This is a genomic window from Wolbachia endosymbiont (group B) of Cyclophora punctaria, assembly GCF_964028235.1.
GTDB lineage: Bacteria > Pseudomonadota > Alphaproteobacteria > Rickettsiales > Anaplasmataceae > Wolbachia.
Map to the genome: position 1 here is coordinate 1,095,612 of NZ_OZ034749.1, position 57,671 is coordinate 1,153,282.

38 protein-coding genes and 7 pseudogenes (2 of these 45 cut by a window edge) are annotated in these 57,671 nt (G+C 33.5%); 19 read left to right on the forward strand and 26 right to left on the reverse strand.

The features are described 5' to 3' along the window. The 3 genes in view from infB to ubiA are tightly spaced (at most 9 nt apart) and all read left to right on the forward strand, a layout consistent with a single transcriptional unit that may run on beyond the window. Positions 1–1,221, forward strand: the 3' portion of a protein-coding gene (gene infB / locus ABWU33_RS05310; protein ID WP_353280508.1) for a translation initiation factor IF-2. Its footprint begins 1,101 nt before the window's first position; 1,221 of the gene's 2,322 nt are visible here — the last part of the coding sequence; its start codon lies off the left edge, out of view; the stop codon is at positions 1,219–1,221. Between the two features lie 9 nt (positions 1,222–1,230). Next, the gene (locus ABWU33_RS05315) at positions 1,231–1,581 is read left to right on the forward strand and encodes a ribosome-binding factor A (RefSeq protein WP_006015187.1); all 351 of its coding nucleotides are present in this window, start codon (positions 1,231–1,233) and stop codon (positions 1,579–1,581) included. A gap of 3 nt (positions 1,582–1,584) precedes the next feature. After that, positions 1,585–2,472, forward strand: coding sequence for a 4-hydroxybenzoate octaprenyltransferase (ubiA, locus tag ABWU33_RS05320; protein WP_264337473.1), 888 nt, complete (start codon positions 1,585–1,587; stop codon positions 2,470–2,472). A 501-nt stretch (positions 2,473–2,973) separates the two neighbouring features. On the opposite strand, the gene ABWU33_RS05325 is transcribed toward ubiA, so the two are convergent. From ABWU33_RS05325 to mgtE, 3 genes are all read right to left on the reverse strand, one after another. After that, positions 2,974–4,662 (reverse strand): ankyrin repeat domain-containing protein, encoded by a 1,689-nt coding sequence (locus tag ABWU33_RS05325; protein WP_250119946.1) that lies wholly within the window; start codon positions 4,660–4,662, stop codon positions 2,974–2,976. A 425-nt stretch (positions 4,663–5,087) separates the two neighbouring features. After that, positions 5,088–8,312 (reverse strand): ankyrin repeat domain-containing protein, encoded by a 3,225-nt coding sequence (locus ABWU33_RS05330; RefSeq protein WP_353280511.1) that lies wholly within the window; start codon positions 8,310–8,312, stop codon positions 5,088–5,090. Between the two features lie 489 nt (positions 8,313–8,801). Beyond that, positions 8,802–10,172: a magnesium transporter gene (mgtE, locus tag ABWU33_RS05335; protein WP_211908162.1), complete on the reverse strand. Its 1,371-nt coding sequence runs from the start codon at positions 10,170–10,172 to the stop codon at positions 8,802–8,804. 155 nt (positions 10,173–10,327) lie between these two features. Between mgtE and prfB the strand changes: the two genes are divergently transcribed. Beyond that, positions 10,328–11,429, forward strand: a protein-coding gene (gene prfB / locus ABWU33_RS05340; RefSeq protein WP_250119949.1) for a peptide chain release factor 2 whose coding sequence is annotated in 2 segments (ribosomal slippage) — positions 10,328–10,393 and positions 10,395–11,429 — 1,101 coding nt in all. Because the reading frame shifts where the segments join, the coding sequence is not laid out codon by codon here. 174 nt (positions 11,430–11,603) lie between these two features. Here the strand turns inward: prfB and ABWU33_RS05345 are convergent. Then, positions 11,604–12,890, reverse strand: a complete 1,287-nt coding sequence (locus ABWU33_RS05345; RefSeq protein WP_353280514.1) for a Na+/H+ antiporter NhaC family protein — start codon at positions 12,888–12,890, stop codon at positions 11,604–11,606. Between the two features lie 179 nt (positions 12,891–13,069). Between ABWU33_RS05345 and ABWU33_RS05350 the strand changes: the two genes are divergently transcribed. Together ABWU33_RS05350 and ABWU33_RS05355 are read left to right on the forward strand one after the other, a co-directional pair. Beyond that, entirely contained in the window at positions 13,070–15,418 is a 2,349-nt protein-coding gene (locus ABWU33_RS05350; protein ID WP_353280516.1) for an ankyrin repeat domain-containing protein, read from the forward strand. 108 nt (positions 15,419–15,526) lie between these two features. Then, positions 15,527–16,450: an RluA family pseudouridine synthase gene (locus tag ABWU33_RS05355; RefSeq protein WP_211908683.1), complete on the forward strand. Its 924-nt coding sequence runs from the start codon at positions 15,527–15,529 to the stop codon at positions 16,448–16,450. A gap of 7 nt (positions 16,451–16,457) precedes the next feature. Here the strand turns inward: ABWU33_RS05355 and ABWU33_RS05360 are convergent, their stop codons facing one another. Next, positions 16,458–17,720 (reverse strand): MFS transporter, encoded by a 1,263-nt coding sequence (locus tag ABWU33_RS05360; protein ID WP_211908156.1) that lies wholly within the window; start codon positions 17,718–17,720, stop codon positions 16,458–16,460. Between the two features lie 177 nt (positions 17,721–17,897). On the opposite strand from ABWU33_RS05360, the gene ABWU33_RS05365 reads away from it, so the two are divergent. Then, entirely contained in the window at positions 17,898–18,530 is a 633-nt protein-coding gene (locus ABWU33_RS05365; protein ID WP_353280518.1) for a glycoside hydrolase family 25 protein, read from the forward strand. 98 nt (positions 18,531–18,628) lie between these two features. Here the strand turns inward: ABWU33_RS05365 and aspS are convergent, their stop codons facing one another. Further along, entirely contained in the window at positions 18,629–20,431 is a 1,803-nt protein-coding gene (gene aspS, locus ABWU33_RS05370; protein WP_264337464.1) for an aspartate--tRNA ligase, read from the reverse strand. Positions 20,432–20,564: 133 nt separating this feature from the next. On the opposite strand from aspS, the gene ABWU33_RS05375 reads away from it, so the two are divergent. Then, on the forward strand, positions 20,565–21,941 hold the full coding sequence (locus tag ABWU33_RS05375) for an ankyrin repeat domain-containing protein (protein ID WP_353280520.1): 1,377 nt from the start codon (positions 20,565–20,567) through the stop codon (positions 21,939–21,941). A gap of 61 nt (positions 21,942–22,002) precedes the next feature. Here ABWU33_RS05375 and mutS read toward each other — a convergent pair whose 3' ends face one another. After that, positions 22,003–24,504, reverse strand: a complete 2,502-nt coding sequence (gene mutS, locus ABWU33_RS05380) for a DNA mismatch repair protein MutS (protein WP_264337459.1) — start codon at positions 24,502–24,504, stop codon at positions 22,003–22,005. A gap of 113 nt (positions 24,505–24,617) precedes the next feature. Here mutS and ABWU33_RS05385 point away from each other — a divergent pair, with 113 nt between their 5' ends. Then, positions 24,618–26,945 (forward strand): ankyrin repeat domain-containing protein, encoded by a 2,328-nt coding sequence (locus tag ABWU33_RS05385; RefSeq protein WP_353280522.1) that lies wholly within the window; start codon positions 24,618–24,620, stop codon positions 26,943–26,945. Between the two features lie 50 nt (positions 26,946–26,995). On the opposite strand, the gene ABWU33_RS05390 is transcribed toward ABWU33_RS05385, so the two are convergent. Beyond that, positions 26,996–29,086, reverse strand: a complete 2,091-nt coding sequence (locus ABWU33_RS05390; RefSeq protein ID WP_250119956.1) for a heme lyase CcmF/NrfE family subunit — start codon at positions 29,084–29,086, stop codon at positions 26,996–26,998. A gap of 146 nt (positions 29,087–29,232) precedes the next feature. Here ABWU33_RS05390 and ABWU33_RS05395 point away from each other — a divergent pair, with 146 nt between their 5' ends. Continuing rightward, the gene (locus tag ABWU33_RS05395) at positions 29,233–30,057 is read left to right on the forward strand and encodes a hypothetical protein (protein ID WP_353280524.1); all 825 of its coding nucleotides are present in this window, start codon (positions 29,233–29,235) and stop codon (positions 30,055–30,057) included. Between the two features lie 48 nt (positions 30,058–30,105). Here the strand turns inward: ABWU33_RS05395 and tnpA are convergent, their stop codons facing one another. Further along, positions 30,106–30,543: an IS200/IS605 family transposase gene (tnpA, locus tag ABWU33_RS05400; protein ID WP_265024376.1), complete on the reverse strand. Its 438-nt coding sequence runs from the start codon at positions 30,541–30,543 to the stop codon at positions 30,106–30,108. Positions 30,544–30,757: 214 nt separating this feature from the next. Between tnpA and ABWU33_RS05405 the strand changes: the two genes are divergently transcribed. Next, a complete protein-coding gene (locus ABWU33_RS05405; RefSeq protein ID WP_353280526.1) occupies positions 30,758–31,066 on the forward strand; it encodes a hypothetical protein in 309 nt (102 codons plus the stop codon). Between the two features lie 222 nt (positions 31,067–31,288). Here ABWU33_RS05405 and radC read toward each other — a convergent pair whose 3' ends face one another. Next, positions 31,289–31,969: a RadC family protein gene (gene radC / locus ABWU33_RS05410; RefSeq protein ID WP_211908145.1), complete on the reverse strand. Its 681-nt coding sequence runs from the start codon at positions 31,967–31,969 to the stop codon at positions 31,289–31,291. A gap of 686 nt (positions 31,970–32,655) precedes the next feature. On the opposite strand from radC, the gene ABWU33_RS05415 reads away from it, so the two are divergent. Then, positions 32,656–33,762 carry a D-alanyl-D-alanine carboxypeptidase family protein gene (locus ABWU33_RS05415; RefSeq protein ID WP_250119957.1) on the forward strand — a complete coding sequence of 369 codons (1,107 nt, stop codon included), beginning with the start codon at positions 32,656–32,658 and terminating at the stop codon, positions 33,760–33,762. Between the two features lie 32 nt (positions 33,763–33,794). On the opposite strand, the gene rmuC is transcribed toward ABWU33_RS05415, so the two are convergent. From rmuC to ABWU33_RS05435, 4 genes and pseudogenes are all read right to left on the reverse strand, one after another. Continuing rightward, positions 33,795–35,135 carry a DNA recombination protein RmuC gene (gene rmuC / locus ABWU33_RS05420; protein WP_211908142.1) on the reverse strand — a complete coding sequence of 447 codons (1,341 nt, stop codon included), beginning with the start codon at positions 35,133–35,135 and terminating at the stop codon, positions 33,795–33,797. Positions 35,136–35,398: 263 nt separating this feature from the next. Then, positions 35,399–36,559, reverse strand: a complete 1,161-nt coding sequence (locus tag ABWU33_RS05425) for a porin (protein ID WP_211908140.1) — start codon at positions 36,557–36,559, stop codon at positions 35,399–35,401. A 100-nt stretch (positions 36,560–36,659) separates the two neighbouring features. Continuing rightward, entirely contained in the window at positions 36,660–37,463 is an 804-nt protein-coding gene (locus ABWU33_RS05430) for a hypothetical protein (protein ID WP_250119958.1), read from the reverse strand. Between the two features lie 120 nt (positions 37,464–37,583). Beyond that, positions 37,584–38,087, reverse strand: a pseudogene (locus ABWU33_RS05435) (DNA-processing protein DprA); the annotation flags it as partial. Between the two features lie 61 nt (positions 38,088–38,148). On the opposite strand from ABWU33_RS05435, the gene ABWU33_RS05440 reads away from it, so the two are divergent. Continuing rightward, entirely contained in the window at positions 38,149–38,526 is a 378-nt protein-coding gene (locus ABWU33_RS05440) for a ferredoxin family protein (protein WP_211908136.1), read from the forward strand. An 80-nt stretch (positions 38,527–38,606) separates the two neighbouring features. On the opposite strand, the gene ABWU33_RS05445 is transcribed toward ABWU33_RS05440, so the two are convergent. Beyond that, positions 38,607–38,822 carry a hypothetical protein gene (locus tag ABWU33_RS05445; protein ID WP_211908134.1) on the reverse strand — a complete coding sequence of 72 codons (216 nt, stop codon included), beginning with the start codon at positions 38,820–38,822 and terminating at the stop codon, positions 38,607–38,609. Between the two features lie 145 nt (positions 38,823–38,967). Between ABWU33_RS05445 and ABWU33_RS05450 the strand changes: the two genes are divergently transcribed. The 3 genes from ABWU33_RS05450 to ABWU33_RS05460 all read left to right on the forward strand — a co-directional run bounded on the left by ABWU33_RS05450 (position 38,968) and on the right by ABWU33_RS05460 (position 41,078). Further along, positions 38,968–39,195: a hypothetical protein gene (locus ABWU33_RS05450; protein WP_211908132.1), complete on the forward strand. Its 228-nt coding sequence runs from the start codon at positions 38,968–38,970 to the stop codon at positions 39,193–39,195. A 190-nt stretch (positions 39,196–39,385) separates the two neighbouring features. After that, positions 39,386–40,339, forward strand: a complete 954-nt coding sequence (locus ABWU33_RS05455; RefSeq protein ID WP_250119959.1) for a D-alanine--D-alanine ligase — start codon at positions 39,386–39,388, stop codon at positions 40,337–40,339. Continuing rightward, the gene (locus ABWU33_RS05460) at positions 40,320–41,078 is read left to right on the forward strand and encodes a cell division protein FtsQ/DivIB (RefSeq protein ID WP_211908130.1); all 759 of its coding nucleotides are present in this window, start codon (positions 40,320–40,322) and stop codon (positions 41,076–41,078) included. Before ABWU33_RS05455 ends, ABWU33_RS05460 begins: the two co-directional genes overlap by 20 nt. Before the next feature lie 133 nt (positions 41,079–41,211). Here ABWU33_RS05460 and ABWU33_RS05465 read toward each other — a convergent pair whose 3' ends face one another. Together ABWU33_RS05465 and ABWU33_RS05470 are read right to left on the reverse strand one after the other, a co-directional pair. Next, positions 41,212–41,991: an ankyrin repeat domain-containing protein gene (locus ABWU33_RS05465; RefSeq protein ID WP_250119960.1), complete on the reverse strand. Its 780-nt coding sequence runs from the start codon at positions 41,989–41,991 to the stop codon at positions 41,212–41,214. 186 nt (positions 41,992–42,177) lie between these two features. Next, a pseudogene (locus tag ABWU33_RS05470) lies at positions 42,178–42,917 on the reverse strand (IS982 family transposase). A gap of 246 nt (positions 42,918–43,163) precedes the next feature. On the opposite strand from ABWU33_RS05470, the pseudogene ABWU33_RS05475 reads away from it, so the two are divergent. Both ABWU33_RS05475 and mutL read left to right on the forward strand, forming a co-directional pair. Then, a pseudogene (locus ABWU33_RS05475) lies at positions 43,164–43,359 on the forward strand (helix-turn-helix domain-containing protein); the annotation flags it as partial. A 48-nt stretch (positions 43,360–43,407) separates the two neighbouring features. Next, a pseudogene (mutL, locus tag ABWU33_RS05480) lies at positions 43,408–45,157 on the forward strand (DNA mismatch repair endonuclease MutL). 104 nt (positions 45,158–45,261) lie between these two features. On the opposite strand, the gene ABWU33_RS05485 reads toward mutL, so the two are convergent. From ABWU33_RS05485 to ABWU33_RS05515, 7 genes and pseudogenes are all read right to left on the reverse strand, one after another. Next, positions 45,262–45,720 carry a transposase gene (locus ABWU33_RS05485; protein ID WP_353280531.1) on the reverse strand — a complete coding sequence of 153 codons (459 nt, stop codon included), beginning with the start codon at positions 45,718–45,720 and terminating at the stop codon, positions 45,262–45,264. Between the two features lie 257 nt (positions 45,721–45,977). Next, positions 45,978–46,223: a transposase gene (locus tag ABWU33_RS05490; RefSeq protein ID WP_264337585.1), complete on the reverse strand. Its 246-nt coding sequence runs from the start codon at positions 46,221–46,223 to the stop codon at positions 45,978–45,980. Positions 46,224–47,212: 989 nt separating this feature from the next. Then, positions 47,213–48,631, reverse strand: a complete 1,419-nt coding sequence (locus ABWU33_RS05495) for an AAA family ATPase (RefSeq protein ID WP_353280534.1) — start codon at positions 48,629–48,631, stop codon at positions 47,213–47,215. A gap of 842 nt (positions 48,632–49,473) precedes the next feature. Beyond that, positions 49,474–51,615, reverse strand: a complete 2,142-nt coding sequence (locus ABWU33_RS05500; RefSeq protein WP_353280536.1) for an AAA family ATPase — start codon at positions 51,613–51,615, stop codon at positions 49,474–49,476. A 42-nt stretch (positions 51,616–51,657) separates the two neighbouring features. Beyond that, positions 51,658–52,872: an AAA family ATPase gene (locus tag ABWU33_RS05505; protein ID WP_353280538.1), complete on the reverse strand. Its 1,215-nt coding sequence runs from the start codon at positions 52,870–52,872 to the stop codon at positions 51,658–51,660. Further along, complete coding sequence (locus ABWU33_RS05510; RefSeq protein ID WP_353280540.1) at positions 52,869–53,372, reverse strand: hypothetical protein; 504 nt, start codon at positions 53,370–53,372, stop codon at positions 52,869–52,871. Before ABWU33_RS05510 ends, ABWU33_RS05505 begins: the two co-directional genes overlap by 4 nt. A gap of 26 nt (positions 53,373–53,398) precedes the next feature. Continuing rightward, positions 53,399–53,653 (reverse strand): annotated as a pseudogene (locus ABWU33_RS05515) (hypothetical protein); the annotation flags it as partial. Between the two features lie 100 nt (positions 53,654–53,753). On the opposite strand from ABWU33_RS05515, the pseudogene ABWU33_RS05520 reads away from it, so the two are divergent. Continuing rightward, a pseudogene (locus ABWU33_RS05520) lies at positions 53,754–55,030 on the forward strand (IS4-like element ISWpi18 family transposase). 98 nt (positions 55,031–55,128) lie between these two features. On the opposite strand, the pseudogene ABWU33_RS05525 reads toward ABWU33_RS05520, so the two are convergent. Then, positions 55,129–56,131, reverse strand: a pseudogene (locus ABWU33_RS05525) (IS481 family transposase). A 282-nt stretch (positions 56,132–56,413) separates the two neighbouring features. Further along, positions 56,414–57,671: the 3' portion of a hypothetical protein gene (locus ABWU33_RS05530; RefSeq protein WP_353280542.1), read on the reverse strand. 110 nt of this gene lie beyond the right edge of the window; only the last 1,258 of its 1,368 coding nucleotides appear in the window; its start codon lies off the right edge, out of view; its stop codon occupies positions 56,414–56,416.

A 57,671-nucleotide genomic window follows, 5' to 3' on the forward strand; every position in this document is an offset into this window, starting at 1 on the left:
GCAATAAATCATGCAAAAGCAGCAAATGTCTCTATTATAGTTGCCATTAATAAAATTGATAAATCACAACCTGGCGATGTAGAAAGAATAATTAATAGTTTGCCTCAGTATGACCTCATCCCCGAAGAACTTGGTGGTGATGTTATAATTGTGCCAGTATCAGCAAAAAAGAAAATCAACTTAGATAAACTAGAAGAGGCAATTTTATTAATTGCTGAATTAATGACGCTAGAAGGAATAGAGGATTGTCGAGCACTTGGATGGGTGATAGAGTCGAAAATAGATAAAGCTAAAGGAATATCAGCTACATTAATAGTTGAAGAAGGAACATTAAAGATTGGTGACATATTGATAGTTGGTACAACATACAGCAAAGTACGCAGTATGATTAATCACCTTGGTCAAAGAGAAAAAGCGGCACTACCTTCTACTCCAGTTGAAGTTACTGGTTTAAATGGTGTACCAAATGCTGGAGATAAATTTGTTGTTGTAAACTCTGAAAGGCAGGCTCGTGAAATTGTTGAATACAGGTTAGAATTAATCAAGAAAAAGAAAGAAGATTTAGACGACAATAATTTAGATATATTCAGTCGTAATGATAGTGAAACAGAAGAACTATCTGTAGTTTTAAAGTGCGATGTCACTGGTTCTATTGAAGCAATATCAAGCTCAATTGATAAGCTTGGTAAAGACCAAGTGAAATTAAATATTCTACACAAAGCAGTAGGAGGAGTAACAGATTCAGATGTGCTGCTTGCAGAAGCATCAAGCGCAGTAATTTTAGCTTTTAATGTAAAAGTGGATTCAAAAATAAGAGAATTAGCAAAACAAAAAGGTATAGAAATACATACTTACAATATAATATATGAGCTTATTGAAGACATGAGGATGTATCTAACTAAAATGTTAAAGCCTGTTACACGAGAGGTTCGTGTTGGTTCTGCATCTGTAAGGCAAATATTTAATGCATCCAAAGCCGGTAATATAATCGGATGTTATGTCACTGATGGAGTTATAAAAAAAGATTCTTTAATTAAGGTAGTACGTGGCAGCAAATTGGTGCATGAAGGAAAGTTAAAAGCACTACGTAGATTTAAAGATGACGTTAAAGAAGTAGGTGTAAACTTTGAATGCGGAATATCGCTAGAGGGTAATATCGATATTAAAGTTGGAGATATTTTGGAAGCTTATCAATTAGTGCAAGAAGAAAGGACGTTATAGTAGTTGAATATGAAAAAGGAAATTAGAAACCTAAAAGTAGCATCGGTATTACATAGGGCAATATCAAAAGTCTTAATGGAAGGTAATGTTCTTAATGAAAAAGTAGTAGTATCTGATGTAAAGCTAAGCAAAGATTTGAAGAAAGCAGATGTATATATTGTGTTATCTTCATTAAACATCCAAAATGATAATGATGATATCAGCACTGTTGTTAATGAAATGAACCAATCTGCATGGTCAATACGTAAATCTATATTATGTTATGTTGATTTGCGATTTATACCTGAGTTAGTTTTTAAGCCTGATTTAGCATTCGATAATTTTGTCAATGTAAGCAAAATATTACATAATCACACTTAATTAATGTATTTCAACCATTATTTCTCATTAATGAGAATACACAGTTTAACAGGTTTATGGCTTGTGCTATTTTCTAGCTTAAGCGGCATTCTTTTAGCCTCAACTTCTCTATCGTATCAAGCTCTTTTTCTCCTTGTTTTGTTTACTATAGGTGCATTTTTAATGAGACCCGCAGGATGCATAATCAATGATATCTTCGATAGAGAAATAGATGCACACGTTGAACGAACAAAATACAGACCACTTGCAAGTGGTGCATTAAACATAAAGCAGGCTTTGGCTTTACTTTCACTGTTACTGTCTATTGCCCTGGTAATCTTATTATTAACCAATAAAACTACTCTTATACTTGGAATAATTTCAATGTGCATGATAGTTATCTATCCCTTGCTAAAGCGTTACGTTTGGTGGCCACAATTATTTTTAGGGTTTACTTTCAACATGGGATCACTCATGGGTTCAGCAGCAATAACAGACCAGATTAGCATAGAATCCTTGCTATTTTATATAGGATGCGTCTTTTGGACGCTTAGTTATGATACTATATACGCTCATCAAGATAAAAAAGATGATGAGAAATTAGGAATGAAATCTACTGCATTATATTTTGGCAATACAACAAAATCTTGGTTGAAAAGATTTTATTTAATATCCTTAATGGCATGGTTGTACGCTGGTATACTATCATCATTAAATAACATCTTTTATATTGCTTTACTTGCCATAGGATTCATATTTCACCACCAACACAAAAATTTCAATCCAGACGATTCTAATCAATGCATGTCCATATTTAAAAATAATTCCCAGATAGGACTCCTGCTCTTTTTCGGTATCCTTTTAGATAGAATTGTAAATTCTACTTTTGTATCCGTTCAGATGCATGGCTAATGTGTAAATATCGAAGCAAAAATGGTGTCATTCCAGTGTCAAGTACTGGGATGACAGAGAAAGCATCATATTGGGATGACACCATTTATTTCTATGGCTGTCTTTTCTATCTTATTTTGTCACCCTGCTGAACGGATTCTACTTTTTAGAACATATCTTGAAAGAAAATCAGGAAGATAATATGATAGGATCAGTAAAAAATATATCCAGGTGATGTAAGTGACAAAGAATGGAAATTTCTTGAGCCAAGAGTTGCACAAGGTGTGGCCAAGAAAGCACAAAATAGGAACAATTATTAATGTTATACAATACATAATGAAAGGTATTTGCCAGTAGAGCAAAAGATTTTCCTCCATGGAAGACAGTGTATGATTATTTTTTTAGGTTGCATAAGTAGTCACACATTGCTTGAATGCATACAAAATAAAGGCTGGTGTGCCCATTGATGTTATAAGATCAAATTACCAACCTTTTACTAGATGAAATCAAAAAGCTAAGGAATTAAGCCTTACCTTGATTGATTAAACCTCTATCCTGAATTAAATGACCTTGAACAGAAGTATTACTTAAATAACTTTGAGGCTCTAAGTTTATTTGCTGTTCTTCAACTTCTAATGTACTATCTCTATTGTGTAATATCTGTTGCATTGATTGATTTACTATTAAATCTAGTTCCTTATTAAATACAATCATAAATTTGTTAAACTTCTTTGGACTTAACTTACCTGTTTCTCTATCGTGGCATGCTTGCTCTACATATGAGTTTAAAAATCCTGAAATCTCATTAAACTTACCACCCGTGATTTTTGCAGTAACCTCTTTCTGCATTTCTACACAATCAATATTTAACCGATGTATTGATATCCCACTTTTTAATGCAGCTTGCTCTACTACTTTCTCAAATTCCTCTATAATATTTAATGCATAGCCCTGTGCTTCTAATTGTGATATAGACTGAACTACTGTGGAAATATACTTCTGACCTGTGATTTTCCTTATAAATACATCTAATAAAAGAAGTATACCGTTGTTATCAATACCTTGAACTGTAATAGCTTTAGAAGGTTCCATACTTATAGCTGCCTTAAAAGGAGAAGAAACAAACTGAAAAATACCTTTCATAGTATCTACCGTAGTGTAAGCAAAAATATTGATAAATGAAGATGGCTTACTTGTTCCGCTTGTAACTCCTATTTTATTAGGACCTATCTTATCATTTTGCAATGAATTTTCATCTTCTTTTACAATACTACGGCGATTATGGACACGTGTTGATAGGAAGCTGCTTTCTTCTTGTAAGTTAAGATGTTGGGTGATTTCTTCATTTCTTCTTATTCTTCCTTCTAGAAGGTTTCGTATTTCTAAGCTGTCTTCTTCATTAAGCGTATTTGCCACGGCTAAAGCTCCTCTAGCATCAACATAATCACTTTTATCAAGAATGAGCTTAACTATATTTAAATTGCCATAAGCAGCTGCAAAGTGCAAAGATGTCCAACCATCTTTATTTTTAGCGTTAACGTCAGCATGATTACTTATAAGAAATTTAGCTACTTCTAAATGACTGCTTTTAACAGCCCAATGCAAAGGAGTATTGCCATTATTGTTCTTAGCATTAACATCAGCCCCTCCCTCTATAAGCTCTTCTACTATACTTAACCTACCATAACTTGCAGCCCAGTGTAAAGGGATATTACCATATTTGTTTCTTTCATTAACATTAGCTCCTTCCTTTATGAGCTTTTCTAATACATCTAAATGACTATTTTTAGTAGCCAAGTGCAAAAGAGTATCGCCATTATTGTTCTTAGCATTAACATCAGCCCCTCCCTCTATAAGCTTTTCTATTACACTTAAGCTACCATAACCTGCAGCATAGTGCAGAGGGACATTGTCATATTTATTCTTCTCATTAACATTAGCCCCTTTCTCTATAAGCTTTTCTAATATATTGACATTCTGATTAAGAGCAGCCCAGTGCAGAGGAGTAGCGCCATGATTATTCTTAGCATTAACATCAGCCCCTCCCTCTATAAGCTTTTCTACTACCTGTAATTTATCTGCAAGAACAGCTAAATGTAGAGGAGTATTGCCTCTATTGTCCCTGGCATTAACATCATCCCCTTTATTGATAAGATCCGCAACTTGATTAGCATCTCCACTACGTACAGCAGCAAATAATTCATTAATCATTTAACCTTCCATAAAAACCACTAAATTTCAAAGTAAGAAAAAAATCTTTTTCTGAATAAAACAGCTACCTCATAATATAAAGAAAAATATTTTCACGATCATATTTATTATACATAAAAAATTAATAGCTCAATATACTTTTCATAGAATACTCCATCTCTAAAACTTGTCAATCCCTATTTAGAAGTTTTTTTGATAATCTTTAATGAAAGTTCTTAACGAATTAATACTGACTTAATAGTATATATTACTAATAACTTAGACAACACAATCACTTCCGCAACCAAAACCAGCTATTGTAAGAAGATTTTATTTTGAGATCGTATGGTCTACCACTTGTTCTACGCGAATTTATATCAATTTATTACTTTATTTCTCTGTTTTTTTGAAATTCCCCTCATAAAATTAAATAGCTTACTGTAAAATTATAGTCTTAAGTCCCTGTTTGCAGGTTGTACAGAGACGCTATTAAATGAAGATATAGGTGACCTATGAGTTAAGTTAACCGTGCTTTTATCTTCAAATTGCAATGCTTCACTTATATTTTTTAATTTTCTTTTTTTAGTTAGTGTATGTTCATCAAATGTCTCTAGGTTTCTTTTATGTGATTGTGTTTTTAAGTCTGGAGCTAAGTGCATATCTTCAAGATAATAAATAATTTCTTCTGAGTTAGAATATACAATAACATAGTCCAAAGGACTCATATTTTTTTCATCTTGTCTATCTATACTAGCTCCTTTCTCTATAAGGTATTCAACAATATCTAACTGACCATGCATCACAGCAAAGTGCAAAGGACTCTCACCTTCTTTGCTACGTAGATTTATATTAGCTCTTTTCTCTACAAGATATTTCACAATATCCAATCTACCATATATAACAGCAAAGTGCAAAGGACGCATGTTATTTTTATCCTTTATATTTATACTAGCTCCTTCCTCTACAAGGTATTTAATAATATCTAAGTGACCATATATAGCAGCAAAGTGCAAAGGACACATACTATCTTTGTTTAATGATTTTATTATAGCCCCTTGCGCTACAAGGTATTTAGCAATATCTAAGTGACCATATACGGCAGCAAAGTGCAAAGGATTCATACCTTTTGTGTTATTTAGATTTACATCACCCCCTTTCCTTACAAGATGCTGAACAGTACCTAAGTGACCATGTATGATAGCATAATCTAAAGAAGTAAAATTCCTTTCATCAATAGCATTAATAATTTTGCTTAATTTATTAGGTTCTATTTTCTCTAATATCAGCTTAATAATTTCTTCATTACCATCTTTGGCTAGTAAATGTAAGATAGTACTTCTATCATAAATAGAATCAATAAATTCATTAACTAATCTGTCATATTTACTTGCATGACTCCAAACAGATATAATGTTATTCGGATTTATAATGCAAAATGATGTCATCATTTCTCTTAAAGTTTCTTCTTCTATTCCTGTTCGTTCTTTCTCTACTCTTACTGTTTTTTGTATCCCTTTATGAACTCTTGCTATTGACTCCTCCAGCTCAATCACTGAAAACTTATTGAGTAGATTAAGAGCATCCAAAACTTGTTGCTTACCTTTTTCTGATTTCTTCTGGAGGAAAATTTCTTCTATATCAATTTGATTGGGATCCAAGTAAGCCATATATGATACAATATCATGCGATTGCTGCCCAACATTTTTTTCTCTTCTTATTTTATTAAGGTTAAGCGTCAAAGTTATAAATAATTCTTTGGTGAGACCTAGCGCCTCGAGACAATCAGGATTCGGTTTTTTCATTTCTTCATTATAGAGTTTTAGATATTCACTAACATTAATCTTTTCTTGTTTAATATATGCTGTTGCTTGTGTCAAAGCTAATGGAAGATAGCCCAATGTTTGTGCTAACTCTACTAGATAGTAATCCTGTAACCTATCTTTTACTTCTAAGGTTCTTTCAATAAATGTTATAGCTTCTCCTAGAGAAAATCCATCATTCAACTGTGTCTTTTCTATTTCTTTTTCCCAATTCTTGCTACGAGAAGTAATTAAAACGTAAGGCTTTTCTCCATGAAAAAACAAATTAGGAAAATAGGATGGTAAAAATTTTTCGATCTCCTTATACTTACTGGTGTTATCAAAGATGAAAAGACTTTTTACGTCTCGAAAATACTGGTACACATCCTGGACAATAGATTCTATTTCTCTATCTCGAACAACATTAAAATCCATATCATTATCATTTTCTGTAGGAATTTCTAATTCTTTAGCTAAATTACGAAATGAATTGAAAAGAGTGTCATATGTTTTAGCATTTATCCATATAACTTTTGTCCAAATATTACTCTCCTTACTATATGCGTAGCTTCTAGCTAATTCACTTTTTCCTGTTCCATATTCTCCATTAATCAAGACCATTCGTGACAGTTCTACTTCTTGATTTTTACTATCTAACTTCTTTTTTAATTCGTCTAACATCACTTCTCTTTTTATAAAGAATTTTGGTAAATAGCCCAAATTAAAGGAAAATGTATTTTTACCTTCTTTTTCATGAAGTATTCGTAAATTTCTGATTTCTTCACGCAGTTCTTGTATATCCTTTTTTTTTGCTGAATCGTTTTCATTGATCTCTTTTAATATACTACTAGCCAATCCTTTCTTTTTTTCCTCATCTAAAATACGCACATACTCTCTTTTTTTAGATGTTTCACTAAGTACATATTTTTGTTCTAACTCTTCCCAACTTTCTAATTCCCACTTAAAGGGAAGCCGATAGCCGTATTTTTCAGCAAAGTCATGCTCCTTCAATTGATAATACTTAATAATCTCACCCTCTGCTTTCTCTATTCCCACCTTTTCATATAACTCTGAAGTCATCAACATTTCACCACTTTGTTTATCTTTTACTTGATGTCCAGTACGTGTAGTAAACGGGTACTTTCTTTTTGATTTACCTAAAATAACACCTTTAGTTATGTGAAGATTGGGAAATTCTCCTTTCTCGTTGCAAGATGTAGTGTAATTTATTACTCTGGATACAGTATCCATTGCTAACTTCTCAATCCCCCTATTACAAGACAACTGATTAGTATCCACAATTTTAGTGAATTGTTTCTCAAAACTTTGAAAAATTTCCAAGCCAGCTTCTATTAAAATCTTTCTTAAGTTACCTTCTGAAGGCGCAACTATTGTAGAAAATATTTTTGCTTTTTTCCTATGTTGGTTTGTAGAAATAAAACTCACACACTCCATAACTTGAGAAGTACCTACTTTCTCCACACTTGGTGGAATATAATTACCCACAGTTGATACAACCTTAGCTACTACTTTACCTGTTTTACGTACTTTTGAACCTGGTTTTGCTTCTTTAGAACATTCAGATAGTTTTTCCTCGAATTCTTTAACAAAAGTCTTAACAAAAAAAGTTGCTTTTTTCACTATTTCATCACTTGTAATGCTTATACAGCTAAACATTTCTTCATCATCAGTCGATGTACTACTGCTGCCTATAGATGAAGATCTTGTTACTCTAGGGCTCTCTTGACTTCGTCCACACTGAAGTTCTTCACTAGATAATATATTTTCATAATCAACTATTGCTGATCCAGCATCTACATAATCCATTTGATTATCTGCTACTTGTTCTCCTATATTTTCTTTACCTAACATAAAGCCGCCTATATTTTAATATTCATATTTTGATTGTTTTGTCGTAAACCTCTTTTCTGAAGATTGATTTCAACATTTGATTCTTATGCAGCTGTACCAAACCAAACTGCTGTAGAAACCTTACGGTAATCCTAAGTAACTTTAATTGCTGAGTAACAGTGTGCTTTTCTTTTGACTTCTGACTAAAATAGATATATTCTTAAAAAATTCAGAATTGCTTTCTGAGTGATATACATAATACAATGCATCTAACTCACACCCCATTTGTTCATTACGTTAGACTGGATTGTAGCTAAAGAGACCTAGCAAAGCAAGAATTTTTTTGCATACTTTAGCATTTTATTTTAGTTTTTATTTTAAAACTAAAGCAGCTCAGTTTCATGTACTTTTATTTCTTTATCGACTGTTATTTTTTTTCTTCAATGCATCTATGAGTAATGATAACGTGGACGGTAAAGCTTGTAAAGCAATTTTTTTATATAGCAAGATTCAGCTATTTAATAAAAAGATCGTGGCTAGACCAAAAAATATAAGAGCTGAGAGAATATCAGTTGTTGCTGATGTTAAGATTGAAGACGAAACAGCAGGATCGGATCTTAAACGATGAAGCATTATAGGAATGAAAGTTCCGATGAACGTTGCAATAATTGACATCATAATCATGGAGACCACAAAAATCATCTCCACTTTGACATTGTGAAACCTTATTGCTAACACTACTAATGAAATAGTAGATAAGATCACCCCGTTTATAAGACCTATTAAAAATTCTTTCATCAGTATTCTTTTTGCATTTTGCTCAGTTAGATATTTTGTTGCGATTGCCCGGATAGTTAGTGTTACTGTTTGGGATCCTGCATTTCCGCTCATCGATGCAATGATTGGCATAATTATTGGCAGTACTATAAAATTTTGTATTACGTTATCGAAAAAGCCAACTACTATAGAACATATTGTTGCAGCTAAGAGGTTAAACAGTAACCAAGGTAGTCTTTTAATTATAGTTTTATGTATAGGGGCATTTATATCAGATTTAGAAGATACACCGCTTATTTTAAGCACATCCTCTTCTGCTTCTTGTTGAACAATTTTGATTACATCTTCAATAAGGATTACACCTATAATTTTACCATTCTTATTTACTACTGGAGCTGATAATAGAGCGTAATCTTTAAATATTCTTGCTACTTCTTCTTGGTCCATTCCAGTTTTAATTATTTTTATATCTTGACTCATTATCTCTTTTATTATTGTTTCTCCTGAGTGAGATATTACCTTATTTAAGTTGAAAATGCCTATGGGTTCTAATTTTGAGTTAATGATGAAAATTTGATAAAATGTTTCTGGTATTTTTTTATAGTTGCGCAAGAATTCCATTAGCTGATTTATCGTCCAATAATATGGAGCTATAACCATATTTTTATGTATCAACCTTCCTGCACTTTCTTCTGGGTATGATAACAATTCCTCTACTAATTTTTGAGTTGCATTGGGTAAGTAGTTAAGTATATTTTCTATAGACTTTCTATCTAAATCTTTCACTATAGCTACTATGTCTTCTATATCAAGAAGCATTAGTAACTTTGCTGTATTTTCTATTCCCAATATTTCTATGATCTCTACTTGTAAATCTGGTACTACATGTACTAAGGCATCACTTAACAAATGTTGATCGAGGATATTAACTAATTTCTCCCTGTGATCACTGATCGAAGTAGATAAAAAATAAGCTAACTGAACGCTATCTATCGTTTTTACAATATTACGAACATTCTCTAATTCTTGATTATCGAGAGACTCTATTAAATCATCAATAGCCTTTTTGTCTAAACCATAATGAGAACTTGTTTTAATATTCATTACTTTACCTTATTTTTTTAATAAATATACACACTTGATTTTATTGAACATTCAAGTATAATAAAATTATTTTGAATTAACTATTATATGGTTAAATTTCTATTTTGTTTGCTGTTATTGTTAGTGATAATAAATATATTAAAGTCTAAAGTATAATGAAAACCCATCCAGAAATCCTTGAATACTTTCAAGGCTTAAATAAAAGTATTTCTCTTATCAGGAGGTGTCTTTGACATAGAAAAATTGAAGTTGCGTCTTGAAGAGCTGGATTCTCAAGCGTTGAATGATAATCTGTGGCAAGACAATCAAAAAGCACAAGAAATTTTAAAAGAACGCTCTAAAATTAAGCATGACATAGAATCGTTTTCAAAGCTAGAAAGCGATTACAACGATGCTATCAGCTTGATGAAATCTGCTATTGATGAGAATGATGAAGAATTTTTTTCTGAAGTTAAAGGTGAGTTAGTAAAGCTAGAGAAATTAATCAAACTTAAAGAGACAGAATCCTTATTTACTGGTGAAGCAGATAACAATAACTGCTTTTTAGAAATCCACTCAGGAGCTGGTGGAACAGAGAGCAATGATTGGACTGAGATGCTCATGCGCATGTATACAAGATGGGCAGAAATTTATCACAATTTTAAAGTTGAAGTTGTAGAAAAATTAGATGGTGATGCAGTTGGTATAAAATCTACAACAATAAAGATCATCGGAGAAAAAGCTTACGGGTGGGCAAAAAGCGAAAGTGGAGTTCATAGATTGGTTAGAATATCACCATTTGATGCAAATGGTAAACGTCATACCAGTTTTGCAAGTGTAGGAGTAACTCCAGTGATTGAAGATTCAATAGATATTGTTGTGGATGAAAAGGATTTAAAGATCGACACTTACCGTGCTTCTGGAGCAGGTGGTCAGCATGTAAATAAGACTGAAAGCGCGGTACGTATTACGCATATTCCAACAGGCGTTGTAGCTCAATGCCAAAATGGTCGTTCTCAACATAAAAATAAAGATGAAGCACTTAAACTACTTAAAGGACGTTTATATCAAATTGAATTGGAAAAAAAAGAACAGAAAATGGCCGAAGAATATGGCAAGAAATGCGATATAGGTTGGGGCAGTCAGATCAGATCGTATGTTATGCATCCATATCAAATGGTAAAGGATTTAAGGACTGGACATGAAGTTGGCAATATAAATTCCGTTTTTGATGGCAATATAGATTGTTTCATAGTTAGTGTATTGGAGTTAAAATGAGATTTATTAAAAAGCTAAGTTTTATGCTCTGCTAATAAGGGGAAAAGAAAACCAAAATCTATTGAGAAAAATGGAACAATTTTGTGAATATATCTATTATCCAAGTAGCTGATGAAAATGGCAACTCGTTTCTTATGGGCACAAAAATGTAATATGAAGAGAAATCTTCGTACATTAAGTTGTAGTCGCGCAACGTCTGCCATTGATGATTATTTCACCTACTGTAACTGCTGCTAAAATAAAGCAGTAATAAACTTGTGTTAACAAAGAAATAGGTGAGACAGAAGCAATGCTACCTGCTAGCAGCAGCTGGGAACCATAAGGCAAAATGCCTTTTGTAACGCAAGCAAAAATGTCTAACAAGTATGCACTACGGTATGACGGAATATTATGCTTTTGCGCGAGCCTTTTTGCAATATCGCCACTTAATAAAATAGCAATGGTATTATTAGCAACTAAAACAGTAAACATAGATGCTATGCCCGCTATTACAAATTCAGCTTTAGTTTTTGTGATATTGCTTTCATCGATAAGTTTGTGTAATGCCTTTTGACCCTGCTTGTACATTATATGACTCAATCCGCCAATAAATAGAGCAAATATCACTATCTCGTTTACTTTTTTGAAACCGTCATATATGTCATGAGAGAGTTGAATGATAGTATAGTCAAAAAAAGTCATCCCTAATACACTAGCAACAATTATATTTATAGTTATTGTTACTAAAGTAGTAACTTCAAATAACCCCATGATTATTAAAGAAATATAAGGAATAATCTTTATTACTGATAAATAATCTAAATTTGATGTAGGAATAATTTTTGTACTATCTGCCATAATTGCCAGATAGACAAGCGTTATAATGCTGGCAACAAATGCTACTTTAGAATTCACTTTAAGTTTATCCTTTATCGTGGCCCCCTGTGAAGAAACAGATGCAATAGTAGTGTCAGATATCATTGAAAGATTATCACCAAATACGGCACCTCCAACTACAGTTGCAGTTCCTATTTCAAGACCAAAAGCCCCACTTTTTGCTAAGTTAACAGCTATTGGTACCATTAATACAATAACTCCCATAGACGTACCAATTGCAGTTGATATAAAAGCGGAAGCCAAAAATACTCCAGGCAGTAGTAATCTTGCTGGAAGGAAATTGAGAATTAAATCAGCAACAGTATCTGCACTACCAATTGATTGAGTCACCACAGAAAATGCTCCAGAAAATAGAAAAGTTAAACACATAGTAAGGGTGTTTTTATCGCCCATACCCTCGATGACAGTATCGATGTTACGTTGAATTTTACCTGCACTGCATGCAACAGCAAAAAATAGCGCCGGTAGTAGGCAAATTACCGGTGAAACTTGGCGAAGCGGATTATCAATTCCAATAAAGGAAAAATAGACACCACTTCCAAGGTATAAGATCAAAAAAATAACCAAAGGAAAAAAAGCTGTCATTTTACTGCCTTAAAACCTATGATTATAATCAATTAAGTGGTTTCAGGCAAGCTTGGTTTTCTGTAAGTTAATAACAGTCCTTTTAGACTCTCAAGTTACGCTATGGAAAATGCGTTGACTATTCTACCATAATATATAGCATCAAAAAATACTCTATAGTATGAGGTAAAGCTATGGTAATGACATATGAACAGTGGAACATAATATTAGGTGTAATTGATCAAGAGGTAAATTTAAGTAAAGACAATGTAATTGAAAGAATAAGAGAGCTATTAAAGGAAGTAAAGATACTAGGGCAAGCAGAAACATCAAGAATGTTAGAAGAGATATCGCATGGATTAGAAGTATCAAGCAAGATTCCAAGAGTACAAGAGACACAAGAGCCATTAAAAAAGAGACTAAAGGTGGTAAATGTACCGCAGACAAAAGAAGAAGCAAAAAACATACTAAAGAAGTCAAGGGTGTCAAATGCGCAACAGATGGTAAAAAGAATGCTAAAAAGGTTAGGTGTACAAGAGACATCAGAAGAATCAAAAGCAGTGGCGCTAGAGGATGTGCTAAATGCACGAAAGATCTCAGAAAAGGTACCAGTGATGCTAGATACACAAAAGATACTAAAAACATTAAATAGACTAAAGAAAGAAAGTAAAAATGTGTATAAAGAGTGGAAGAAAGCCAAATTTGATGTAAATTATTGGTTTGAAATAGATTGTTTGCATGAACGCTTTTCATACACGTTATTATATTTAGCTATTGATTTTAAGCTGAGCAATTTAATAAATGCTATGCTTAAAGTAAAAGGAATCGATATTAATGCACCAGGTCCGTTTTCCGAATGGACTGCTTTACATTGGGCTGTTGAAGATAGGAACACAGAAGTAGCACGCAAGCTAATAGAAAAAGGGGCAAATGTTAATCAGTTGGATTCATCTCAACGGACTACTTTATATCAGCCAGCTGTAAATGGCGATATAGAAATAACAAAAATCTTAGTAATGAATAAGGTAAATCCTAATGTGGAAGATCTGATGAACTTGACTGCTTTATATGAAGCTGCCAGGAATGGCCATAAAGAAGTAGTAAGGTTCTTAATGAATAATGGAGCAGATGTTAAGAAGAATGGGGCGCTTAAACTTACTCCTTTACATATTGCTGTTGCAAATGTTGATAGAGCAATGGTGGATTGTATAATAAAAAACGACAAGAATATTGACAAAAATATTGAGATAGTAGATGTATTTGGATGGACTCCTGTATATTGGGCTGCTACAAAGAACGATATTTCAATATTAGAAGCCCTATTAAAGTGCATATCAGAACATGGAGCAGATGTTAATCTAGAGGATAATTTAATTGGACGATCTCCCTTACATATTGCTGCTACGAATGGTAATGTGGAAGCAGTAGAGCTCTTAATAAAATATGGAGCAAATGTTAACCATAAGGATGCATGGGGATGGACTCCTTTTAATTGTGCTGCTACAAAAGGCAATAGAAAAGTAATGTATTATCTAATAGCCCATGGAGCAAGTATTGAGACGAATGATCCACAGAAAATATTACTTTCTATTTGTCCATATAATTATCTAGAAGCAGTAACTACTATGATACAACTTGGAATATGGAAGGATGTGATGAAATTGATGGGAGCTGAGTTTTTACGTTGTGCTGCCGGACATGGTGATACACTAATGGTACATGCTCTATTAGAAGCTGGAGTAAATGCTAATGCAGGTGATGATTTAGGATCAACTGCTTTACATAAAGCTGCCAAGTATAACCATCCGGAAGTAGTAAAGATCTTAATTTTATATAGAGCAAATGTTAATGCGCAGAATGACTTAGGGGAATCTCCTTTAACTTATGCTGTCGAACGTAGAAACTGGATAGTAGTAATAACCTTACTATGCTATGGCGCAAATCCTTCATTGCCTGATAATTGTTATGAAACTGTAAGAGATTTAGCTAAACGTCAAGGTATAAGTAATCTTCTAGTGGAAGCAGAACAAAGAGCACTAGCTATACTTACACAGCTTGACTTAGAATCAAGTATACTCAGAAACACAGCATTAATGACAGTGCAACACATAGCATCACATATGTTGAGAGAAATAGAATTACATCTATCTATCAACTTTGAACGTATGATAAGAGATCAAGCTAATCAAATTGAACAATTACAGTATAACGCTAAACTTAATGAAAAAGGAGTAGCACTTATAACTGACCGCATTAAATGTGTGCAGTTAGGGACTAACACTAAAGCGTGTCCAGCTGAAATGGATGGAGTAAAAGAACAAATATTACATAGTCCTTTCAGGTGGTCATATCGCACTAAAAATGTTAATGTAGGAAGAGTAACATCTTTAGCTAACGGCATTGAGTGTATGAAGTTAGGGCCTAACACTGAAGCGTGTCCAGGCCCTAGTATTAAAGAGCCTAATACTCACCTCTCTATGATCGAGAAACTATCATTGTTACCACTTTACTCAGCTGTAGGAAAATATGAAGCTGTTATAAATAGTTAAATAATCCTCTAAATTCCAGCACGTAGCACTCGATGCAAGTAGCTGAAACTGAGGAGTACATTAGCTATGTTAGATTTTAGTTTACACAATAAAATTTTTATAAGTAAGATGTCAGAAGGTATCAAAACTATATTAGTAGAAGACAATAACGTTAGGCTCGATAGGTACATCAGAAGAATTTTTCCCAATTTGAAACAATCTGCAATTGAGAAGTCTTTAAGGAAAGGATTAATCAAGGTTGATAATTGCACGGCAAAATCCAGCGATAGGGTAAGCTCTGGGCAAGCTATAATGATAAGATACTTAGACTATATTGAGAACACTAATTCTGACTGCAAATATAATGAAAAGTTAGTGAATCTACTAAGAGAGAACATATTATATGAAGACGAATATATACTAGCTATAAACAAACCCGCAGGGGTCATTGTTCAAGGCGGCATAAAGGTAAAAATTAGCATTAGTGATTTACTTGACCAAATAAGAGAGAGAGAAATATTTAAAATTGTTCATAGGCTGGATAGGGATACAAGCGGAGTAATAATATTCGCACGCAATGCTAGCGTTGCAAGATACCTTATGGAAGAATTTAAAGGACGGAGGATAAAAAAAACTTACCTAGCATTAACTTCTGGTATACCGAGCAAAGATAATGGAACAATAGACTATCCGTTGGTGAAAAAATATATTTCAGGACAAGAAAGAGTGGTCATTGATGAAGACTCACTACAGAATGCCACTACACACTTTTCAATTGTGTCAGGGCTAAAACACAATGTCGCTTATCTAAAATTACAACCAATTACTGGTAGAACCCATCAGTTACGTGTACATTTAGCTCATATAAATTGCCCTATTCTTGGTGACGGTAAATATGGCGGTAAAAAAGCTTTTATTGATGGAGTAGCAAATCAGATTCACCTGCATTCATATTCTTTGTCTTTAAAATTGCCAAATAATAAAGAAGTCACTATTACTGCTCCTGTCCCTAAACATATCGAAAAATCTATTGAAGCGCTATCTTTTGACTGAAGCGATTTCACCAATCAATTTTTTTGTCTTTGGCTTTAATTTGAAGTACAGATATTAGGCTAATCAATGCACAAACAGTAAGGTAAATCCCTGCTGCAAGTTTTGTTTCAGTTTTTTCTATAAGCCACATGCATATCGATGGAGAAAGGCCACCAAAAATACCTGCTGATATGTTATGAGCTAAGCTGAAGCCAGTGCATCTAACTTTCGTTGGAAATAACTCGCAGGCAAGAGAATTATATATTCCAAAAGATGCACCTATCGGTATGCTCATCAACAGAAAAGTGAATGTTATAATATAGTGATTATCATATGATAATAGCGAAAGTACCGGCAAGCTAACACAAGCTAAAGTTACTAATGTAGGAATTATCACATTTTTTCTTCCAATTTTATCAGAAAGTATTGCAAACAGCACTGCAGACGTTCCAAATGTGATTTCAACCATGATCCTTACTAGATTTTTAATATCAATGCCTGAGAAGGTAAGTTCTTTGACAGATATGTTATAAAACATAATTACCGAATAAACGATTGCATTTTGGGCAATACCAAGTCCAATTGCTAATATAAATGCTTTTTTGTAGGTTTTGATTAGTTCAAAAAATGGAGAACTAGATAAGCTTTTATTTTGGTCATGAGTTTTGTACGCTAAACTCTCTTCCATTATGTATCTTATTAAAAAGCCTATTACACCCATAATAGAGCAAAAATAGAAGGGCAGCCTCCAGCCCCAAATTTCATAACTTTCACCTGTAAACTTTTTGCAAATAGCTATCATTACAAAGCATAGAATAGAACCAAGAGCACCACTAAAAGCTTTCATGCTACCTAAAAAGCCTAGATTTTTTTTATCGCTTGAATGCTCTATTAAAAAAGCTGAATTGATACTTGTTTCTCCACCTGCTGCCATTCCTTGTGTTATTCTACAAAGCAGAAGCAATATAGGAGAAAATATTCCTATTTCTTTAAAGCTTGGTATAATCGCAATTGTAGTAGATGATATCGAAGCTAATATTACGGAAGTCAGCAAAATTTTCCTTCTGCCGTATTTATCTCCAATGTAACCAAAAATAAATGCACCAAGTGGTCTAAATCCAAATCCAATTGCAAAACTGCCAAGAAATTTGATTGTGCTTAAATAATCACTTTCTGAAGGAAAAAAAACGTTGCTTATTATATGCGTTAAAACTCCAAACAGAGTTATTTCATACCATATAATCATATTGCAGATTATGCTTGATAGTATTGCTTTTTGAATATTGTTCATGATTTTTAACTCACTATAATTTAACTTACTAATAACAAGTATTTTTGTCTATAGATTGTAGTTTAGAACTTTGTAACTGTTTTAGTATAAAATTGTTTACAATATGCTCAAAAGATATTCATTAAATTTTCACTATTATATTTTATATTCAACATTTATTGTAATTATGAGGTTAGTATGAGTGAAAAAGGTATAGACGTATCTCATTGGAATGGAGAGATTGATTGGTCGAAAGTTGCAAAGGATAGGGTAAGGTTTGCATTTGCCAAAGCAACTGAGGGAGAAACTTCTCAAGACACTAAATTTGGACAAAATTTTCAAAGTATGAAAGATAATAATGTGCAAGCTGGGGCATATCACGTATTTAGGATGACCTCAACACCTGAAGGTCAGTTGAATAACATAGTTAACGAACTTAAAAAAGCTAATTTTGAGCCAGGTACAAATAAGTTAGCTGTTAGTGCTACAACTGGTATTTGCGAAGGAAGAACAACAAAATGTGATGATCCTACAAAACACACTAACACACAGAGAGCCGAAAAACTTCATTCTTTATTGACTCAATTGAATGAAAAAGGATACAGTCCAATTGTATATGCTTCACCAAAAACGTGGAATGATTACTATACACAAGAAGAACATAATTTTTCTCACTACCCATTATGGGTTGCTGATTGGAGAGGAAGATCGGAGCCTGAATTACCTAAAGATTGGAAGGATGCGGGTAAAAACTATACTTATTGGAATTACACCTCTCAAGGAGAAGTAGACGGAACAGAGGGCCAAGTCCCGCTAGACCAAACGTTTTGATATCCTAAAACTATAAAGTAGTGCTAGGGCCTAGCACTACTTTAACAGAATTCAATATTCTTGTTTTTTCCCCACCTAAACTCAAGTTATATACAACTTTATTCAACAACCTTTAAAGACAACTCACGTAAATGCTTATCCTCTACTTTAGAAGGAGCACCCATTAGAACATCTTCACCTTGCTGATTCATAGGAAAACAGATTACTTCACGAATACTAGGCTCATCAGCAAGTAGCATAACCATTCTATCAACTCCTGGTGCTATTCCACCATGAGGTGGCACTCCAAACCTAAATGCACGCACAAGCGCACCAAATTTTGTATCAACTTCTTCTTTACTGTAGCCTGCAATGGCAAAAGCTCTGTACATAATATCTAGTTTGTTATTACGAATTGCTCCACTTGACAGCTCTATTCCATTGCAAACAAGATCATATTGGTAAGCAAGGATATCCAGTGGATTCTTTTCTTCTAAATCTTTCAAGCCACCATGTGGCATAGAAAATGGATTATGAAAGAAATCAATTTTTTTACTTTTATCGTCATACGCAAAGTAAGGAAAATCAATCACCCAACAGAATTTGAAGATATTGTCATCTATAAGACCTAGTTCTGATCCCAAAAGAATACGCACTTTCCCTGCAATTATTGCTGCTTCATTTTCCTTATCAGAAGCAAAAAATACACTATCTCCAGGTTCTATATTTGTTATTTCTTTTATGGAATTTAACCTATTGTCATCAAGGAATTTAGCAATTGGTCCTTTTGCAATTCCATCTTTATCGAACGTTATATATCCAAGACCTTTAGCACCGAATTCCTTTTGTGCATGTTCTATTTTTTTATCAAAAAAGCTACGAGGTTCCTCTGCTGTTTTAGGAGCAGGAATGGCTCTCACTACCATACCGCGTTCAATATTGCTTTTGAAAATATTGAACTCTGAATCACGGAAAATTTCTGTTACATCGCTAATTAATAATGGATTACGCAAATCTGGCTTATCAGATCCATATTTGAGCATTGCTTCTTTGTATGTAATACGTGGAAAATCTTTATCGACAGACTTGCGAGAAAATTTCGCGAACACTTTATATAAAGTAGATTCAATAACCTGAAATATATCTTCTTGAGTCACAAAAGACATTTCAAGGTCGAGCTGATAAAACTCCCCAGGAGAACGGTCAGCCCTTGCGTCCTCATCACGAAAACAAGGTGCAATTTGAAAATATTTATCAAACCCTGAAACCATAAGCAACTGCTTAAAAATCTGTGGAGCTTGTGGTAATGCATAGAATTTACCAGGATTTAGTCTGCTTGGCACTAAGTAGTCACGTGCACCTTCAGGAGAAGAGGCAGTAAGTATTGGAGTTTGAATTTCCAAAAATCCTTGCTCTATCATGAGCCTCCTGAGCTCTGAAATGATCTGTGAACGCAGAATAATGTTATTACGAACCTTTTCACGTCTTAAATCAAGAAAACGGTATTTAAATCTCATGTTTTCTGGGTATTCTTGCTCGCCGGCGATACTTGCTAATATACTCCTTTCTTCTTTTGCTATTTCTTCATCACAGTGGAACTCAACTTCCGATTCAACTTGTAAATTACTAACTATAACTTCAATTTCTCCTGTGTAAATAGAGCTGTTTACCGTATCTTCAGTTCTAGCTTTGACTGTTCCTGTGACAGTAATCACACTCTCTGATTTTAAATTTGAAATTTCATCAAAAAAGTCTTTGTCATTATTGAATACCAGTTGAGTAATTCCATAAAAATCTCTTAAATCAACAAAGATTAGGTTACCATGGTCACGTTTACGGTACAGCCACCCAGAGAGAGTAACTTCCTTTTCTACATCATTCTTCCTTAATTCATTACACGCGTGAGTTTTATAGCAGTTCATTTAATTGAAATTTCTAGAATACAGAAAGATTATAAAATAAATTAACCTTTGGGCAAGATAATATCTAAAGATCCTTTACAAACAATTCCGATTTGGATATAATTTCTTTGATTGTGTGTGTTGAGGTGTATTTATGAATCCTGAAGAACTACAGAAAATTCTAGCTGAAAATAAGAAGAAAGATTCTGTATTAAAAAAGCTTCTTAGAGCTGTTAAGGAGAATGACTTAGAAAAAGTAAAATCAATTTTTGAGAAAAACAGCTCTATTATTAAAGATGTTGTTGCTGAGATTAATTCCCAAAATGGTACAAATTTATTAGGTTATGCTGTTGATAGTAAAATGGCCAAATATCTAATAGAAAAGGGTATAAGCTTTAGCGCTGCAGTCACAAAGGCAGTTCGAAGAAGAGATTTAGAGTCAGTAAAATCAATCTGTCAGGTGAGTAGCTTAATAGCTAAAGATGAGTTACAGCAAAATCCTGAGCCACTACAATCTGCAACTTATGATCACAAATTTAATGATAAAATTGCAAGGTATTTGATTGAACAAGGTGCAAATCCTAATGCAACTGATCATCTTGGTCGTTACTTACTTCATCTGCAAATTGCAAAAAGCAATTTCAAAGGAGCTAAGGCTTTAATAGAAAACGGCGCGGATGTTAACTTAATAAATCAAGGGGTAAAAAGCTATCAGACATTAATTATGGGTGGTAGTGAGTTGAAGGGTGAAACTGCGTTGAATTTTGCAATTAGAATATATTACAGACATAAAGACATAGACAATCAAAAATCTGATGAAACCTTAAAATTTATAAGTTATTTAATAGAACAAAAAGCAAACTTAAATATTAAAGATTGTAATGAGATGGTCCCTTTAGATATTGCTATATTTCATAATTCTCCAAAGATAGTAGAATTATTGATAAAAGCTGGTGCTGATCTTAATGTTGGAAGGGAAAAAGCAGAAGGTGTTTTAAAGTATGCAATTACTGAAGGGCATATAGATATAGGGAAAGCTACAATTAGATATATTTTGGAACATGACTCACACTGGTTAACAACTTCAAATAAACCAGATCTTCTCAATGACCAACAAGAGTTATCAAACTATTGGGATGAATATAAAGCTCAAGTTAAAGAGCTTCATGATATAGTGGGAGATAGAATTTACTTGACTGGTGACCGCTCTACCCGTCCTATAATGAGAACAGTGAGTGGCTTTTTAGATCATGAAAGTAGAAAAAATCTAGTAAAATCATCATTCATATCTAGTGCTGAGGCACCAGAAAATTTTTGTCCGAGAAAGCTGGCTGTTATAAGTGTAGCTGCAATAACTTGCGCTTTAGCATTATATTTTCTTGCTCCATTAATCATTGGGTCTTCTGCTGGAATTGGTACTCAACTAGCATTAGGAGCTGTAGGTGCAGTTGTAGGTGGTGGAATTGGAATCTTGACCAATGTGGCAATAGATCAATGCTACGTTAATTCAGCTACTCAGAAAGCTGACTAAAATTAAAGCGCCATAGATTGCTAAAACTCCATAATTGTGGAGTAATATAATGTTACTTTCCTCAAGCCTTTAGCTCCTCAAATACTTCTCTTGCTCTGTTTAAAACAGAATCAGGAAAACCAGCAAGTTTTGCTACATGTATTCCATATGACTCATCTGCAATGCCTTCAATTACTTCATGTAAAAAGATGACTTCTCCTTTCCATTCTTTTATTTTCATACAAAAACATTTCACATCTTCTAAGTATTCACCTACTTTAGTCAATTCATGATAATGAGTTGCAAAAATGGCGCGGCACTTATTTATGTTGTGAATGTGTTCAATCACCGCCTGTGCAATAGATAATCCATCATATACCCCTGTGCCCCTACCAATTTCATCAAGTATCACCAAGGAACGATCTGTTGCCTGATTTACTATCGTTGCTGTTTCGATCATCTCTACCATGAAGGTAGAATAACCAGCTGTTATATTATCTGTTGCACCAACCCTGCTAAATATCTTGTCAATCACTCCTATATGCGCACTCTCTGCTGGCACAAATGACCCCATGTGAGCTAAAACTGCAATGAGAGCGTTTTGCCTCAAAAAAGTGCTTTTTCCCGCCATATTAGGCCCAGTAATTAGATGTATACCAGCTAAATTGATGCTATTTGAAATGAATTTATCGTTAACTTCAACCACTGGATGTCTTCCACTACAGATATTGAACTCTTTACTGTCATCGATAATGGGTTTTACGTAATTATTTTGCACTGCAAGCTCCGCAAACGTGGCTCTAATATCAAGTTTTGCCAAAGCATTTGCAGTAAGAGCAATTTTTTCAGATTCTTTAGCGACTTTACTACATAGTTCACTAAAAATTTTCACTTCTAAGCCGATTGCAGCATCACGTGCCGTAAGAATTTTATTTTCTAGTTCTTTCAATTCATTAGTAGTATAGCGCATGCTATTTGCTAAGCTTTGCCTATGAATAAATATATCCGAAGTTATTTTGTGATTTGCCGACACTTCAACGTAGTAACCAAGTATATTGTTGTGTAATATTTTGAGTGCAGCAATGCCAGTTAGGTCGCGATAAGACTCACGGAGCTTAGTTACCAACTTGTTACTGTTGTTCAATATATAATATAATTCGGATAATTCTTGATCATATTTTGGATTGATAAATCCTCCTTCTTTTACGGAACTGAGGTTGTTATCAAGTATAGCACTGTTTAGAAGCTCGAATAGATCTTTATGATTACCAAGACTTTTATGTATTGTGCTTAGTTCACTTTCGTTACTACTTATCACCTGAGTAGTAGACTTTTCTCTGTTCAAGCATTGGAATGACATCTGAGAGTTAGCTGCCGGTTCTTCACTTAAACAATAATTATGCAAGGTAGACAGAAACTCAGATAACTCTAAAGTTTTTCCTAGGCCTATTTTTAATAGGTTCATATCCTTTGGCGAACCACGTCCTAGTATCAAGCGCGATAAAGACCTCTCAATATCCGGAATGTTAGATAATATCTCTCGTATTTTTCTACGTGGCTCATAATTATTTACAAAAAATTGAGTGGTGTTGAGCCTCAAATTGATTGCCTTGGAGCAAGCAAGTGGTGAAGCAAGCATTTGTTTGAGCAGGCGTCCACCAGAAGCTGTAACTGTGTGATCAATAACTGAAATTAGTGAACCTTTCTTTTCACCAAATTGAGTTGAGAATAACTCAAGATTTCTCCTTGCTGAAGCATCAATAAGCATGAAATTTTGTTGCTTATAGGTTTTCGGGAATTCAAGCCTTGGAATGGAGCCCCTTTGTGTTACTCTGACATATTCAAGCAGTGCACCGCACGCCATGATTTCTACTTTGCTGAAATTTCCTATACTTCCAAGTTCCCTGATTTTATAAAACTCGCATAACGTTCTGTGAGATTTACTATACTCAAAAAAACTCTGTACGTGTTGTGTAATTGATATTTTATAATTTTTTAAAATCGATCTAATTTTTTCGTCCTCAATGAATTTTTCAGAAATTAATAATTCTCTTGGTGATATACGCAATAAATCACTATCTAGAGCTTTCAAACTCGTTAAAGTGTGAAAAAATTTTCCCGTCGATAATTCAAGCCAACTAATAGCATATTCGTCATTTTGTTCAACTATGGATGCGAGATAATTATTGCTTTTATCCTCCAGTAGTGAATCTTCTATAATTGTACCTGGAGTTACAACTCGCACTACATCACGTTTTACTATGGATTTATAGCCCCTCTTTTTTGCTTCATCAGCAGTTTCTAATTGGTCACAGATTGCTACTTTGAATCCTAAATCTATTAGCTTGTGCAGGTAAGACTCACTACTGTGTGCTGGCACTCCACACATTGGTATTTCTTGTCCATTTGAATTGCCCCTCTTGGTTAGCACTATATTCAGCAATTTCGCAGCTTTAATAGCATCATCGAAAAACAATTCATAAAAATCGCCCAGTCTATAAAACAATAGATGATCCGTGTATTGAGCTTTCAAATTTAAATATTGCTCCATTACAGGGGTATTTTTTTCTCTTATTAAGTTCATAACATTTTTAAATATGTTAGCAGCAAACCACTTACTCTGGTGTTGGTTATTTTATTATGGATAAATAATTTTTTTTAGCTATAGTACAAAAACAAATAGTTTGAGGTATAATTATGGAATATGAACGGTTGTTAAAAATATTAAGGACAATAAGTGACTTAAATGAGAACAATATAATCGAAAGGGTAAAAGAGGAATTGGAAAAAGAAGATTCAGACACGTATAAAAAGTGGCAAGATAATGAATTTAACATAAATTATACATTCGATGATCAAAGTACATTGTTACATATAGCTGCTAGAAATGATCTTGTAAAGATAGCAGAGCTTTTAATAAAAAAAGGGGGTAATGTTAATACAGCAGATCAAGATGGATGGAATCCTTTACACTTTGCTGTTGCAAGTGGCAGTATAGGAGTGGTAGAGATTCTCATAGCAAACGGGGTTAATGTTAATGTAGCAGATCAAAATGGGTTTACTCCTTTGCATTGTGCTGCTCACAATGAAAATAAAGAGATAGTAGAACTCCTATTAGACAAGGGGGCTAATGTTGATGCAGTAAATCAAAATGGGTGTACTCCTTTGCATTGTGCTACTATCAATGGACATGAAGAAATAGTAGAACTCCTATTAGAGAAAAGGGCTAATGTTGACGTAGCGGATCAATACGGGCGTACTTCGTTATGCTGGGCTATTAGAAATGGCTATTCAGAAATAGCAAGAATTCTACTTGAAAACAAAGCAGATCCTTTATTGGGACATAAAAGTTTTAACACATTAAAGCTTTTGATTGAATTAATAAAAAATGATTTTAAGCACTCTAAGAAAGCAGAAGAAACACAGCAACAAGAAGATGATGAATATGAATTGATTAAATACTCGTTGCTACTTCGCAATGACTGCTCCTTAACGGATGTTGTCGAAAGAGGTGCATTTGGCAAGCTGATATCTACGTGGCTTGTTGACATATCCAACTTAACAGAGAGTCAGAAGGAGTTGAATAAAAAATTCTTAAGTACTTTTAAAGACTTTCCACATGTTACTTATAAGGATTATAAGAACGATGTTGAAAAAATTAAAAAATTTTTACTAGATCATAAAAGTAATCAAGATCTAAAAACCATTCTCAACCTTAAAAGAGGAGAATCTAAACTGACAATACTGCATATTCTATCAAGTATGGAATGTAGCAATTCAGAAGAATGCATAGATTTACTGTTGAATTCAGGCGCTGATCCTAATGAAAAGGACGACACAGGAAGAACGCCTTTGCATTATGCTACTCGTTCTGGTCATTGTGATACAATTATCAAATTGCTTCTAAGGAAAGGAGCTAATCTTGATATAAAGGATAAAAAAGGTAAAACCCCAATAGAATTTGCAGTTAATAATCCCAACCTTAATATTAAAGAGTACTTTTTAACTGATGATGTTATTTATGGAACTTTTCGTAAAAAAACACAAGTTGACTATAATGGAAAAAAGTATTTGTGCAAAAGTGTAAATCTATGGGGAGAGGATTTTCTACTAGATGAGCAAGATCCAGATAAATATTTTTGTAAATTAGATGAAGTTCAAGACATAAATCAGCTAGAACAGGTTGTAAATGAAGCTATAAAATCTAGGGTAAGGTTCAATCTTACTTGTGAGGGAAATATATATGAAAATACTTATGAGAGTAAGTATAATTTTACAGATTATGTAATAAGAAGAATTAGTGAATTAAAGATTTTTCAAGGTGAAAGGGACATAGAAGTTGCTAGTCGCATAGTATGTAATTTGGTAAAAAGAGGTGCAGTATTTGAAACTCTAAGTAGTATAATTGTAATTGATAAACTAGAGAAGTTTAAAGACCACAAAGCTAATCTTAAAGAAGCACGTAAAAGCTATATACATTACTCTCTAAGGTTTTTGGAAGCTGCAAAAAACGCAACTACTGGTAAGGTAAAAGAGGCAAAAATGGACAACTTCACTTTCTACTTGAAATACTCAAAGAATAGTATAGTCGAGGTTGCAAAAATCATAAATGGAACAGATGAAAGCACAGAATTTCGAAGAGACGTGATAGCAATCGGTGAAAGCGAGACAGAAATTTTAACAGAAGGTGGGGTAAGAAATTATACTGACCTTATAGGTAATATAGTACTGACTTTTCATACTGATTTGGGAAAAGTAGATGCTAGATTGTATTCTGATGTGCAAGATGAAGGAAAAATTATAGTAGAAGTGAGTAACAAGGAGGAAATATTGGAAAAGTTTAAAAATTATAAAGAAGAGTTAGGTGAGAACTGCTTGCTTGGTGGTTCTTCTGTCTACGACGCTATTAAGCAGGGATATTTTAAAAGGCCTGAGGAAGTAGATTCCATATATCATGTAAGCTCTTCATTAGAAAATATATCTTTATTGCCTATTGTACAACAGAACATAGAGAAAATTCGCTAGCAAGGTTAGTGTTGCTTAGCTTAAGTTTAAATTGCCAAAAAATGCAAACTTTATGATACTGAAGGAACTACTTTTTTGCTAGAAGGCAAAGCAGCAAGGAGCGAACCAAAAGCGATAAGAAAGGATCCAAGCCAGATTATAGACATTCCAGGTTTATAGTGCACTTTAGCTGCGATTTTGCTCTTACTCTTATCAATCTCTCCAATTACAACATAAATATCAGAAAATAAATTGTGGTAGATACTGCTTTCAACATTTTTCTGACCTTCCGCAAGGTAAAATCTATATTCAGGAGTTACTTCACCTAATATCTTATTATTCAGCAAATTCCTGATATCCATTGTACCCCTCACTGCATGGAAATTTTTTTCTTTTATTAGCTCAATATTTCGTAAAGTAACTTTAAATTTATTGACTGTTATGCTGTCTCCTATTCCCAAGTAGTTTTCTTTTTTCTCCTGCCAACCAACTGAATAAGATATACCAAGCACTAGAATTGCCACTCCAGCATGAGCAAGCATCATTGCATAGTAGGACTTAGAAACTCTTCTTGCTAATAAAATTGATTCACCAAATGCTACCTTAAATAAACAAATTCTTTTACTATATGCTTCTAAAACAAAGATTAATAATGCTATGGAGATGGTAATTGATAGCACAATCATTAGCTCCATGTGAAAGATAAACGGCAAAATAGCTGCAGCACTACAAAATGAAAATCTATATTCACGGAATATTGGCAATAGACTATTTCCCTGCCAACTGCAGTATTGCCCTATCATGGTGAGCACTAGAATAGCTAGTGCAATAGAGTTAAATAAAGAATTGTAATATGGTGCTCCAACTGAAATTAATTCACCGGTTAAATACTCAAGCACTGTAGGGTATAAAGTGCCAACGAACACGATGAAAAAGGCAGTGATGAATAATAAATTGTTCATCAGCATCATCGTAAGGCGTGAAAAGAATCTTCTACCTTCTGTCACTTGAGTAGCAGATTTCTTTTCAGATTCCAATATCGAATACTGGAAAGATGTGTGATTCTTTCTCGTAAACACTACAAATATTACTAAGCTACTGACTGTAATTACACCAAGTAGAGCTAATATATACAGTCCATATCTTGGGTCATCTGCAAACGTGTGCACTGAGGTAAGTATTCCTGAGCGGACTAGAAATGTTCCAGTCACACTCAATATAAAAGTTGTAAGCGTAAGTAAAATAGTAAAATTCCTTAAAGTATTGAAATTTCGTACAACGAGCAACAAATGTGTCAGCGCCACTGCAATTAGCCACGGCATCAAAGAAACGTTTTCCACTGGATCCCAAAACCAAAATCCACCCCAACCGAGTTCACGATATGCCCACCAGCTACCCAAGCTGATGCCCAAAGTGAGCAGCGACCAAGAAATAAGTACCCAAGGCCTGACAATTTTAGCCCAAACATTTCCTTCAGTATTTAAAATTAATCCAGCTATAGAGAGCGAAAAAGGAACGCTAAATCCAAGGTACCCCAAATATAATACCGGTGGATGAATAGCAAGGCCTATATCCTGCAATATCGGATTAAAACCCAGTCCATCTGTTTCAATGCCTGGCATTTTAGTGAAGGGGCTGGATTCAAGTAAAGTGAACAGTAAAAAACAAAAGCAAATCAAGCCTTGGGTGATAAGAGATATTTTTTTTAATTTACTACCATTAGTTCGTTCTGGTGTCATTCCAGTGCTTGACACTGGAATCCAGTTTTTATTACACTGCCATTTGATGTACTCATTTGCAATTAAATTGTCTGGATCCCAGTGTCTGGGCACTGGGATGACAGAAGGTATATAAATATCCATTAGTAATAAATACATGACAAGCACTAAGGTCCAAAGCAACATAGACCCTTCTTTATTTCCCCAAACACCACAAATCTTATAGATCAAAGGTTTTGTTGTGTGTGAGTGGTAATATACGTTTTCAAGTGAGAAATCATTTTTAATGTGGCAGTAGATCAAAATAGCCATTGATGCTGACACAAAAAAAAATATGGCAGAGGAGACGAATCGGTAAGAACTAAACGGTAGAAACAAATACGTTAAAGATAACAAACAGGCTACCAATAACAATATATTCCCAAATTCAGGCATAAGATTCATATAATGATATTACTAATAATAAATTGGGAGTTAAAGTTTTAATATAGGAACAAAGTTAATCTTCAATTATATTAATAGTAAGTAAAAATTAATCATTAAGCTTTTATACTTTATATTATATAACATTAATATTGTGAGGTAATATTATGGGCACAACTAAGATTAGTGAATTTCTATTCAATATAAAAGGTAAAGTGGCAAAACAACATGCTGAACCAATAATTGAAAAAAATCTCTATACTATTTTAGGATTCAAAGATGTAGAAGATTTAGAACATAAGACAAGTAAGTCCGTTAACAAAAAAATTTGGCAGCTATTTATTGATTGCTTTACAAAGGAAATAGATTATGTAGCAACTAAGCAAGTTGTAAAAAACGTTGTTTGTAATATTGCCAAAAGTGCCCAAGGCAATGCTTTTACTGAAGCTGAAAGCTTAATCTTAAACGAAAAACAAGATAATAAAAAGAGAGAAAGAGCGATTAAAAAAGCTACTAGTATTTTAAAAAAAATCAATCCAGAAAAAGCCTTCAATGAACTTTCAGTAATAAAAAAACAAGCCGAAGATTTTTTACAAACCGATTTTTATAAGGCGCAGAGCAAACCACTGCCAGGATTTGCTACATCTGGTGCGCAGCTTTTTGCGGAAACTTTGAAATATATAGAAACACTAGAAAAATTATCAGAAGTTAAAAAGGAAGATTTAACTAAGAGTTTCCTATTAAATTATATTAGTTCACTGAACAAAAAGTATCCTAAATCACAAGGTAAAAGGGAAGATGCTATACGAATACTATCAAGCGATGAGTTGAAGAATTTTTATAATAAAGGTGTAGAGGAAGGAATACTACAACCGCTGGTATCATATAAAGAATGCAGAAATCTGTATGATAAAATGAGCCAAACAAAGAATGAATGTATAATCAAAAAAGAAGATCAGGTGAAAGCAAGTAACTCAACCACTATCGGCTGAGAGCCGAAAGGTTGGATATAGCGCTGGAAGCGCGGTGAGAAGCTAAAGCTACTCCAATCTTATACTAGATATAGAATGAGGCTGATGTGCATCTGTATGTTTATTGATGTACTCATTAATGACTTCATCTGTGATATGTCCGCTGGTAGCACTAAAGTATCCTCTTCCCCAAAAACGCTTTCCCCAGTACATTTTATTTAGCTCTGGAAATTCTTGTTGAATTTTGCGTGAAGACCTGCCTTTGGCTCTTTGAACAAAATCACTCACAGCTATATGAGGAGGTATTACTACGAATAAATGTAAATGATCTGATGATATTACTCCGTTTTCTATCTTAATCCCCATTTCTTCAGATACTTCTGCTATGATTGTTCGTATTCTCTCCTTCATAGCCTTAGTTAATACTCTGTACCGATATTTTGTAATCCAGACTATATGGTACCTATGATAAAATACAGTGTGTTTTCCTTTGTCATATTCCGTCATAACTATACTTTATAAAGTACAGTTATGACATTGACAAACTAAAGTTTCTCCACCTAGAAGGTGGAGGCTTGTACCATCTTATGGAAAGTCAATAACCAGTATAATTAGTGACATAAAAAAATGTAGAGAAGCAGTCCTTAATTGCAAAAATTTTCAGAGCTCCTACATAAAGGAAAAAGCAGAACACCCATTTAGAGGCACCTCATGTCAAAAAATGATTGATATATATCAAGAGGGAATTGCTGGATATCAGGAAAAAATTCGTCAAAATCTAAACCAAATAAGAGCAATATTAAAAGATACGCCGCAAGATGTGGAAGAATTTAAGGAAATAATCAATTGTGTGCATGAAGCAGAGCAGTATGATGAAATTTTTGATTCGGCTTTAATTTGTTTATCGAACATACAGAATAAGCTAGATATTCAACCAGAAAATTCCCTAACAGAACTCAGAGCTTCACAAATTAACGTTGAAATTGAGCTAACTAGGCTCTGTGAACAAAATATTAGAGTAAGCATGTGAGTGCTTCAACAAAATTCAAAAAACCAATAAAGACCTCATAAGTCTTATCAAAACAGGAGATTTCTAATAGTGGCAAATACCATGTATTTCTTTCAATTTGCCACTATTACGCCACCTAAATCACACATTGTCTTCCAGAAGGAAAATTTTTGTTCCACTGGCAACCACCTCATGTATAGCTTTACTTCCATAATAAGAAAAATGGCAAAAGCAATTTTAGATCTACTCTAATAAAAGCCTATTTTCCTTGAAACTAAAATAGCTACTAAATGTGATAATAATATGATCTATTAATTCTATTCCTATGCTTTTGCAAGCTTCTGCAAGCTGTCTGGTGAGAAACATATCGCTACTTGAAGGTTGTATATCTCCACTTGGGTGATTGTGGGATATTACAATCGATGTTGAGCCAATCAAAAGAGCACGTCTTATGATCTCTCTAACGTAAATAGGAGTTTGATCTATTGTACCAAAGTTCTGCAGATCTTCCGCTATTAGACGATATCTTTTATTCATATAGATGACGCGAAAATTTTCTTTATTAAGGCTTCCTATACTTACTTTTAAATAATCAAGCAAATTTTCCCAGTTATTGATTATAGGTAGGTCCTTTACTTCTTCTCGTGCAGAACGAACAAAAGCCTGTTTAACACAAAAGATAGCAGATATAGCTGCATTACTAACTCCTTCGATATTCTGCAGTGCTTCTAAATCGGCATTAAAAACCTTATTCAAACTGCCGAAAATTTCTATCAAATTCTTTGCTACTGGCTTTACATCAATTCTACTATATGCTGAATATAAAATGTGTTCTAAAATCTCATAATCAAGTAATGATTGTCCGTTATCTGAAATAATTCTCTCTCTTAGGCGCTTTCTATGACCTTTTTTGTAATCTTTCATTATTCATGAATTGCTTATCTCTTATAATAAGAAATTGAATTTTTAAGTAAAATATTTAATAAAATATATGAAGCATAATTGTAAATTTTTGAAGACAGCAAATGAAAGTAGCCCCTCTCTTGTCATCTCCTATTCCCTCCTTCTTGTCATTCAAGTAGCCTCTATCCCAGTGTCCCTTCTATATATCATCCCAGTGCTCCTTCTATGTCATCCCAGTGCTTGACACTGGTTTCTTACCAACAAAAACCTAGCATAACTTTTGTGCTCAAAAAATTTCCAGCATCAAGTGCTGGCCTGAAGCTTTAGCTGTAAATGTTAAGAAATTTACCAAGCGAAAAAAAGGCAAAAAAATCCCCGTGTAACGAGTTTTGACCCTATAATAATGTAAATTGGCGCTGTAATAATGTGCTAACGCTTAAAATAAGCGCGTTTTGGCTGAATGTAGAAAAAATAAAAAAGACATGCAACCGCTATAATTTTTATGTAATTTGCCAATAAATATCTGAGTTTTTTACTGAATTTTTGTTATTGAACCCGCGCGGATCGAAAACAAGGATAAATACTCTTATTGTCATAAGAAGGGGGCTGGCGCAGTTTGTCAAGGAAGTTTTATGCGAGAGATCTATTGAAATGCTCGTGCAAAATCATACTATTAATTAGTACACTATAAATTTAAAATTATAAATATGTTAAGCAAATTAGTAACTTTGCTATTAATTTTTATATTTCCTTTTTACTCATACTCATATCAGTTTAGAACCAAAGCAAAGCAAGCAATTGTCTTAGATTTAGCTTCAGACTCGTTCATTTTTGAACACAATTCCAGGGAAAAAATGGCCCCATCTTCAATGAGCAAATTGATGACTTTATATGTAGCTTTTGATTATCTAAAAGCTGGAATAATAAATATGGAAGATAAATTTCGAGTGAGCAGAAAAGCGTGGGAAAGAAAAGGCTCTTCTATGTTTTTGAAAGAAGGTCAATTTGTTACGGTAAAAGAACTACTTGAAGGAGTTACAATTGCCTCAGGTAATGATGCATGCATAGCGCTAGCCGAGGGTATTGCAGGATCAGAGGAGAATTTTGTTGCTGAAATGAATGAAGTTGCACAAGATTTAAATCTTAATGATAGTCATTTTGTTAACTCAAGCGGGTGGCCAGATGAAAACCATTTTATGAGCGCAAAAGACTTGGTAACACTGGCAAAAAGAATTTTCACCGATTTTCCTGAATACTATGATTTATTCTCTGAACAATATTTGACATATAATGATATTGTACAAAAAAATAAAAATCTTTTACTTTTCCATGATATTGGAGTTGATGGTCTAAAGACAGGTCATACAAGTGCTGGTGGTTATGGCATTATAGCATCTGCAAAACGGAACGATAGGAGAATTTTTGCTGTTGTGAATGGTTTGGACACCGAGAAAGAGCGAATAGAGGAAGCAAAAAGACTAATACAATATTCCTTAAATCATTTTAATACCAAGAAAATATTTGCTAAGGATAGCGTAGTTGAAGAAATAAATATTGTTTATGGAAAAGATAAAAAAGTGCCCGTTACAGTTGCAAACGATGTTACCATAACTTATAACCGCAGATTACATGATAAAATTAAAGTGCGTATTGAGTATAAAGATATGGTACCCGCACCAATTAAAAAAGGTCAAGAAGTGGGCAAAATTTTTGTAGAAATACCTGGTACTGAGCAAAAAACTATACCTGTTTATGCAGCAAATGATGTGCAGGAATTGAGCTATATAAAAAAAATTTTTAGAAAGTTGTTTTAATCAGCAAATGTAAGTTAAGGAGACCTGAAATACTAATCTACTTTCAACCTCTCAGCATGTAAACTGCGTGGTAAAGATTCCAACTCTTTTGCAGCAGTGAGTTCTTTATTTTTTGCATGTATACCAAGCTTATTGAATTCTCGGGCAGCAGGAAACACTCTTGCCTCAAGCGAACCAGCAGTTTTATTGTAATGATCAACAGCACTTTTTAAGCTTCTGCGTAAATTATCAAAATTTTCGCCCATTGTGCAGATTCGCTCATATAAAATATGGCCTAGTTCACTTATTTTCTTTGCATTTTCAGCTATTATCTCTTGCTTCCACCCATAGGCTACTGCCCTAAGTAGCGCGATTAAAGTGATTGGTGTTGCAATAATTACTTTTTTTTCTATTCCAATTTCTATCAAAGCTGGTTCACATTCTAGTGCTGCGCTGAAAACCCCTTCTCCTGTTAAAAAAAGCACCACAAACTCTGGCGTATTTTCAAATTGGTTCCAATATTCCTTTCTGCCTAGATTATTTATATGTTTTTTTATTGCCAGAGAATGATTCTTCAATTTTTCCTTTTGTATCTGTAAATCATTTTGCGACATAGCATCCATGTAAGAATCAAGTGGTACTTTAGCATCTATTATTATTTGCTTTCCTGATGGCATTTTTACTATTAAATCAGGACGTAACAAATTGTCCTCATTTTTATCAATTACTGAGGCTTGAGTAAAAAAATCGCAATATTCAATCATTCCCGCCATCTCTATCACTCTTTTGAGCTGCATTTCACCCCACTTACCTCTAATGTGAGGTTTCCTCAAGGCGTTAGCAAGGCTAGAAGTTTGGTTCATTAATGCTCCAATTTGCTCCCTTAAACCTTCGTAGGCCCCTACCCTCTCTTTCTCTAGCTCACGTATTTCACTGTCGAATTTTTCTAATTTTTCTTTTATTGGAGTGATAACTTCGTTGATCGTTGCTTGCCTTTTTTTGAAGTCACTTTCTGTTTCTTTTAGCTTATTATCGATCACTTCTTTTGCTAAGTTCAGAAAATTATTATTGTTTACCTGAAGAGCATCAAGAGAAAGTGCTTTAAAAGTGTTCGTAAGCCTCTCCTCTGCTTTTGTTAGTAATTCTATTTCCTTTTTCTTTTCTTCACGCTCTTTTTGAAGAATTACTTCAAGTTCTGCGTTCCTCACTTTCAAATCAACTATTTCCTTATTTTTATCTACTAAAGCCTGTTTTGCCTCTTGAAGTTCATGTGCTACTTTAAGTAAATTCTTCTCAAGATTCTCACTAAATTTTCTGTTCTTTCTTACAACAATATAGAGAAATAGTAGTAAAAAAAGGAAATTCAATACAAAAGCTATAGAATTGAAAAGCATCAGAACACAGAAAAAACCGCACTCACAATACTATCTAATTTTTTTATATATAAAAAAGAAAAAAAGAGCACCTGAAGAGATGCGCTTACTGAAGGGCTTGGTTTGCTAATTAATAACCGTTTTCTTCTACACTTGGATTAGTAACAGAATGTCTTTTTATTGAAAATCTTATGTAATAGTTATTTTTATAATATCAAATAGCACATATATTAACAACTCAATTTTACTCTCATTATTACAATACTTACATACCAGTTACTTCACTAAAAACTTAGCTTCAATCCGGCCAAAAGCACATATCCGGAGTTATTATCTTCCACTGCAAGCTCCTTAGTACTAAATCTTACAATATCAAAGTAATATGAAGTACCAACAGCTAATGGATATTCAAGACTGAAAGCCTGTGATGTTAATTCGTTTGTACCTTTGTCTGCAATATCCCTAACACTATTAAAATATGTTAAGCTCACTTTACGAGAATCAGAATGATAAGCAATACCTGCATTTACATAATGCATATTATTTGTTTCATGACTACGCTTCTCACCAGATTTACCACCATTCCCGTACGACAAAATGCAATCAAGTTCAAAAAGCTTTAGTTTCACACCAAAATTCCAGTGTAGTAATTGATTATGACACTGAAGATCGCTAGAATTTTTGTTTGTACAGTCAGTTAAATTTTCCCTTGCAAATTCGCCAGTCAAAGCAGTAGTAAAATTTATTTCATCTGATAGGGCATTTTTATAGGAAAGACCAGCGGCTATTAAATTATTATATTGTAAATTATTTTTACCTGGAACATAACTGAATCCAAGTTGAAAGTTATGAATTTCAGGAGAAATATAGTTTATCATTGGTTGTTTTAACTTCAGCTCTAGTCCATTATAGTCGCTGTAAACATTGGGTTTTACCCAAAATACCTTGTCCTTATCGTACCCAGAGTCATCATCTTTTTTTCCATTACCGCGCAGATTTGCATAGTTTGTCCAATGACCATTTATTCCCCCAGCAGCTGTATAAATTTTTGAAGTGTTAATTAACATACTCTGACTAACTAAACTTCCTTTACCATATTCAAATGATCCAAACTCCTGATTCTTTATGACAAAATACCACTTCTCCATTTCTAACTTTTCTATGTCTAGTGCCTTTAAGTTTGCAATACCAGAAACTCCTGCCTTAACATCAAAACCCATTTTAGTATTTGGATAAACTTGCTGTAAATAAAGCAAGCGCAGGTCTGAATAACTTGAGGTCTTGTCTTTGGTAGAGCTAAAAGAATCTCTATTGAAAGCGTAGCCAAATCTTAAATCTACTTTTCCATCTAGTTCTACATAAGACATCTCCTTATCCAGAATTACCCTAGCGTTAGCACTTCCTCCCACGAGTAATGATAAAAACAGTGTGATTAGTAACCTCATAGGTAAGCTTAAATTCTTAATATAAGCTTAACAGAAATAAAAAACAATCCTTATATTGTGTAGAACTTAGATACTACAAACCAATTAATGACAAAAGCGTTTAAGCATTCTTCACACTATGCTTTTGAATTATATTTCCATAAATAATTGATATACTTGGTAGTTTTCGCTTTAATAACTGCTTATTAATAGCAGAGCGTATACGATTCACTATTTTAGACGTGTTTTTTGTACCACAGTTCATCAAAATAAAAAGTACCTTATTCTCATCAATAAATCCCAAAAAATCATCACTACGGCAATTTTTATAAAAATGCTCTATGATAACGTTCAATGGATCGTTCGTCTCACTCAATTTACTATTGAAGCCTATTATCCCTATAACTGCATTAATTTGATATTCAAAGGCAAAATTTAATACAACATATAACTCAAAAATAGTGGACTCATTGTCTGGTATGTTAAACAAATTGTGGTTTTTATATTTTTTACCTATCAGGTATTTATCCCTAAACATTCCTAGCTTATGAAACAGGCTAATGTCACGTATTAATAGCTCATAATTAATCTTGCTATTAGTAAATTGCGTTGTGCGAAAAACTTTTACCTTTGTTTTTATATCTTCTCCTTTAGCGTCGATTAAAGAAAAGCCTATCACTTTTGGCAATATATCGGGCAAATCGCGCCCATCTTCAGTATACTCCAAATAGCTTTTCATATCTTCAGCTGCTCTTTTACTTAAAATATTGATTAACGGCTTATTAAGTAAATTCTCTTCCTCACATTTTAATAAATTCCTTGCAGCTTGATTGAGTCCCAAGATTAATACGTTCTTTTTCTCATTATCCTGACAAACAGATATCACAGCATCATCTTTCCTTCTTTCAGTTATAAAATCTTCCATATCTTCTCACATATAACGTATTTATAAGTATAATAAGATTGTATTAAAATTCATTTACCCATTAATATACTTGATAAAGTATAGACAAATCGTCATGTTGCTGCATGTTCTAAGTCATGCTACGTCAATTCCGCTTGCTGTAACAGCAATAGTGGGGTAATTTTTGTATATTACACTGTTTGCTGCAGTATCAATCCCTCTTGCAAGACCAGAAATTACGATGAAACCAGCTTCGCTTAAATCGAGTGCCAACTTATTGGCAAAATTTCTTCCATTCATTGAAGAATTACGTCCACCGATTATTGCAATTATCTCACGACTTAATAATGATACATCACCAAGTGTAGTTATTACAGGAGGACAACCAGAGATATTCCTTAAAATTTCAGGGTAATCTGGATCACATGCTGGTGTTATTTTGGCTCCAATTTTTTCTGCATTCTTAATTTCTTCTCGTGCATTTTGAATTCCATAATCCTTGTTAGTCAACTTATTAAGATATTTAAGCACTTCATATAGCGACCCATATGCTCTAAGTATACTAAAGAACTTTACTGGTCCCACAGTTCTAGCCAAGCTTAGCCATATTTCTAATTCTTCGTTATTTAATTTATTTATCTTCATAAAAGGCTTGAATTTCTTATCAATTTAGTGTACCCAAGATAATGTAAATATACAGTGTTTTATGACGCATTTTGTTACAGATAAATGCATAAAATGTAAATATACGGACTGTGTAGAAGTATGTCCCGTTGACTGCTTTTATGAAGGTAAAAATATGCTCGTGATTAACCCAGATGAGTGTATTGATTGTGGAGTATGTATACCTGAGTGTCCAGTGGATGCGATTGTAACTGATGATTCCATAAAAGATATTATAGAACTAGACGAAGGCTTGCTGAACAATGAACAAAAAATCTTTAAATCATTTTACAACATAAACGTAGAATATTCGCAAAAATGGCCAAACATTACAGCTAAAAAGCAACCCCTAGATACAGCAGAAGAGTATAAAGAAAAAAAGGATAAGACAGCTTATTTTGATGAAAATTTAGGGTCATAGAGTACAAAAATAGACTTACATTTTTTTGATTAAATAGACATTGAATTGTAAGCGTCTATTTCATCTGCCATAGACGATAATTATGCACTCTCAAAACGGAGATTGTTTGCAATTTCTACTAATTTCTCACTAATTTGTGAACGAGGTTCAGGCACTGGAAAGAAAGCGTCACATCTAGTCTTGCATAGAGGTTTGTCTGTTTCATTGAACGCCTCTTCACAGTTTTTGTGGCAAATATGAGATAGGTTACGTGCCTGAAACGTTAATGAATTCGAGTTTTGTGTAGGTATAACCATAATATACTCCTAAATTAAAAAACTAACGCCACGGTAGCATTTATGTGTTAATAAAATTGTAATATTTATATCAGCATAATTACTTTCCAGATAAGTTTACTTTCTTGAAAATTTCAGGAAAATATTGTACAATTACTCATGAACTTTGGCAAAACTTACGGCAAATGCTAATGTATCTTTCAGTAAAAAAACTTTACAGCATTTTACTAAACTAGTTGAGCTTACTAAGCAGCCCACTCAAGAATCAGCAGAAAGGTTTTTAATAGATCATGAAATGGAACTATCTGTAGTTGCTGATCAATATGACATTGAAGGTGTAGAAACAGTTGATTACAAAGATGTAAAGTGGAAATCAAGTGGATTACAAAATTAAATTTTTAAAGAATATTACTGAAAAAGATCTTCCAGTTTTACTTGCAATCTGGTGTCTGATCATAAAGGAACCAGTTTGCATGACACCATCTGCAAGTTTCAATATCTGTACAGCTGTGGAATTTTTCAAAGCGTTTTTTCTATTGAAGATAAAAGTATCTTTTATATATGATATATAGCAAAATATTAGGGTGCTTATGGTTCCAACTATAGCAATTTTAAGTGGTGGATTTTCTTGCGAAAGAGAAATATCGCTTATGAGCGGAAAAGCAGTAAAGAAGGCGCTTGATAGCCTTTCATATAATGCAATAGAAATAGATGTTGATAGCAACATTGCTCAAAAGCTTAAAAAAACTAATCCCGCTCTTGCTTTTATTGCTCTACATGGACCTTATGGTGAAGATGGCTGTATTCAAGGTTTGCTGGAGATTTTAGGTATAAAATATACACACTCAGAAGTTATGGCTTCGGCTGTTGCTATGAATAAAGTGATGTCAAAGCATATATTCCATTCTCTTAATATCGACACTCCAAGAGGTTATGTAATTAGTCGAGAAGATGTGCTAAAAAATAATATTAAAGTTGATTATCCGTACGTCTTAAAACCGATTAACGAAGGCTCAAGCATTGGAGTACACATGATTTTCTCACATGAGGATTACTTAGAGCTAAAAAATAACAGTTCTACTATAATGGAAAAGATAATCATAGAAGAATACATACCGGGTATAGAGTTACATACTGCTGTATTGCTGAACGAAGCAATTGGCACTATGGAAATACGACCAAAAAATAAATTCTATGATTATGAAGCAAAGTATACAGATGGATTTGCAGAACATATATTTCCTGCTAAAATTCCTGACAACATATATAGAATGACCTTGGAACACGCACTAAAAGTTCATCAATTTTTAGGATGCAAAACTGTTTCCCGCTCAGACTTCCGTTATAATCCCCAAAATAACACTTTAAAAATGCTTGAGATTAATACACATCCTGGCTTTACTGAATTATCGTTAGTACCAGAAATTGCAAAATTGACAAAAGGAATTGATTTTAATGAATTAATTAAAATTATTGTCAAAGACAGTTTACACCACAAGAATATTAGAGATCAAGCCGATGTTGAACAATGTTACTAGAAGCCAAAGGAGTTTTTTGCGCAAGTGTGCTTTCATGATTATAACTGCACTCTTCCTTACACTAGTACTTTATAGTTCACTTGATAAAATAACAAATCGATTCAATTACTACTTTACTTGGTGTAACGATCGCTTATCGAGCTTATTAATTAGCAATGGATTTTCAATCGACAAAGTAACCGTTACTGGAAACAAATTTACAAATGAACAGGACATTCTAAGTTTAGTAGATAGAACACAACCTATCATGTATGTATCACTCTCAAAACTAACAGATAATATACAATCTGTAAGTGAATGGATAAAACATGTAAGAATTTATAGGATTTTACCCAACACCTTACTCATTGATGTAAATGAACACAAACCTTTTGCTCTTTGGAAAGATGATAACAGAACTTCAGTAATTGACTCTGAAGGTAAAGTAATCGTAGATGATTACCAGATAGATAACCTCGTTATAATCAAAGGACAAAATTCGTTATCAAGCCTAAAATTCATTAAGTATATACTAGAGAGGAAAACTCAATTAAGTGATCATATTTCTTCTTGTGTTTATGTAGGAAATAGAAGATGGAATATCATACTCGATGACAGTGCCACAGTAAAATTGCCTGAAGATAATCCTTATAGCGCATGGGATTATTTAAGCCACTTGCAAAATACAACCGACTTTACTTTTAGCAATTGGAGCATAATTGATATGCGTGTTGCTGATAAGATCCTTGTGAAGAAGTGATCTGCTCGGTGCTCCTTTTCATGTCATGCAAGTAGCCCTTTCTCTGTCATCCGAGTAGCTTAAAACTGGAATCCAGATTGCAAGTAATCAATTAGGTTGGGTGAGTATGGGTTTTGCATTATAGAAGGAAGCATTAACCATTACTAAACAAAAAGCCTTGATCTGGAGTAGAATGTTTTAAAACAGAAACATCACAAAGATCTCTCTTAGAATGAGAGTTTTCTTTAGCATGTTTGAGTCGTTTAAATATTTCAGTGTCTGTACCTATATTCTTCTCAGCATAAGTACATAAAAGATCTAATAACTTTCCACCAGCTTTAATAGCAATTTCAATAGTCGTATTTTCATTATTACCGTCTGGAGAGTAGTTTAAGCTTGGTTTGAAACTATACTTATTTTTTGATTCCAGTAATTCATCTACTTTATTTTCATCTATTTCTGTTGCTGCTTGTTTTAGCATATTAAACAATTCATTATCTTGAAGTCTTTTTTGAACAAGATTTTTTTTGCTTGCACTTTTTCCAGTAATAAGTTTAAGATCTATACAACCAACATTAATATTTGGGTTAGAAAGCAGAAGATCAACTATATCTATACGATCATTTTTTGCTGCAAAATGTAAAGGAGTAGCACCTTTCTTATTCTTAGCATTAACATCAGCCTTTTCCTTTAGAAGAAGATCAACTATATATGTATGACCATTTTTTGCTGCAAAATGTAAAGGAGTAGCACCTTTCTTATTCTTAGCATTAACATCAGCCTTTTCCTTTAGAAGAAGATCAACTATATATGTATGATCATTTTCTGCTGCCAAATGTAAAGGAGTAGCACCTTTCTTATTCTTAGCATTAACATCAGCCTTTTCCTTTAGAAGAAGATTAACTATATCTTTGTGACCATTTTGTGCTGCCAAATGTAAAGGAGTAAAACCTGTAATAGCTTAGACTTAATCTGACACTTTAAAAAAGTAAGTTATAAAATAATAAAAGAAAGGAGTGTTAGAAATGAACACAATACAAACAAAAATATTAAAACCAAAACTAGGTTTATTAGAGCTAGCAAAACAGCTCGGGAATGTATCTCAAACCCCAGTTATGGATTAACCAACACAGTAAGGCTTAGAAATAGAAGGCTTTTTTGACTGCATGGAATATGAAATTAATGTAGAAAAATATGTACCAGAAAATTTATTGGCGATCTGTGCCGTGTATTTTCAAGCTCAAATTTATTTTTTAAACAACCAAAGACTGTCTCAATAATCGACCTTTTTCTCAATAAAGACTTCTCTTTTAGTGAGATTAGTGCGTTTTTCATGCCTTTTTTCACTTTAGTGACAAGCTTTAAACCTCTATCGAAGAGTTCCTCAAAGAGCTCCTTCTTGATATAGCCTTTATCTCCGAACAAAAGTCCTGTCAGTCTTTTAGTTATAGTTGGCACAGGTTTTCTGTCATCAACGTTACCTTTGGTTAGAGTAAGTGATTGAATTTCTCCAATTTCGTTAATCACCAAGTGCAATTTAAAGCCAAAAAACCAACCATACGTGCTCTTACCAATTTCTGCTAAACCATCAAAAACTTTGTTCCTAGAGATCCTTTTCTTGTGGCAAATGGCAATCGTAGAAGTGTCAATGTAGGAAGTACCTGTCATTTTCGCTTGTTCGCAGAACCATTGAAGAAGTAATGCTAAATACCGTAAAACTCTCGGCTTTAAGGCAATAAATCTGTGATATGAAGGCATCTTTGAAAATTCTGATCTATAGAGTAACTTAAGGTAACAAAGATAAAAAGCCTTGAAGTTTTTACATGGCGATTGGTGGTATAACAGGATTATGGTTAGCATTTCTGAGTGCGCTATTTCTGGTACTCTGGTTGGTTTTTTGCCATTTGATAAGAACTTATTTGCAAAATTTTCATCTACTACACGACAAAAATCCTCGACTCAGCAGTAAAGTTCTGTAATATCTTTCTTCATGGGTAACCTCTTAAATTATTGCTAAAATACTTGAGTTTACCCTATTTCCCTCTTTATTAATTCTACTTTTATCTGTTTTCTAATCCATAACTGGGGTCTCAAGCGTGCAAGGTAATGGGATATTCAAGAGATACGTTTTATAGATTCAAGGAGTTATACGAAAATGGAGGAGAAGAGGCGTTACATGAAATCAGCAAGAAAAAAACCGCTGTTTGCAAACAGAGTTTCCGAAGATATAGAAAGAGCAGTAGTAAATATTGCAACAGAATTTCCAGCATATGGACAGCAAAGAGCTGCAAATGAGCTAAGACCACTGACAGAGTTCTCCCCTTCTCCATCTAATGCTTAAGCTTAAAACATTAGATGCTTTGTTCAAGATACAAGGCCAGCGAGTGTAGTAAAGGAATTAGTAGAAAATGCAATAGATGCTGGAAGTTCAGAGATAGAGATCAAAATAGAAAGTGGTGGACGTAACCTTATAACTGTGATAGATGATGGAAATGGAATAGAAAAGAACGATCTGGAACTAGCACTTATGAGGCATGCCACTTCAAAATTAAGTGATAGTGAGTTAATAGAGATCAGACATCTTGGCTTTAGAGGAGAGGCTTTGCCTTCAATTGCAGCAGTGAGTAGAATTAGGCTATCATCGAAAGCAAAAAGAGTAAATGAAGCATGGTCTATAAGTTATGAGGGAGGAGAAAAAATAAGAGAGATTACCACTTATTCTTTATTGCAGGGTACATATATTGAAGTTCGTGACTTATTTTTTGCGACTCCAAATAGACTAAAATTTCTAAAAACCGAAAGGGCAGAAACACAAGCTATAGTTGATTGTAAATAACATAGCAATGATTAACTATAGTATTGGATTTACTCTTACTTCCGGTAATAAAAAGCTCTTAAAATATATTAAGCAAACTTCATTATTTAACAGACTATGTGAAATAGAAGAAGAATTTCAGAGCAATTCGCTGGAAGTTAAAGAGGAAAAAGACGGCATCAAACTTACGGGATACATCTGTAAACCAACTATTAGTCGTGGCAATTCAACTCAGATCTATACGTTTGTTAATGGAAGGCCAATAAAAGACAATCTACTTATAGGTGCAATTCGATATGCGTATCAAGATTTTATTCCAGTTGGGAGGTATCCTTTTGCAGCGCTGTACTTGGAGATACCATACGATCAAGTAGATGTAAATGTGCATCCAAATAAATCAGAAGTAAGATTTCAGAATAAAAGGCTAATATATGAAATAGTGAGAAGAGGGATAATAAAAACACTATCAACGAGGTTTGCAGCGAGTGGTCAAGGTATTGAAGAGGAGCTAATTTTTAATGATAGTAAAAGCCAAGAGCAGGTTGATAGTAAAGAGAAAAAAAATCAAAAAGAGTTTTATGAAAAGAGGCCAAGTCTTTTAGAAAATCGTCTAATGAAAGAATTCAATGCACCAGATGAAAGAAGGCAAAGCTTACCAGAAACGTTTAAATATGGAGAATCTCCATCCCAAAAGGGAACGATGGTTTTAGAAAGGAAGCAAATTGATTTAATAGAGGATAATCCTCTGGGATATGCACGCTGTCAGGTCTACAATACTTACATTATTGCTGAGTCTGGAGATAGGCTGATTATAGTAGATCAACATGCAGACCACGAGAGATTGATATACGAGTGCTTAACAAGCATAAAAAGACAAAAACTTCTCCTTCCTGAAATAGTTGAGATTAAAAACCAAGCAGGGACGGAGATGGTTGAAACTTATAAAGATAAGCTTTTTGAAATGGGTTTTGGTATTGAAATAGAATCAGAAGATAAAATAATGGTGAAAGAAATACCTTCAATCTTGGAAACAATAGATATAAAAGGGATGCTAGTTGATATAGTAGATAAGTTAACGGAAATGGAAGATACGTTGTCAATAGAGGATAAGGTGAATAAAATATCAGCCACAATCGCTTGCCATGGAGCAGGAAGAAAAATGAAATTGGAAGAGATGAATGAGATACTAAGACAAATTGAGAAAACTCCATATTCTGGTCATGAAAGACCAACGTATATAGAAATGAAAATAAGTGATATAGAAAAATTGTTTGAAAGGAGATGAGTTCAGTTTGTCAAAAAGGTTGCCAATTAAGTATACGTAACAGCTCTTCTGATTATGGATGGCTTTGTTGCATAGCACTGATAGGCATGTAAATCACAGTGAATTTACGCAGCTAATTTAAATTTAGCCATACCTATATCAGTAAATTTGTTCAATAAGTAGCACTTAATTAACAGCTCTTTTTCACGATTTACCTCTGATTTATTTTTCAAGCTAAACCCAAATATTTGCTTCAACCTATAGAAAAAGACTTCAATATAAGACCGTGCTCCATACTTAACTTTTTTCTTCCATTCATTAATACCATCTTCATAATTCTCATATGACCTAATTCTACTAATATACTTGTTTCTTTCTGATAAGTAGTCAGCTAAACAAATTTTAGTATCCTTCCTAGGGCGAATAATAGGCACAATATTGTATTTTCTGCATTCTTTATACACACTTTTTATATCATAAGCCGCATCTGCTCGAATAGAACAAATGTTATATTTATCACTGACTTCTTCTAACATATCGCAGACCGGCAAATAGTCTACAGCAACACCACTAGTGTAGTTCATGCTTATTGCTTTCTTATCATTTATGTTTAAAACAACATATAATTTTCTTACTTGACCATAACCACTGTATTTTCTTTTTCAAATATTAAGCTTACTATGCCCACCGTTATTATTGTAGATACTAACTCTAGTGCTATCTACGGCAATTTCAACATTTTCCAGATCATCTTTATTGCTTCTATGGTCATCAATCTTCAAATTAAGCTTTTTAAATCTTCTGGAAGCTTGTGTATAGCTGATAATCTTAAGTTTTTTGCCTATTTTTGTACCATATAACCTTTTACAGAACCTACAGCTTGTCTCAAGCCAATTCTAAAAAGATGAACTATTATGTGTATTAAAATTACAACTTTATCACTATAAGTGTTATTGCCACCTGCAACTTTTGGACTATTTTCATACCAATTTTCTATGGCTTGATTAACAAAATGAAAAACATTTCCTCTTTTTTTGAGAAACTCGTTATATTCTCTTTGGTTACTTACTCTCATTTTTTGTGGCATAAGTTGTACTTGTTTGAAAAATGCCTATTTTACAACAAAATGCGTTAGTAGCCATATATTAAAAAGCTTTTCTTCTTACAATAACCTCAACCAACACTAGCTATGCAACAAAGCCATTCAGAAGCAGATCCAGAACATCACATCAGAAAATCACTAAACACAATCCAAAGGACAATAAAAACCACCTTAGCTAAAAAGTTAGGACTAAACATCGATACGTAATGATTTGATTCAAACAGTTGGTTGGCCTGGATCATCGCGTAAAGATTATGGTTACCGTATTAACCCTTTCACTGTGCTGATAAAAGTAGTTCGTTAACTGTGTTGAAGAGAAGTAAAAGATGTTATAATGGAAAAAGTAAAATTTGTGACAAGGCTTGTGATCAAGTTTTAAAGAAGCGTTCTTTGGTTGGTATTTTACCCTAAAGTCACATCTAGCTTTAAAATACAGTTTTTGTCTCATCTAAAAAAATACAAATTCTCAATTATGTAACTTACCAAAAGCCTAAATTTCTTTTGCTTTCTTCAATCTTTTCTACTCTGTTCGTTTGCCGACTTTTGTGTTTTAAGCACATCTACACTCAATGACCCTATACTAATATATACCGGATTTCTTACTACTTTTTCCGGGATTTTTTGAAAAAAAAGTTAAAATAATTTTAAGATAGCTAAGGAATTAAAGAGCTTTGAAAATCAGCTATATCTTTTACAGTAGCTTCTTCGCTATTTGAGTTGTTTCCATTTTGGAAATAACTGTTTATTTGGGTTTAAAAGAGATTATATGAGCTTTTGGCAAAACATATCCTCCCCTATCTAAATCATCAATAACGCTATAATAGCCCTTTAAAATATTTTAAAGAATTAAGTTGCAGCAGAGAGATTGTTTTGGCTCCATCCCCTTTTTGTAAAGCTAAAGATACTAATGTTAGCAAACTCTATGAACTTAAGAATAACTGCAGAAACTACCATTTTTTAAGTCAGAAAAACCATTACTTACAATTCAATAATTTTCCAAAATCAATTATGTGTGAAAAGTAACCACTATCTATAACATCATCACTTACATCATTAACGTGGATAAGGACTGGACGACATGAAAAGCCTTTTGGACGATTTAGTGCATCTATTTTCTTTTGTACCTCTTGTATTATTGAATGACCAATTTTATCTTTTGAAAATTTGATTTCGCAAATGTAGAGAGTGTTAAACTTCGTTTGAATCATATAATCAATTTGACAACCTGCACTATTACGGGTTCTTTTCTGAAAAAATGGATTCTCGCTTATTATTCCATCAATTCCTAAGATATTATGTATACTCTTTCTATTGTTCAGCACCAAATTTTCAAATTGAAGCCCAATAATTGTATACCACTCTGGTAAGAACCCTATAGAATAGGTGTCACGACTAATTTTTCCTAGATCTTTTTCGATATATCTTAGATAAAACCTTAAATAATTATCTTGAAGTCTGTACCTCCTGAGTCGTGAATCAGTACCAGTTTTTATACTCCAAGTATGATCCTTTGCAATAAAACCAGCAAGCTCAAGTTCATATAGATACTCAGAAATGCGTCCATGTCTTACGATATTTAAAGTAGCACAAATTTCTTCTTGTTCTTTAGCTCCAGTAGAAAGAGCTCTGACTATTTGCTTATAAAAAGCAGTTTTTCGCATGAATAAATCTGAGAATATTTGATTAAATTCTTCAACTAAAAACCCACCTTTTGTAAAACAAAGCCTTTTAATATTTTCTTCAGCGCTATGTTTAAAATTTACCTCCTCTAAATACTTTGGAATTCCGCCAGTTACTGCAAGCACCTTAAACTTTTCATATGCTGAAATATTTTTTGGCCAAAATTCGTTGCAATCAGAAAGTGATAATTCTCCGAGTGTTAAAGTTAACGATATTCTCCCTACGAAACCAGTGCTGCTAAGTATATTTTTCTCGATCCAGGATGAAGCTGATCCACAAACAACAAAAATTAGCTTGTTATTATTTTTTAGCTGCGTATCCCAAAAATTTTTTATTTTGCCTAAAAAGGTTGGATCTTTTGAGCCCATCCAAGAAATTTCATCAAACAGCAATAATGTTTTTCCTGATAGTAGACGTTCACCAACTGCCCATAGTAAATCGCTCCAGTCATCATACCTAGCAAAAGATGTATTAAATTGTCTAGCAACTTGTCTAGAAAATTCATTAAGTTGGTAGGACGTTGTAGTATGCCTTTCTGGTGGCAAACCTATAAAGGAGTAATATTGTTCAAAATACTTACCAAACTCTTGAATTAAACGACTTTTTCCTATACGACGTCTTCCTTTGACTACTACAAAAGATGCAGTATTTTTGTCTGTAAGCTCCAGTAGTTGTTTTAACTCAGTTTTCCTACCAATAAATAATGGAGACATAAAACACAAAATATAAATCTTTGTCTCCATTATACGAGATAAAATTAGAGACGTAAATAAATAAATTTAGATCTTTGTCTCCATCTTGAACTATTGAGAGGGTTTTGTAGCTTCTGTTTCTTCTTCTATGGCAGTAGCTAGAGACTTTTTTCCTTGAGCTTCATCTACAATTTGCTGATTTCATCACTGAGAGTTTTGCAATTAATTGCTCAGAGGTTTTAAACAAAAGCTGTTCTACTGACATACTTTGCTATACCGAAATTATGAAAACTGTTTACTTTTTTGAAAAAATATTTTACAATGAATAAAAAACTTGATAAACTAAAGTGAGGTTTTTTTATAACAAGTAAAAGATAATTTAGAAATACCTCATAATCGAGTTTTAAGCTATCTTACATGATTAACCTAGGTCTTGGTAGTATAATTGTACCCTGAAGTTGTAGAATGGCTTTAAAACGCAATTACGGGCCATTTGTTTTTTCTGAGCGTTTTCTTTCGTTTCTTTTATCAGATAACTTTGAAAGAGAGCTTTCCATAGCTTATTATTGTAAGTAAAAGAGAAACGAACAGAGTAGTATGTTTTAAAGTCATACTACTATATTATTATATAATAATAGGAGTTATTCTGAAAACTGAGAGTTGAACAAAACCCTCTATATTCCTGAACTTTTTCCCTATTGCTCAGCCTGCAGCTATAAAATTCAACAATCCCTCTAAGTTGTTGAAAATCTTGCATTTCTTTCACCCTTACTAAATTCAGTCTGCATAGACTAAGCAAATTCTGAAGACAAACTGAGCAAATCCGAAGACTGAAATAACTCATATTTTCTATTTTAATTTTATTAATTGCAGATGCTATGATGAACCCAAGTATTCGGATTTTCAACTGGTAAAATGCTACCATTCTCCAGTGATTTATAGTCGGTTGGTAAGACCTTTTCATAAATTGTCACTTCTTTATTCAGTTGATGATCAAATACCTTACTTTTCTTTTCCATGCCTGCAACACAAAGCACCCCATATCTAGTTCTTGCTCCATTTTTACCTTCTCTATTAAATTTTATATAGCCCTTTGTAGCTAAAGTATCAATACGTTCACGGATCAAATATTGACTACCAAGACCTGCTTTATTCTCAAATGCCTGACAGAACGAATTTATTGTATATAGACGTCCCTTCCGTGCTTCATCATAAATTAATTGTAGAATAGTATCATACCTACGCGAACGTTCTGCATCTAACCTTTGACCATAATCTTTATTCACAAGTCTTTGCGATTCATAATCAACTACGTACCAGTTATTGTTAATTTTATCAACGTATTTTGATGCAATAGCATGACCATTGCGTAACTCAAATATTAGCTGACGACAGCTTTGTTGTTCATTTGGTCTAAACATTATCATTCCTGTAGTATAAAAACTTCGCAATGAACCAGCTCCACTAAAGCTTTGAAAGGGATCTTCTTCTAATGATTTCTTTTGAATCTTTTTTGTATGATGTACTAAAATAACCCCTTCACCTTGATTAGCCAGCTTTCTCAATTTACCAACCCTTTCTTGTAGAAAGAATAACATAGCATTGTTGTCATTTTCACTACTATTCTCACCGGCATCAAAAATATTGCGTAGTGGATCTATTGCTATTATATCAACTGCATTCGAGCCAAATGAACTTTCTATTTTATCTAAAATAATCTCTATACTATCATCATTTAGAAGTAACTCCACTTGTGGTGTAATAACTAAGTTATATCCAGCAATTTCAAGAAGTTCTTCATTTAGTTTAATCTGCTGAAGACGTTCACGCATATAGTGATAGCCAATTTCAGTTTGTAAGTAAAAGATTTTCAAAGGTCTTGTGGGCATCATGTTCAAAAATGGAACTCCTCCTGCCATATGTAATAACCAAGAAATAAGAAAATCACTTTTTCCAACCTTAGGTGCACCTGCAAACACCAATAGTCCTCCTGGAGTTAAAATTCTTGGAGCTATTATGTCTTTCGGCATTGGTGATTTATCGTTTAAATACTTTATTACTGGAATTGCTGAAAGTGAAATGCAACGTCCTGCTTTTTGAACTTTCGAGAATTCCTCGGTAGTTGATAGTTTTTTCACATATGGAACTTGAGGAATTGAAGATAAGAATTTTTCAACATTTATACCTTCTTTCACGCAATCAGCAGCGTCCCAACCCTTTGGTTTATCTTTAGGTATTTCCAAAATGCAAAGTTCTTCAACTCCAAGACAAGTAAGTTTCATAGCAGATTTTTCAGCGTATTTCTTACCTGGTGCATCATTATCTGGCCATATAATAATGTGTTTACCTTTAAGTGGAGTCCAATCTGTCTTCTCAATAGGTGCTGCTCCTGACATTGCTGTTGTTGCAGTTATTCCTTTCTCTATCAGCGCTTCTGCACATTTTTCTCCTTCTACAAGAATAACTTTATCGGACTTCAAAATACCTGGAATATTATAGAGTGGCCTTATCTTCGGTGCACCACAGTCGGACTTTTTTATATCAAAAGGAAGATATCGCTTTCCATTATCATCATCGTAACGATAGATTCTAACGATAGCTTGGCCGTTTTCATCGTAATAATCCCAATATGTAGTTGGACTACTTGAAGTTTTGAAATGACCAAGCCACTGAGCTATAGAAGTCATTACTTCAGGAAACTCTATTCTCGTACTTTTTCTATGTACTCCTGCCCAAAGATCAATGATATCACCACCTTCTCCTGTTGCAAAATCATGCCATAGGCCAGCTTCACTGCCACTTAATTCTACTACTAGACTCTTTCCTTTATCACTTTGTACATTGCCTACATAAAACTTATCACCACGAAAAGTTCCTCTTGGTAATAGATATGAAAGGCATGATCTGATATTTAACAAAAGCTGAGCTTTTAGCTGTTCTTTTTCTAATAACGGTTTGTAATGTCCATGTGGTGCTGCTGTATTAAAATCACAATAGATGTCCATAAAATTCCCCAATATATTTAAAATTTAACTTATGAAATTCAACTAAGCTGTTTTCCAGTGTCCGTTAACTTCACTGATGAATTTTGTTGGTATGGGTCTTCCATTTTTGAGTTCATACATTACTTGCAGAACATTTCTATGCTGACTAGGTTTAAATATTACTACTCCAGATGTATATAAACTTCTTAAAACATTAGCACCACTCAATGCTTGAAATGGATTCTTTTTTAACGTGGTTGTTGACACTTTTTTGGTGTAATGTGTAACTATTACTCCAGCCGTAGGATTAGTGATAGAGCGTAGTTCATCAATACCATTTTGTAGAAAAGAGATCATACTCCTATAATCAAAAAGAGAGTCTATCACTATAAGATCAACTGTTTTTACATCGAGATTTTCCGACATAATTTCTTTTATTTTTTCCACATTCAAAGTTAACTGTACTTTTTTAGTGATAACTAAGTTTTCTGTTCCTGCATCAAGGGTTTTCTTGCTGATTCTTAGCTTCTGTAAGCGCTCTCTTATGTAATCATATTCCATTTCATTCTGTAGATAGAATATCTTAAGTGGCTTTGCAGGCTTCATACCAAGAAATGATACTCCAGCAGCTAAATGTACTAACATGGAAAGAAGAAAATTACTTTTTCCGATTTTGGGAGTTCCACCTATGACCAAAAGACCGCCTGGAGTTAATATTCTTGGCCCTATTATATCTTTTGGCATTGGTGATTTATCATTTAAGTAGTATCTTACAGAAAATGCTTTTTCTCCATTGTTTTGTAACGTGGAATTTTTTTTAGCGTTCAACCACTTTTTGGCAGAATCTATGTTACCTTCAACTAAAGTCCAAAGACTGAGTATGTCTCCCTTCTTTTCTTTATAAATGTCATTCCAATTTCCTGCTTTCTCTCCTTTTATTTCAACTATTATCTTATCTTTACCTAAATTTGCCAGATAGAACCTATCTTGATAAAATTCTCCACCCGGAAGTAAGTAAGATACACATTCTTTTATGTTATCAATTAACAATGATTTAATCTCTTTTTGAGATGAAAAACCCATAAAATTTCCCTCCTTTTTAATCAACATATTCTTTAAACGTTTAGAGTCCAGATTGGCGAGTTCACAAACAGTTTCAAAGGATCGTGATCTAATCCATTTACAAGCCTCTTTTTTAAGTTTTAGGTTCCTTCCTGCTGCATCCTGAAGAGCTCTAGTAATAACAGCAGCCCATAACTTTCCTTCGTCGTACTTCAAAATGGTAACCAGTCAGATTCAATACCATTGTTTTGGTCTGGAGTAACAACTGTAGCAATTCTGTTTCTATCTCCGTATCTACTGTCGGCTTCAATACCAACTTTTGCAGTAAACTCTAACCCGTTAAAATCAGCTATAGAGTTGATTTTTCTAGCAATCACTGCTTTTTCTGAAGTGTCATTTGCATGAATGTTCCGTGCTGACTCTAAAATACTTCTAAGCATAGAACGACCAGATTCTCCCCAAGTATCTTCTCCTTCAACTCTTGCTTTGCCACTTTTAATACCAATTACTTGAAAAATCTTGCGTTTTGCATATGGACCTTCAGTGACAGTAAATTCAACGTTTAAATAGATGCTGCCAGTAGTGTAGCTTTTAGTGAACCAATTTTCATAACCTCCTGGTTTAATTGCCATTTTTACCTTGACTATTGTACCTTTTGGTATTAAATTGCTCTGCAGTTTTGCGTTATTAAAATCAGTTAAAAAATCTGATAACATATTGTCTCCTATAAATTAAGTAAAAATCAGTTACTCCATTGGTCTGCAAGCTTCCAACGACCATCTATCTTATCAACAAGCTTACTTGCTACACGTTCACCATTACGAAGCTCAAATACTATTTGACGGACAGTGCTTTCTTCATCATGAGCAAACATCACCATGCCAGTGCTATAAAATCCACGTAAAGATCCAGCACCGCTTAGGCCTTGAAATGGATCTTCTTCCAGCATCTTTTTGGACAGTTTTTTTGTGTGGTGGGTGAGGATTATACCTGCATCACTGCCATTAAGTTAAGGGAAAGTGATGGACTGTATTGTAAAATCAGGTAAGATCCACAAATTAAAAGAAGTAATGACATGAGTAAAAAAAAGAATAATCATGTTTATAAAAAATAAATTGATGAGTTTAAACTTTATAAACGCACACAGAGCATCCTCAAAAGACTTCTCACGAAAAAGAAAGCTGCCCTTCATTAATGTATTTCTCCTGATTTTTAGAAAGAGTGTAAAGTCATTACAAGTAATGCTTAATGAGTTTGTTCTGCATACAAGAAAAGATTACACAATTACGGCAAGTGCATTTACTCAAGCAAGAAAGAAGCTAAAGCATACTGCGTTTTCAGAGTTAAATGATGATATAGTTTCCCTATACTACCAAGATCAGGAATTTAAAACCCACCATGGCTTCAGAGTACTTGCATTTGATGCTTCAATACTGATTCTGTCAAAGAGCGACAAAATAATAGGCGAGTTTGGCTCAAGAGCAGTATGGAATGGAATCCAGAGATTTGAAGACTATACAAGTGCAACCTTTGAAGTTTGCTACGATGTGCTAAATAATATTGCAATAAAATCTGTGCTAAGTAGAGGTGACAGCTATGAGGTTGATTTAGCGATCGGTATGCTTGAATCCATAAAATCAGACGATTTGTTAATCTGTGATAGAGGATACGTATCTTATCGATTTCTTGCTGAGCTTACAGGAAGGAAAATCAATTATATAATTCGCTGTCCAAGTTCGTCTTTCAATGAAATAAACGCTATGTTTAAGCCGGAAAGCCCATCTAGTACGGTGGTAGTGTCTACCGCACTTATTAAAGTAGCAAGACAGCTACGAAAGCTAGGATTACCTGATGAGATGAAATTCAGGTTAGTCAAAATAATACTTTCTTCTGGAGAAGTTGAAGTGTTAGTAACATCTCTGTTAGATGAGCAAAGTTTTACAGTCGAAGAGTTTGAGAGATTATATTACTTGCGCTGGGGAGTAGAAACATTTTTTTCTAGGCTGAAGGGAAGATTAAATTTAGAGAATTTCACAGGAAAAAGTATTGAAACTATCAAGCAGGATTTTTGGTCAACTATCTTCATCAGTAATCTAGAAAGTATCATGATAGAAGATGATGAAGAGACATTGAGCACACAGAATAGTAAACTAAAAAAAGCATCAATAAATCTGTCTCATTTAATGCGATTAAAAACTTAGCCTTTGATATTTTTTCTACAGAGTCAGACATAGACTGCATTATGGATCGACTATCACAGTTATTTTTGATGAACACTTTAGTGGTAAGAAAAGGGAGAAGAGTTGATCGTCATAAGATATCTGATATTCGTTCACTCAACTACCAGAAAAGAGCTAGAAAACATGTGTTTTAAATTCAAGATATCTTTTCAGTATCATTGCATTAGTACATTCTTTGCAAAATAACCTGCAATTATTTGTGTGATTCATATACATTGTTACAAATGAATTGTCAGATCAAATCTGAATTTGAAATAGGTTGTTCGTTAATAGATCTTATATTTTTTAACCTTTGGTCATGCTTGTAATTTTGCATGGCAAATGGCTCTTTTGACGGAATATAGTTTTTTTCAACCTCACTTAAACAAGGAATTGTTTTTTCCGTTCTTTGTATTTTTCCCAAGGATTTTTTCCTTGAAGAGAGCTATGAGGACGTTGCATATTGTAATATTCTTCCCAGTCTCTAAGTTTAACTTGCAGTGTTGGATCTTTAATATTAACACTACTATAAAACTCATCTAAATCAGTACGCTGAGACCTTTCCACTTTACCATTTAAATGTGGAGAAAATGGCTTAATAGGACGAAATTTAATCTTCCATTTTCTAAAATATTCTTGTACCTCATAAGCAAAAAATTCCTGTCCTCTATCAGTCTGAATTCTTTGACAATAAAAAGGTATCCTTTCTCGTAGTTGTGTAAGGAAATCAAGAGTATTTTTTGCAGTGCGTCTTGAATATAAAGCAACAACTTTATAACGTGTACAGTCATCTATGGCAGTATATTGATAAAGACCAGATGCTATTTGCATACATCCATCTGTATACGCTCCCCTGGTATTTTACAGTTATAACGCTTTATTTGTTTTCGATAGTGACGTTTAATACGCAAGAGACAGACATTATGTTTTTTGAAAACTTTGTGTATAGTAGCCAACGAACAGGAGAAACTGTATAATCGTTTTAATTCAGTTTGAATGCGTCTTGCTCCCAATTTTCTGGCTTTTCTTAGGTCGAGGATAAGCTGCTCATTTGATGCATTAATTTTTTGTAAAGGTGAGGTTTTGGGCCTACTACTAAAATTCTCTAATCCTTTTTCACCGAGTTCCTCGTAACGTTTATACCATTTGCGCAAGGTAAAGCGTGAAATGTTATAGTGTTGGCATACTTTTCCTGCATGGCCTAGTTTTTTATATAGTTTTATCCAATTTAAACGTAACTTGATTTTAGAATCCACTTGCTTTTTATTGGTAAATTTTCTGTCACGATTGTAATAATGTATATATACTACCACAAGTCCAGATTTTTATTTCCTCTGACACTTTTATTGTAATAACCTATATGAATCACACACTTTAATGTAACTATTGGATTTGCTTTTGTCATACTCCCCCTTTACTAAAGCCTTCAAAATTGATTATACCATAGGAATTGTTAATAGATTATTGACGATATATGAGTGTAAAAATGGCTTTGTACTACCTGTATAATAAATACGTTAAGGCAAAGTTAATACTTTCTACCTAGTAATTTCCTCCCTAGAAACCCTTCTTAACTCTTCACGTTCTGCCCATGAAACCTTTTTGTTTTTAGACTCGCTTATTACTTCAGGATGCATTAATTCATTAGATCTAACAAAAACACCTCGGTTTATAGCTTCAATAACTGATAAACCTCCCAATAAGCAATTTTGTCCTATTTCTTCATTATAACTTTCTATGTCCTCCAGTAGATCTTCATCATTCACTTCTACTCTTATCAAGTTTTTATCTGTTTCATGAGGATATAATCTAACTTCTAATTCTCCCAAACTAGTATAGAAAGTTAATACCACATCACTACCTTCTGTAAGATCTACATAATTTCTTTTTTCTCCTCTATTATCAATTTTTACTGTACTTTTTCCTATTTTTAATATGTGAACTCTGAGTCCTCGATCTATTATTTCTTGATTGGCTATGATTTTTACGGGTTCAATTATACTAGTTTGTGGATATCTTATATAAAAGTAGATATTATCAATCTCTACTTCTAATTTGTCTTGAGCTTGCTCGCTCTTGTTTACAATACACTCATATGCTATATCCTTTAACTTTTTTTTCATTTCTTTATACTGTTCAATGAGATATTCATCAAATTGTTTATAATAATTGTTATCTATAAAAGCAGTGGTCGAATATCTTATCCTATCATGATAAAAGAGGCTCTCTTTTACTTTTCCTCCTTTTTGTAATAAACCATGAGCAATCTCTCTTATGATATCCAAGTTGTAGTAATCTTCTTCATCATCATCAGAAGAATCATAGGGCTGCATTTCAGGAGCTACAGTGCGGGAGTTTATAAATACAATATTATCGAGAACACCTGCGATTTCTTTAAATATTAAATTTACTATAACCTCACCATCATTATCACAGTATGAGTTTATTCTTATCCCTCTCTCTAAATATTTATCCGTTATGGATTTAATATATTCTAAAGCACTTTTTGTATTAGCTTTGCTTTTAGCGTCTTGCATTTCTTTATAAAACTCACTAATCAGCTTCCTTTCATTTTCAATTAAAGTTACTTCTTGCTCAATTAAGAGTGAACTTTCTTCAAAGAAAAAGGTTTGCTGATTATCATCTTTTGTTTGGTATGGATCATCCTCTAACTGTGAGTGCGTGTCACCAGAATTATGATTGTTTAGATCTTGCAACACAAATTCAGCGCATTCTTGAGCAAGCTTTTTATTTTTTATATCATATTCATCTGTATTTTCCGCTTTACCTTCAAGG

Bases quoted from the DNA above. Each gene is read 5' to 3' on its own strand.
- ABWU33_RS05425 (WP_211908140.1), bottom strand. From the start codon at position 36,559: ATGAGGTTACTAATCACACTGTTTTTATCATTACTCGTGGGAGGAAGT.
- ABWU33_RS05495 (WP_353280534.1), bottom strand. From the start codon at position 48,631: ATGTCTCCATTATTTATTGGTAGGAAAACTGAGTTAAAACAACTACTG.
- ABWU33_RS05500 (WP_353280536.1), bottom strand. From the start codon at position 51,615: ATGGACATCTATTGTGATTTTAATACAGCAGCACCACATGGACATTAC.
- ABWU33_RS05325 (WP_250119946.1), bottom strand. From the start codon at position 4,662: ATGATTAATGAATTATTTGCTGCTGTACGTAGTGGAGATGCTAATCAA.
- ABWU33_RS05365 (WP_353280518.1), top strand. From the start codon at position 17,898: ATGAGTGAAAAAGGTATAGACGTATCTCATTGGAATGGAGAGATTGAT.
- ABWU33_RS05460 (WP_211908130.1), top strand. From the start codon at position 40,320: ATGTTGAACAATGTTACTAGAAGCCAAAGGAGTTTTTTGCGCAAGTGT.
- ABWU33_RS05430 (WP_250119958.1), bottom strand. From the start codon at position 37,463: ATGGAAGATTTTATAACTGAAAGAAGGAAAGATGATGCTGTGATATCT.
- ABWU33_RS05405 (WP_353280526.1), top strand. From the start codon at position 30,758: ATGATTGATATATATCAAGAGGGAATTGCTGGATATCAGGAAAAAATT.
- ABWU33_RS05390 (WP_250119956.1), bottom strand. From the start codon at position 29,086: ATGAATCTTATGCCTGAATTTGGGAATATATTGTTATTGGTAGCCTGT.
- ABWU33_RS05315 (WP_006015187.1), top strand. From the start codon at position 1,231: ATGAAAAAGGAAATTAGAAACCTAAAAGTAGCATCGGTATTACATAGG.
- ABWU33_RS05490 (WP_264337585.1), bottom strand. From the start codon at position 46,223: ATGCCACAAAAAATGAGAGTAAGTAACCAAAGAGAATATAACGAGTTT.
- ABWU33_RS05385 (WP_353280522.1), top strand. From the start codon at position 24,618: ATGGAATATGAACGGTTGTTAAAAATATTAAGGACAATAAGTGACTTA.
- ABWU33_RS05485 (WP_353280531.1), bottom strand. From the start codon at position 45,720: ATGAACTACACTAGTGGTGTTGCTGTAGACTATTTGCCGGTCTGCGAT.
- ubiA (WP_264337473.1), top strand. From the start codon at position 1,585: ATGTATTTCAACCATTATTTCTCATTAATGAGAATACACAGTTTAACA.
- ABWU33_RS05355 (WP_211908683.1), top strand. From the start codon at position 15,527: ATGTCAGAAGGTATCAAAACTATATTAGTAGAAGACAATAACGTTAGG.
- ABWU33_RS05375 (WP_353280520.1), top strand. From the start codon at position 20,565: ATGAATCCTGAAGAACTACAGAAAATTCTAGCTGAAAATAAGAAGAAA.
- tnpA (WP_265024376.1), bottom strand. From the start codon at position 30,543: ATGACGGAATATGACAAAGGAAAACACACTGTATTTTATCATAGGTAC.
- ABWU33_RS05350 (WP_353280516.1), top strand. From the start codon at position 13,070: ATGACATATGAACAGTGGAACATAATATTAGGTGTAATTGATCAAGAG.
- aspS (WP_264337464.1), bottom strand. From the start codon at position 20,431: ATGAACTGCTATAAAACTCACGCGTGTAATGAATTAAGGAAGAATGAT.
- radC (WP_211908145.1), bottom strand. From the start codon at position 31,969: ATGAAAGATTACAAAAAAGGTCATAGAAAGCGCCTAAGAGAGAGAATT.
- ABWU33_RS05445 (WP_211908134.1), bottom strand. From the start codon at position 38,822: ATGGTTATACCTACACAAAACTCGAATTCATTAACGTTTCAGGCACGT.
- mgtE (WP_211908162.1), bottom strand. From the start codon at position 10,172: ATGAATATTAAAACAAGTTCTCATTATGGTTTAGACAAAAAGGCTATT.
- ABWU33_RS05345 (WP_353280514.1), bottom strand. From the start codon at position 12,890: ATGACAGCTTTTTTTCCTTTGGTTATTTTTTTGATCTTATACCTTGGA.
- rmuC (WP_211908142.1), bottom strand. From the start codon at position 35,135: ATGCTTTTCAATTCTATAGCTTTTGTATTGAATTTCCTTTTTTTACTA.
- ABWU33_RS05395 (WP_353280524.1), top strand. From the start codon at position 29,233: ATGGGCACAACTAAGATTAGTGAATTTCTATTCAATATAAAAGGTAAA.
- ABWU33_RS05415 (WP_250119957.1), top strand. From the start codon at position 32,656: ATGTTAAGCAAATTAGTAACTTTGCTATTAATTTTTATATTTCCTTTT.
- ABWU33_RS05330 (WP_353280511.1), bottom strand. From the start codon at position 8,312: ATGTTAGGTAAAGAAAATATAGGAGAACAAGTAGCAGATAATCAAATG.
- ABWU33_RS05510 (WP_353280540.1), bottom strand. From the start codon at position 53,372: ATGTTATCAGATTTTTTAACTGATTTTAATAACGCAAAACTGCAGAGC.
- ABWU33_RS05360 (WP_211908156.1), bottom strand. From the start codon at position 17,720: ATGAACAATATTCAAAAAGCAATACTATCAAGCATAATCTGCAATATG.
- mutS (WP_264337459.1), bottom strand. From the start codon at position 24,504: ATGAACTTAATAAGAGAAAAAAATACCCCTGTAATGGAGCAATATTTA.
- ABWU33_RS05440 (WP_211908136.1), top strand. From the start codon at position 38,149: ATGACGCATTTTGTTACAGATAAATGCATAAAATGTAAATATACGGAC.